Raw genomic sequence first — 57,671 nt, forward strand, 5'->3', positions numbered from 1 at the left:
GCCGATAAACGCTACGGCTTCTTCAAAATTTCCATAGAACAGTTTTTCCTGAAATTCTTTTAAATCTTCATCGCCAAAGCGAAAGACCACCTTTTTTTCTGGCGAAACTGCGATCAGATCCCCAAAGGTCTTATCCGGTGGAAAGAAAAAGCTCTGCTGCATCCGGACCACCGCATCGTGGTAGGATTCATAAATGCCGGAAAGGCCGCTTACGCGGCTTCCCACTGCCAGATAATACCGGTAATCCGATGACAGTATGTGTTCAAACCAGGCGGTCAGGCGATCCGTGCTGCCAGCCACCTCTCTTGAATGATCGGTTCCCAGACACACATGTATCACAAGATAATGCTCGTCCTTATATCCGGCAATGCAGTCCAGCCCTCTCCCATGCAGACCTTCCGTGAGAATGGAGGCCAACTGAAACCATGGGTTTTCTATCCGTTCAGGAGGATTTCCCTTATCTTCCTGAAGCCGGCCTGCCAGTTGAATTAAAAACGTCCTGTAATCTGCATCAACCGGCAGATTCGGACAGGCAATCTTCCTCTTCTCCTCCACCTCTGCCATATTCCGTATTTTTCGTGTCAGGTTCAGGGCTATTTGATTCTTAAGCGCTTCCAGGCCGGCCGAAAGCTTCCCATCCAGGTCCTCCTTCCTCCTGGCCGCTGCCATCCTCTCCTCCTGAATCTGACAGGCATTTTGAAGTTCCTTCCTCATCTCCTCTATATTGATCGGTTTTTCCACATAGCTGACGGCCGAAACCGAAATGGCCGCCTTCAAGTACTCCTTATCCGAATATCCGCTCATAAACAGAATACTGCATTCCGGATACAGCTGACGGATACGAAAAGCCATCTGAATCCCATCCATCTTCGGCATCCGGACATCGGTAACGACGATGTCCGGTTCAAAGTCACCCGCCTTTTTCAGGCCATCGATTCCATTTCTGGCCGTCATGATCTCCGTAATACCAAGACTGTCCCAGTCTATCCTGGCTACCAGCCCCTCCCTTGCATACTCTTCATCATCCACAAGAAGAAGTTTCATCCCCCTACCTCCGTTTATGTAATGCATTCACCTGTTTTACAGCACGTTCCTGTATTACTGCATTTCCCTGTTTTTTATCTCCCATAACAATGCAGCACCGGCGGCCGGCGCATACCGGTAGGCGGCAGCTGCATCCACACAGACCGCTCATCGTGCCGATTCCAGACCAGTGTGTTGGTCACTTCAATCATAAGATAATTTACTCCTTTTCTCAAGTATTCCGAGATATCCAAATAGTGGAAATTTGTCAGAAGATCACCGGCATATCGCCCATTGACAGAGATTCTGGCACACTCCGAAATATCTGGCAATTCCAGAATTATCTTTTCCATCTTCTCCGCCTCTTCCTCCAGACAAAAAATGCCCTCATAACGGAACGTGCCGCAGAACCGGGGAAAATATCCTTTCCCATTGAGGTTTGGCAGTCTCCCGCCTGCTTTGATTTCCAGACAAGGTTCAAAGTCCGCACCATTGCCGTACACCGCTTTCGACACCTTCCAGTCCGTATCCACGCTTATCTGTTTCCGAAGCTCCAGCGAACCAGGCGCTGCACTGGCCGGCTCATTTTTCAGCGTTTCTTCACCTTCCTCCACGGTAAAGCAGCATACTGCTTCTCCCGGCCGCAGACAAAGGTGGATAAGGTTGGTCTCCCCATTCAAACAGGTTACCGGAGCGTATTCTCTAAGCGCCTCGTCCTCATTCACATTCTGTATACAGTTTTTCATTCCTTCATAGATTCTGAACTGTTTTCCCTGCAAGAAAGGAATTCTTATATCGGCTTCCAGCCTGCGGTAAGAGTTTTCATTGAAGAAAAAGTAAATTGTGGTATCGGTCCGGTCATAGCAGCATACGCGTAAGTCCTTTTCAGTCCGGTTCAGGCAAACAAACGGTTCACTTACCGCCTCTGCTGCCGTTGCCAGTTCATGCAAGGGCACCACCCGCATCCACATTTTTGCTTCCTGGGGCAGTGCTGTACCATCTGTCATACATTCCGGCAGCCGGTCCACCATAAAGACCGGTATTCTGTTTCGATATGCCTGCTCTAAAAATCTCGCCGCCTGGATTGGAAGCCGGCTGCAGGCCGGAATAATAAATACCCGATACCGATTGCCGTTGATATGCAATTCATGATCGTGGAACTCCGGCACACTTATCAGCAAATCAGCAGGAACCACATCGCAGTCCATCTGATGTTCCAGGAGTTCCCGAACCGGCTTCTGGAAACACATGGCCTCTCCTCCCCATTCGGAATCCGCATGATACAGCACCGCCGCCTGCCGTCTTCTGGTTCCTCCGTGAAACAAATGACTCATACGGTTCATATACCCCATCAGCTTTTTAAAAAATGGATACTGTGGGTTATTTCCCCTCGCGTAAAAATGAGGCGGACAGTCCTCGTCCGGAAACGCAGGCGAAAATGCATGCGGGACAAACTCATTAATTCCACGGACGAGCATGTGATCTGTCAGCCACTTCATCAGCGAGACGCCCTCTCCCCATCCATAGGCACCGAATATCTCACACATGGCCCTCCCTGCCTTTTGGGGATCCAGGCAGGCGCCTGAGCTTCCCAGCTTCCCAAGGCCAAAATGAAAGAATTCCCCGTCACGGTCGGATGCCGCCCATTGATGGATCGTACCGGTAAATCCCGGGAATATCTGAGTCAGGACCACATCAATACCGGACATGTTCTGTCCCTCCTGTGCCCGGAAATAGTGGCCAAGGCTGCATCCGGTACGCCCATGAGCATTGTCATCTTCGATCAGGTGCCCGATGTATTCAACGCCATGCTCCGCGCACCATCGCCCGATCTGACAACTGAAACAGTACTTCACCAGTAGCGTCACCTGATCCATGTAAGTCCAGCGGATCTCACCGGTCCTGGCACCCATATCATACCAGAGGGCCGGCAAAAAGCCCGCATATTCCGGTCCCCATAACTCCTCCAGGCGCTGCCTTAGCTGTCTGCTCCATGGAAGCGCGATGTTGGCCGTCCCCAATCGCTCTTCAAAATGATATTCCGGAGTATTGCCAAGCTCCGGTTCGTCAGAAAAGAATCCGGCAAACGTCGTTCCAAACTCCGCCTGATATCGTTCAAAATGAGGCTCATATACGGTATTTAAAAACAGTCTGACTGATTCTTCATCAATCGGATTCATATAATGACATCTCCCGCCGCCCTCACGGGTGGTATAAAGCACCATCAGCCGGTAACTCCCTTCCGGAACAGACAGATATACCATCCCATCCTCGAGTTCCCCCGTCACTTCCCTGTACCGTTCTCCCGACAGCGCCCGGCTGCCTAAGTCGGGGCGCTCGTACAGCCAGATTCCCAGAAGCTCTTCCGCATCTCTTAAAAATGGCTCCACGGTTATGGCGATCTCCTCCCCAGGTCCGCAGATATCCATATGGGCCTCTTTCAAATATACCTTCGCTTTCTCCTTATTGGTCTGATAGACACCATTGCCATATCCCGTCGGAAAATGAGAATCATCCAGCAGCCAGATTCTCATATTTTTTTCTTTGGCTGCCGCCATCAGCGCATCCATTTCCTCCCACCACAAATCTCCCATAAAATCCGGATGCGGCCTGGACTCCACACAGACTTCCCGAATCCCACAGTCCCCTATTTGATCCAGTTCATCAAGAATGATTTCTTTTCCCTCTCCATGCATCCACAGGAATGGCATGATATAATTGCCGCCCCGGCCAGTTATCACTTCATTTATGCATTTCGGATCCCTCATACCATTTCCCTCTCCTCCGTCTGATCCTGGTCAGGCCATCTTTGAGAAGACGCCACCATGATCGTCCTGCACTCCTCATAAATTCCGGGAATATCCCCCTCCTGCCTCGGCCTCACTCCACAGTAAAAATGATACAGAACTCCGTTGACGGCAATGACAGAGGCCTTATGTGCATGGCGGGAATCGTACGCTCCCTCCTCACCGTATGGCAGTATAGGTTTTTCTGCTTTTTCCCAATGGATTAAATCCTTTGATACAGCAAATCCTTCCTGCGCATGAACTCCATCGAATCCAAAGTAAAAATTCAGCCAATACTCCCCGTCCCGTACGATGCAAGGCTCAGAAAGGAATCGTTTATCCCAGTTTCCGGCTTCCACTCGCAGGACCGGTTCCCTCTGCAGCCGCTCCCAATGGATAAAATCCTCGGAAACCGCCACGCCCGTCTGCTCAATCCAGTAGTCTTCTTCATTTTTAGCATTATAAAACAGATACCAGCGTCCATCCTTTTCAATTATGCATGACTTATAGAGTCCGCCGCGCTCCCATTCTGCTCCATCTTTCCAGGATAAAAACGGTTTATCCGGGAAATGCCAGTCTAACAGATTTTCATCTTCAGTCCAGGCCATACCCAATTCGGCAGGCCCTTCCTCATATCCTTTCTGTGGGTAGGAGTTAAATACCATCCAATACCTTCTATCAATCTTCTTAAGTCTGGGAACTGCATATAAATCATCGCTCTCTTTTACAATCCATGTTCCGGCAGCCCCAACGCTGTACCAGTGCTGTCCTTCTTCCTCCCGCCTGGTTACCATGCCCTTAAAAGTCCAGTGTATCAAATCACTGCTGACTGCCAGAGCCGACTGATACGAGATCCCATCAAATCCGGTATAGAGCATATGGTACTGCCCCTGATGCCAGAAAACAAACGGGATATCCACCGCCTTCTCGTCAAATGTTCCCGGTATTCCAGAGCCTGTGATCACAGGAAGTATCCGCCGGTAAGGTGTCACATACTTTTTTACAAGTTCATCCGCAATATTCATCACGATTCTACCCCCATTATTTATTCTTGTTTCAGTATACCGGATACGCTTCTTACCATATATAGCAAAATATTCGGATGAAATAGTAATAAACTGTATTCCATTAGCTGTCTGGTTAAAAATAGAGGTTCAAATTCTTTTAGCATCTGCTCTATTGGAATAATCTATTTTTGCAAAAAAATATGCTTTCATCCGGATAGATAAGTTTTGACTATTTCACTTATCAATCCAGAAGGAAGCATATTTTACGGACCTCTTTTTTCCTGATTACGAATTTATTATTATATGGTTCTGTTGCTTATTCTTATTTGAAATTACAGTCTGAAACTTTACACACACGAATCGGTACAAAAACGGTATTGAACTTCCCGCAGATTTCTTCCTCCAATGCTGTCATTTAAGTAGTGATTGGTTGGTTTAAAACCAGCTTTTTCGTAAAAGCTTCTTGCCCTATAATTCTCTTCCAGGACCCATAAAAATATGTCACGGTAACCTAGACGTATTAATCCCTCTACCGCAGCATTAAGCAAATGCTTTCCATACCCGTTCCCCATGTACTCAGGTAACAAATATAGTGATACAATCTCTCCAAATTCCTTAAATTCCGGAAATCTGGACTTACAAAAACTGGTCGTGCCGATAAAAATATCATTTTGAATCATGACAATCGTATTCATTTCTGCCTGATCAAAATTGGCGGCCCACCGGCCTGTTGGAATACTATCCAAATATGCCTGTGGTATTATGCCTTTATATGCATATTTCCAACTTTCCTCATAAATATGGCTGAGTGCAAACCGATTGTCGGATGGTTTCATGAGTCTGATTTCCATAGCAATATTCCCACATACTTTGATCATTGATAAATTATGTGAATACCTCCTGTTTACTTTCTCTTACCCTCGTTTCAAAAGATATCTCAATTTCCATACCCAGAGTGATCTTCTCTTTTGAACGCACTTTCGCGGGGAGCGCGATAATATGCGTTTCATCCCCCTTCGGCATGAACGATGTCGGCCAACTCGTATTACCAACTATGGCAGTAACCGCAATAAAACCAAACCGGTGACCACCAAGCAATTCAAGTGGTTTGCTGATTTTTGTTGGAACCGAAACATAGTACCAGCCTCCCTGCGCTTCAAAACGTTCGACAAGTGCGGTAAATGTCTGTTTCATTCTTACCTCCGTTTAATATGAACAGGCTATCTTTATGGATGGATTCGTGATCGCTGAAAACATTTGGTATGTATTGATATATCTTATCGGCAATCCCCACAACGTGCTCGATATCAACTCCTACCATATTTAAAATTTTCTTTTCTGTAAAAATTAACAGCTGGACACGGAAAGAACCTCCCTTTTGACCAACCTGGGCAACGATCCAATAGATTTTCTCACGAGGAATTACCGTTTTCTTATTTTTATTTTCACAAAGCAACAGATAAGAAGGCATCAGTACGATTTTCTCACCATATGGCTTCTTCCCCTCCGCGAATTCATAAATGTATTCTTCTACCTGAATCTTTCCCTCTGGGCCTCCTAATCAATAAGCTCCGCCACTGCCTCCTTTGTATTTTCACCATAAGGAAGAATTAGATTTCTATCATTCGTGACTGCTCGTCTTGATTTTTTTAAAAAACTACGATTACAGCAAGCAGCATGATCCCAGAGACAATAACCAGATAAAAAAGCACTTCTCTGCTGGAAGGATCATTCAAATCAAAGGAATCCTTTAAAAAAAATAAAGGACAGCAATGATACAGACGTATGTAAAGAACGATCTGAGAAGTATTTTCCTTGCAGCCTCATTTACTCGTTTTGACTCTTGTTCTAAAAAACCTGGTTCATACTGTTTATCTCCTGTTCTTTGCGTTTTTATGGTGAAATTCAGTTCCAACTTTAATTAATGAATCTGTTTGAAATAATTCAAAATATAAAGCTAAAAAGATATTTGACGGATTCATTTCTGCTTCTTCAATTCTTCGATATGCATAGTATGATTTTGTTAATCCACTCGATTATATTATTAAATTAGATTTCCATACTTACGTAAATACTTGTCTTGAGGCTTGCATCATTTGTCCTCGATTATGAAAATTAAAAAGTTCCTCTGAACCATCTAGAACACAGTCTGCTTAATCACAAAAATCAATTAATTGTGTATTATTATTCGGTAATATCATTAGAAGAATACCTGTTGATATAGGAAAGAACAAAGTGTTATTCTGATTATTAATATAATTATCAGTAGGATAACGATTTTTCTTTAATACAATCCTTTATTTTGCATTTGCGACAATACTCTGGCTTTCCTTTATCGCTATTTAAGCAACCAGCGCAAGGTTTTTATGGTAACAGTGCTTATAGCAAACCATGCAATTCATTCCACATAGGCCGAACATAGTTATATCAACTTTCTCTTTTGACATTTTCATAGTTGCTCGCCCCTTTCTACAAATTCTAATTTAAAAACCCGGCAAACCAGGAGTTATATATGTGCGTGTACCATATGAATTGGTCTACCAATCAAATCCTCGATATTGGATAAAGTGTCATTGTCAAAATCAGTAGATGGATTAAGTATATCAAATTCTATACAAGCAAAACCACACAGTAAATCATAATGCAAATCGTTAAGGGTACTCTCTTTACCACAACATGGCATGTTTATAGATAGCTCCTTGAAGTTATCCTTGCTGGCAGCATCCATAGCTTTCCCCCACCAGTTAAAGTCAAGCTGCTCTCCACAATGAGGGCAGCTAATTGTTTCCAGACTGCTTCCGCTATCAACAAATGTAGGAGTTGCATGTATTAAAGCCTGTATATTGTCGGCGTTTACCTTCGACCTTAAGAACTTTAAAATGCGGTTAGCCTGTTCCTTTGTCACAGAATACGTGAAGTCTGTCGGTATGATTTTCACAATATAATCAGACATGATATATCTTTTTCCTCTTACCAATTCCAAAGTTATTTTTTTATTCATCTGTTTTACAGCCGAATAACACAAACGCAAAGGGAACTAAAAATCTCAACCACCTAATCGCAGAAACGAAAATTTCAAAGCGCTCTTTTAAGCAGAAAGAAAGCTCCGAGAAAAAACCGGTCCATTCCAGCGGCCGTCCCAAGTACATAAATACAACCGCAGCAAGCCCCGTTGTTGCTCCGATGAGTAATTGAATCAGAAGCAGTATCATTCCATAAGCAGAAACAACTACCACAGAAATAAATATTTCCTTTTTTGACTGTTTCCGAAACAGCAGCATTCCACCCAACACTAAAACCGCTACTAGGATTCCTGCGCTTATCAGCAGTGATACCCGGCTGTCAATCACACCGGGTTCGATTACGCCAAAACAAATTACACTTCTTACATAAAATGGGGTATAGAAAAAGCCAGCAATTACTGAAATCAGAGGAACTCTCCAAATACTATTCTTGTTTTGACTTTATCTGTATTCATGCTTCTTCCTCATATTCAAATTAATTAATGAAGCCCAAAAGCAGGCTTATATATTCGCATAAATCGCCCCAAAACTGTGTTTTTTAATCTTCTTCAAATTAATTTACTAAAATAGCAAACATTAAGCTATACCCATATATATGTTTCGAAGTGCATTATTTTTTCATCATTATCTCTCAGTTCAAAATTTTTAATTATACATGTTCTGCTAATGACACTTCATTAGCTTTCCTCTCTTACCGTTAATCGGCGCGGATACTCTTACCCGTCATCTACACTATAGATACCACAGAAACAGATCACAAAGTCATGCTGTGATTTTGATCCATTTACATTTTCATACAGCTTACACTTAATACAATTTTTTCATATCCTCATTCTCGCCTCACAATCGCTTTCCTGTTGCCATACTTACACGCTGCAACAGGACAACGCATTCCGTATGTGTTGAGTGTATGATAATGATGTCTTTAAAACCTACTTATCCCTCGGCGGTAATCCTTTTCCATCAGACAAACCGTTATCACGTTCTTATAGGCTGCAACTCGGATTGCTGAAAATCATGATTGTACCATAGTGAAACTTTTAATGCCCCATTGCTTTAACAACTTACTTAATCATAGTAATTGAAATCTATATTTTTAAGTCCACTTATATCAATTCTGGGCTTGGGATTTTTATATAGTTTCACATTTTTTATAAGTTCTGAGAAAAAATCCACTAAATCTTTTTTTTGATTCAGCACGTCATATATATCTTTTAAATCGACTAATGCAAGAACAGAAATTGATAATGCCTCTTTTGCGGTGAGGATAGCCGTTTCCGTAAAGGAGGCATATGATACAATAATTCCATCTACATTTTTTCTTACCAATAAGCGTGACATAAATCTTCCAACTTTATCTACGCCTATAGGTTCTTTTTCCCATTTCATTTCTACCAATGTTAGATAATGATTTATTTCCACCACACCATCTATCTGTTCACAATTTTTACCCGTTTCATCATCGTAAATAACGAAATCTTCCTTTACACCAATTTTAAAATACATAAAAATATCATTAAGGACCTGTTCAAGTTTTTTTCCTCTTTCTTGAGGGTTCTGAATAGAAAAAAGTTGGGCAAATCTCTGTTCTAAATCAACAAAGTGTTTTCTTGATTGGCACAATTTATCAACTACTTTCTGTTTTTCTTGTATTTTTTCGCTTTGTTCCCTGCTAAGATAATTCTCGTACTTTGTGACCGTATCCTTTAATTTAACTATTTTCTGAATATCAGACACATTTGCCTTTGCCCTGTCTTTATCATTTGGGTAACATGTTTCAAATGAATCAAACTCCACAATCCTCTGCAAAAGTTTTCTCCGAACACCAAGCATTTTTTCTGTCTGTTCATTCAAAGTAGCCAAAACTTCTCTTGTTACATCAAACTTCTTAAATTGTGATCTATTTGTATTTAATAGTAAGTAATATGGCTGCAAGTATGTACTAGGCACTCCTACATTTTGAAAAAATAACAATAAATCTTTCTTTGTTTTATTCAATCTTGGAATTGTATCCACTAGGATATTAAATAAATCCGGTGGGAAATGAAAATACATATCCATCTTGCTCCTCCATATTAATTCGGTGGTATGCCTTTAATTTCTGATGACACTATCCTTAAATTATCGTTTTTGCCATAATCCATCATTACTTTAAAGTAATAGAGAAAAACCTGACGTAATGCTTATGCAATATTACATCAGGTATTATCTTTCCCACTAAGTAAAACTATTTTTTCAATCCCCAGAACTCGATCGTCCTGACACATATATTATACCACATTTAATTCATTATTCAATAGTTTTACATAGTAAAATATCATGAAGATTTAATAAAATATTAGCATATGGCTATACCTTTTCTATCTTATCATTTTCGCCTCAATTCCACACAGACCTCGCAATGCGGTGGGACGGATATTTTATACTACATGGCAAAAGGGTGATTATAAAAGCGCAGTGGGGTATCTTTTTCCTATCAATTTACCCCTCTTACCCCTTTTGTGTGAAAATCACCCCTTTATGAATATTTTTACCCCCTTTAATAATTTTCTAACCGGAATTATTCTTTGTTAAAAAACAGAATGTTAATTTTCTTATTTCTTATCATATTCTAACGCTTCATACTCTCTCTGCAATTCTCGTAATAGTTCCTCTTCACCTGGCAAATATAGCTTATACTTTGAAGCGAAAATCTGAGTTTCATTTTCTGGCAACGTATACTTAACTACAGATTCACTTTTATCCGCACACAATACAATTCCTATTGGAGGATTATCTCCTTCATTCATCAATTCACGTTCATAATAATGTACATACAGTTGCATTTGTCCCAACTCCTGATGTGTTAAATCTCCAATTTTCAAATCAATTAATACAAAGCATTTCAAAATATAATTATAGAATACAAGATAAATTCGGAAATGGCGACCGTCAAATGTAATTCTTTTTTGTCTTGCAACAAAAGAAAATCCACGCCTCAATTCCAAAAGGAACTTCTGTAAATGCGTAATCAAAGCCTCCTCTAAATCATTTTCAAAAAAATCATCATTAGGATTCAGTCCCAGAAACTCTAATACATACGGATCACGAATAATATCCTCCGGCACTTTTACAGGTTCTAATTTTAAACTTTCTTCTGTAACCTTTTCTTTGTTTTGACTGGAAAGCAATCTTTCATAAAAAATGAATTGATTTGCCTTTCAAGCGACGAGCGTTTTCATTTTCCACACGCATTAGCAGACGATAATGTTTCCAACTCAATTCGTCACGCAGTGCGTGACTATTTGGAAACGTCAGCTAAAACTGCCTCATGTATTTAAGATTAGTTGGCGTAAAACCCTTTCCAAAATCTACAGTCATTTGTTTGGATAATTCCGCTATTAATCTGCTTCCATACTCAGCTTTCTCATCACCATCCTGCTGTTTCACTATACTTTTTCCTATATTCCAGTATGCTTCCACCATTGCAAAGTTTGCAGTTTGATATACTTTATTTCTGGCTTCAGAAAGAATTCTTTTAATTTGTTCATAAAATTGTTCTTCCATGGTTCATCCTTCCTTCAATATACTGTTATGAGAACAATATTATTAATTATACCTCTTTTTCAATTTTAATAACTCTGGCGTTTAATATCTCTGATGTTTTAAAAACCCTTGAAATATCACGTATATCTCCAATATTCAATTCCAAATGTTCACGTTCATAGCTTTGAGTATGAATCAAAAATCTATACTCCTGTTGATAAATGTACTTTTTTCGTTTCCAAAATGCAATATTATGCATTCCAGAAAGTAAAGACAAAATCAAATTTACCGAATCTTCTTTTTCCTCATAGTATTGAACAAAACCATTATAAACATCAAGGCCTTTTTTTAATGCTTCAGTTTGAACTCTATTGATAAATTCATCTTTGTCTAATATTAACAGAGCAGTATCTCCAAAATTTTCTATGATTTCTTTTTGTTCATTTGTAAAACTAAAGCTATTTCTGTATGGATTAATACCAAACATGCAATACGCATAATCATTTGATACGCTAGTTGTTATGAGTTTATCATGAATCTCAATTTCATCTCCCATATCAAGTAAATTAAATTTTGCTTCATTAATATGAAATTTTGCTTCAAACGAATCCCCCACTACAATATCACCATTTTCACTCTCATGATTACGGTACCATTCTAACGAGTTCATATAAATAAGACCATTTTGTAAGTCCTCAATTCGCTTTGCACTTTGAAATTTGATTAACGGAAAACCTTTTATTATCATAACAATTCCCTCCAAAATCCAATTTTTCACTGACTTTAGTTTACTATATTTAATCGAACAGTCCATTACCATAAGGGCAAACATTGTCTTCATAAGTGGGACTTTGGCTATGGAGTATACGTTTTGCCAAAAGTAAGGGTTTTGCCCCGTGGCATCTATTTTCCGAAAACCATGTAACAAAACCTTATAGAAATATTTACCCCACCTTGCCTCTATGGAAACTTATCCATCTCACTTTCCGTAGAAACACAACTCCATTTTCTCCAAATAATCCCACACCCCCGCCTAGAATCAAGGTTTCCACACGAGCAACGCCACTGTTTCCACATGTGTTGAAGCTGTAAAAAAGATTCCCGAAAGGCGCAGTTTGCCCTTTGAGAAGCCATTGTAATTCGCGCCCTACTGGACACCGTATTATTTTAGTACTCATTATTTGTCCTGTCATTTGGGTGAATTAGAGCCTCCTAATTTGATTTTCAGATTTTTCTCCGTTCTCCAGCCACTGCGTTCTCATTTCTAAAATTCCCCTAAAAATATGCTAACTGAAGTTAATTCAAGCAAAGGCTGTTGAGATTATTGTAAAATGCATTTAGTTCTACATCCAAAAATTCATCTCCTTCAAATACAGCCTTGCAAATATTTGAGATTTCAGTAAAAGGCTCATCTACAATTTTGTCGCTAATGTCACTAAGAAGTTTTAAAATTTCGTCTTTATACCTCTTTTCAATACTAATAAAATACGCTTCATCCTGATAGTTAGTTAGCACTTGTCGAGATTTTGAGAAAGCCCATAACAGTTCGCCTACACGGTCAACATTTTCGTATCCTGTAACAGCAGGTTTTTCAACATCATATACATTGGCAAAACAATCCACAATCTGCGATGTAATCTCTATAGGAAAAGGCAGACCCAATTCATCTACCAAAGACTCATCATCATTTTCGACACATTGTTTTAGTGTCCCCAAAAATTTCTTCGGAATCTTAAGCCCACTAGGAATTAACACATTAGGTTTGTTGCAAAATAAGAGAAGCAAATAATCATATTCTAATTCGGCAAAAGGGGTGCATAGATACAAGAGATGCATAAGTTTATCACTATCTGTCAAATCAAAATTGTTCACAACAATTGGATATTTACTGAGTATACCATCGGAGAAATAATCTTCAGGAAAACTTATGGAATATGCAGCTGATAAATCGCTTAATGTATCTGAAGTCTTTATAAGTTTCTCTTGATAGTTCTTCTCATACCAAATATTTATTTGATACTTATTAAAGTATTTACTCGGTTTGTGTTCGTTAAAATATTGACATGAACTCATCAGGTGTTGATATGCTTCATCTTCATTTTCGCACAGTTCTTGATGTTTTTCCATTAGTATTTTTTGTTCTATACATATCTCGTTAAAGTATGTTTGCATTTTCTTTAGCATCGACAATGCCTGCCGTAAATTAATTAATGCTAATCGAGTTTTTTCGTTATCTCTACTCAAGAATCCAACTATTTGGTTATAGAAATTTTGTATACTTTGAAAAAAGTCACTTTTAATTTTACTTAACCCCTCTGGAAGATTTGCTTTTTCGTCAAAAGGTCTATCCTCATAAGGATACCTATACTCTCTAATCAGGTTTTTATTTAATTCTTCTCGAAGTTCATCTATTTCATCTGCAAGTTTGCCTAATTGTTTTTGCTCCAATAGTTTATGAATGCACATAACAATTTTATTAGACAAATTTACAATATTGGTTCTAATATGAAACCAATGCTCTATCCATTCGTAAATACTATCGCATTCATAATTGCTGAGAATTGTTTTGCTCCAAAGGGATGTAAATTCTTGATGAAACATAATTACAATATTTCTGATTGGCATTATCTTATGTGCATCATTTGGAATTTTATATCCAGACAGTGCATCTATCATCGGTTTAATAGTATCAGCACAATAGGTATCAAAAATAGGAAGCATTTTACATATGGTTTTTATTCTTGATACACTTTCGTCATTACCCTTATTTATTTCGCTTGCAAAAAGAATATAATTCACATGGACTTCATCTCTTTTCTCGTTAACATATACTTGTAGTGATTCAGTTTCATTTCTTAGATATGCCAAAATACTATCTAGATTTTCATTAACATACGCCATATAGCTTTCTCTATTTCCACAAAAACTAGTATACATAATTGTGGATATAGTATCCATGGAATAACTGTTGCAGCGTTCCCAAAGCAATTCTAGGGGAATATTATTTGATAAATTAAAAGAATGGTCAATGTTAATAAGCCAATACATAATTGTAGCATATGAAGTAATATCTGATGTAATATTAAAGACTTCATCATTTTTAAAGCGCTCATATAGCGCTTTACACAGAAAGTAGATGTCTGTTTTTGATATCTCTATTTTCGGTGTAGTATTTCTGAGGCTGCATAGATATTCTATATTTTTGTTAGCCGGCACTATTTTTTGTATATCATCTAAAGTGTTTAGGGACGTGTCTATCTCCTCAAATTTAGTAAATGGATTTAACTCCATATCTAAAAGGAATAAACCACCATGTTCGTTTGCATCATCATAAATACTTTGATTGGCGAGGTAATATTGCATAACACTGCCGGAAAATATGCCGCGTAAAGCATCTACATATGGGGTCAAATTGTTTTTATCCCATATCACCTCAACTAATTGCAAATAGAAACTTTCTTTATTACCTATTATCTTTGGAAGATAAGAAAATAGTTTGGTGTAATAAGTAGAATCTGCAATATTTATAACTTGCAATGCAGTAGTTTCTACCTCAATAAATTCATGCAGCTTATCAACAATGTGCTGTGAGCGAACTGGATGTAATCCTTCTATATATTTTTCCTTATTATCAATGCGAATTAAAAATTCATTTTCAATACTCTTTAGCACTTCGCCATAGTCTTGAGAGGTTGTTTCTGTTAAACTACCAATGAGTTTCTTTGCCGAAAGTTTAACTCCACATATGTCCGCGAAACAAATCTTACGAAGAATTTCACACTTAATCTTACCAGAATCAGTACCACTAATTTGAATAATTTGATTATTGATTCGCTCCGTTAGCATTTCGCCATGGGTAAGTAAATAAATATATTCAATCAGTAATTTCTTTTTTTCAACAATCCTAAACGATTTTCGCCAATTTGTAATTGATGGGTGCAATTTACCTGTTTGACTGAGCACGTTAAAAATATCCTGTGCTTCTTCTTCACCAAGAAACAATTTAACTACTTGCAAGGATTTAACGTTGCTTAAATCTCCGCTATAATTATACCAATCATCTTCTCTGGTTGTTATTAATAATCTGTAATGATATGCTACCTCATCTTGCAGAAGTTGGGCTAATCTATTCCACTCACTAAGTTGAGAATCTAGATTATCAATAATAATTAGTGGCTTTTCTCCCATTTTTACTCTCGTGGCAAAATAAGAAACTATATTATTCAACTCTTTATGGTCATTACACCATAAAAGCTGATAAATTGTATATTGCTCTTGCAAGTCATATGCTACTTTAAGAGCCAAGGTTGTTTTACCTTGACCGCTCGATGCTTTAATGACAGTTACTCTATTATCTTCGATAGATGTAGCAACTTCCTTTTCTAATAAAGTTCTTTTAACTGGTAAGTGCCGTGCAATATCTTGATAAGAAGGTTTCTTACCTTCATAATAGCTATAGTCTGTTTCAGTGTTATCTCCAGATTCAAAAATAACTTTTTTTATCCAACTGTTTGCCGGATTGTGGATCCCCTTACTAATGTCATCTTTAATATTGAGAATTACTGAATCAAGCTCTTTTTTATTGATGCTCTTTCTGTGTTCCATTTTTTCTAAACAACAAATTTTAAGACCATTTGCAAATATAGAAATATTGTCTGTTACAATATCGTAAGTGCCTATCAACAGCTTTTCTATTTCTTGAGACAAAGTATTTTTTTCTATTTTTTCAAAGGAAAGCTTAGAGATAAAGCTGTCGTATGAGAAGTTATTCCAATTCCAAAAAGGATTTTCTTTTTTAATTTGTTCAATTATTTTTTTCCAATAAGTATTGGATGTAACATCTAAACTGCTATCAAAAAGTTTACCCAAATTTCCCTTAGCAACCTGAAAATCATAAATCAATTTAAAATTTCGTTTTTTATCAATAAGATAGACTTCTAAATAGTTTTTTAGAACATCTTTTAAAAAACTGGCATCTTGTTTTTGAGTTGAATATTTTAATTGTATATGAGTATTACAATCATCTGAATCTACAAGTCTAATCTTATCAATATCTTCTATTCCCTCTAAATAAAAAACAGTATTTTCATCTATTTCAGACAATATCAAATAGCAAGAATATAGAAATTGATAAGTAAATCCTGTGAGTGCAATTTGCCCTCCAGTTCTTGACACCTGCACTTCTTGAATAGTTGACTTAGATATACAAGAATTTATCTTTTTTGCCTTACCCGCTTTCTTTTTCGCCATTTTCACACCAACTCTCTGTCCAAATTAATGCATACATCTATTTTCGACACAATTTCACACAAACCTCGCAATGCTCCGTCCCTGGAAACATATCCACCCCCCACGCCACTTTCGCCTCATACCCCATCTTCCTAAACACCGCCAAATCCCTGGCCAGCGTATCCGGGCCGCAGGACACATAGACCACTTTTTCCGGTTTCATCTTAACTACCGCCTGAATAAATTCTTCCGTACTTCCACTCCTTGGCGGGTCCATAAAGACGACGTCGGCGTGTTCTCCATTGTCCGCCATCCTGCTCATGAACGCACCGGCATCATTACAATAGAACTGCACATTCTTAATCCCATTGATCTTAGCATTCTGAGCTGCGTCCCGCACTGCATCGCGGTTTAATTCCACGCCGATCACCTGGCCTGCCTCCTGACTTGCCACGATCCCAATCGTACCAATACCGCAGTACGCGTCAATCACCGTTTCTTTCCCCTTAAGTGCGGCCAGCTCCATCGCTTTCCGATAGAGCACCTCTGTCTGTACAGGATTTACCTGATAAAATGATTTAGAAGAGATCCGGAAACGGAAGCCGCACAGGATGTCCTCAATATAGCCTTTGCCGTACAGCACATTCTCCCGGTCACCAAGTACCATACTGGTGTCCCTGCCGTTTACATTCTGAACAATCGTCGTAATTTCCGGGTGCTTTTCTCTCAATGCCCGTACAAAATTATTCTTTGAAGGAAATACAGGAGAAGCGGTAACCAGAACGACCATAATTTCACCCGTTGTGAATCCCCGCCGTATCAGGACATGACGAAGGAGACCATATCCCGTGTCCTCATCATACGTTTTAATCTTAAATGACTTTAACATGCCTCTGATGGTTCCAATAATCTCATCCGCTTTTTGATCCTCAATCAGACAGGACTCTACGGGAACGACACGATGAGTATTCGCCTCGTACACCCCCGAAACGGGATTTCCCTTTTTATCATGGTCGAAAACAGCGTGTACCTTATTTCTATAGTGTAAAGGATCCTTCATTCCAATAATCGGCTGCACCTTACAATAGGGTTTTAATAATTCTTCCAGCTTTGCCTGCTTGATCTTCAGCTGTTTTTCATAAGGCATATCCAGAAGCTGACATCCGCCGCAGCGCAAAAACACAGGACATGCAGAAGTATTCTTTCTGACTGGCTGCCTGTCCACTTTTATTCCTTCCCTGCTCTGTAAATTGGAGTTCCCGCCAGAAGCTCTGTTCCTGCCTGTATCGTACTTCGGTTTCTGGCTGTCATTGCCCCAGTTTCCTTTTCCGCCTGCTCTTTGCTCCTTTTTAGGCCCTTTTTTCTGATCCGACGCTTTCTCTCCCGAATCCGTCTTTCGTCCCATCTTCCTGCCTGCATTGGGCGCTTTATTCTTCTCCTGCCTTGAACTGCTGTCTTTTGCAGCTTTATCATCACGCTTTCCTTTTGTCGCCTTTTCTGTCACTACCCTCGGTCTTTCCGCTTTCAGCCGGTTTTCAATCATTTGATTTTGCCTTCCTTTTTCTTCTTTTATGTTCATGGCGTATTTGGCTCCCTCCAACACTTTCCGCTGCTAAACTGCCAAATATGATAACTTCCTAAATATAATATTCAGTAAAAGCCATTCTATCGTTACAATCAATCGATAACCATTCCCTTTATAGAACTTATTATAATACAAGACGCTGTATAAAACCATGGAAAAAAACATTGTCCTGTCAATCCTGTATCAGTTACAGTTCACGGCCCATTTGTCCGTCTTCTCCGTCCGGTCTGCTCTGCTTATCTCTCAGCTTACCCTTGCATTTTTCCCACACTCTAGTATAATAACACCAGGATTCTTATTACTCCTTTGACAGATTTCAAACAGAAAGAGGCACTCCATATGACAAACATTACGCCAGGAGAATGTGTTACCCCCATACCGGACTTTCACTTAGACCGCACCCTATATACCGGACGGCCTGCGAATCCTGCCGGGCGTCCAGATAAAGAGATACACACTTACGATCTACTGGACAAGCTGGGAATCGCCTATCAGCGTCTGGATCATGATCCGACCGCTACGATAGAAGCATGCCGTGATATCGATGCACTTTTAAACACAAATATCTGTAAAAATTTATTTCTGCGCAATGCTCAGAAAAACAGTTTTTATCTTCTCATGATCCCGGGACATAAAAAATTTCGGACAGCAGTCCTGTCAAAACAAATCGGCTCAGCCAGACTCTCATTTGCGGAACCGGAATTTATGGAAGAGTATCTGAACATAACGCCTGGCTCCGTCTCCGTTCTGGGCCTGATGAATGATAAAGAAAATTGTGTCCGCCTGCTGATTGACAAGGCTATTCTTGAACAGGATTTTCTCGGCTGTCATCCCTGTATCAATACGTCCAGTTTAAAAATCCGCACCTCGGACATTATCGAAATTTTCTTACCACGCATCAACCACGCCTACACTCTGGTATATCTGCCCGACGATCAGAATTAGAACTCCCTCCTTATCATTTCACCCATCGTACTGCCTGCTGCATAAAAAATGGCCGCGTTTTCAACGCAGCCATTTTTTCTTATCCTTATTCTAATCCCCTTTTCACATCTCTTCTTCTCGCCTACTCCTCATACCAGGCAATCCGATTTTTCCCCTCCTGTTTCGCCCGGTACATCGCCTGATCGGCTTTGGAAAACAGTTCCTGATACTCTTCGTCCAGCTCCCCAGTGCTTGCTGCGATTCCGATACTCACAGAAATCCGGTGTTCGCCTTCCTTCGTAAAATCCGCTGTGCCGTTTAAAAGCTTCATCGCCCTCGTTTTCGTCTCGCCGCACTCGGAATAGACCACGAATTCATCGCCTCCCACCCGGCCAATCAAGTCGGAATCCCGGAAAATTTCACGCAGCAGTTCCCCGATTTTAACGAGAATCTTATCCCCGGCCTGATGGCCGTACTGGTCGTTCACGTCCTTGAAATTATCAATATCGATCATATATAAACAGCCGCGGCTGCCTCTTTTTAAAGTTTCTTCCATCATATATTCAAATGCCGTCTTATTATACACGCCGGTCAAACCGTCTCTGGTGGACTGGAAGAGAAGCTGCTCCTCCCGCTCCTTCTGTTTGGTGATATCATCCAGTTTTCCGATCAGACAAACAGGCGTGTCCGCCCCGTCGTACTCTGCCCTGACGTGACAGATACACCAGCGGTATTCTTCCTTATTCGCTTTCATACGAAACTCAAAGCATCTGTTTTCTCCCTGCGCCGGCGGACGCTTCACGTATTTCTCCAATACATTCTTTAAAACCGGAATCTCGATCTGACCGGACGCGTTCGGTGTAAATAGAATCGCTCCGTCCCGGTATCGATACTCAAACAGGACCGTATCGGCAAATTCCCCCAGTCTCCGGTACAATGCTTCCTGCACCTCCTGCCTATATAATGCTTCCTGCACCTCCTGCCCGTCCTGCTCCTGGCCACACTCCCGCATTATCTCCTTTTCCCTCCTCACCGGATAAGAAATCACAGTCATCACGGCCATTGCCGCCAAAGATACTGCAAACACAGCCGCGATCAAGCCGCCTGCCGCCCCTCCGAACTGCATTCGGCAGCAGCCAAACATTCCTGCCATGATCAGGATATAGATCAGGCCGCATAAAAAAGCCCAGTTTTTCCAGGACCATTTATCCTTCCTCTTTTTTAAATATTCTGTCATCGGACATCCTCTCGCCCTATAGGCACGCACTTTCTTTTTATCATTCTCTTTCGTTTTTCTAACTTATATAATAACGCTTTTTATCCGTATATGCAACCGATTTTTCTGCCATTATTACGCATATAAAACGGAATGTCGGGAAAGATTATCCTTTATGATTAACCATAGAGGTGATAAGAATGAATGAACAGTTTGTCAGAAACAGAATTACAGAGCTCCGTTTGAAAAAGGATGTCTCGGAATACCAGATGAGTCTGGATCTTGGTAAAAATAAGAGTTACATTCAGGGTATTTCCTCTGGCCGCTCCATGCCTTCCATGAAACAATTCTTCGAAATATGCGATTACCTGGAAATTACGCCGCTGGAATTCTTTGATACAGAAATGGCGGAACCGCCACAGTTCCGCAGGGCCATGGAGTTGCTGAAAGAACTGGATCAAGAGGATTGGGAAGCGATTATTCCGCTTCTGATGCGGCTTCGTAAAGAAATAACCCAAAAACAGGCGGAACCATAGCGATCGTGAATTCCCGTCAGGAAGACGATGAAAATCTATTTTTCACCGCCCCTGACAGGATTCACACCGCATGGCTCCGCCTTATATCTTAAATCTAAGCAATTGTAAATTTACGCTTACTTAAATTTACGTTTACTTATACCGCCCTCGTATTTTCCTTCAGCCATTCGGCCTCTTCCGCTGTCAAATACGGGGATATCTTCTCATATACTGCGCTGTGGTAGCTGTTTAAGAGTTCCACATCCCGCTCGTTCATCAGGGATTTATCGAGTGCTTCCAAATCAATCGGCACAAAGGTCAGAAACTCAAATTCCATAAACTGGCCGTATTCGTTCTTCTCTGCCTTCTTGCAGACAATAAGATTTTCCGTACGCACACCGTGGCTGCCTTCAATATATACGCCCGGCTCGTCGGAAGTCACCATGCCTTCTTCCAGTACACAGTTGTCCTGGCGTTCCGGCACCATACGCCAGCGGATTCCGTTGGGGCGTTCGTGAACATTTAACAGATAGCCTACTCCGTGGCCGGTTCCGTGGTCAAAGTTCAGTCCTCTGCTCCAGAGCGGCTCTCTCGCCACATAATCCAGTGTAAGTCCTCTGCACCCATATAAGAACTTTACAGCGGCCAGACGCAGCATACTGATGACGCTCAGGGTGAAATGTTCCCGTTCTGCTTCCGTCGTCTCCCCCAGGGAGATCGTTCTCGTCACATCGGTTGTTCCCTCATAATACTGTCCGCCGGAATCTACCAGATAGAGTCCTTTTGGCTCCAGAGCCGCGTTGCTCTCCGGCGTCGCGGAATAGTGGCACATCGCCGCATTTGCCCCATAAGCGGATATGGTATGGAACGAAAGTCCCAGATTTCCCTCCTGCTCTGCGCGCAGATTATCCAGGTAATGCTCCGCGTCAAGCTCGGTGATGGTCTGCTTTCCAATATTCTTTTTCAGCCAGCAGATAAACTTCACCATGGCCACACCGTCTTTGATATGGGCCTTCTTCATATTTTCGATCTCAACCGGATTCTTAACTGCTTTGGCCGGAGCGGTCGGATTCATACGGTCAACAACTGCATTGGATTCATCCAGATTGCTGATAATTGCATAGTTGGTCTTCGCTGTCTCCAGAAGCACCTTCTGGCCCTTTAACTGGCTCACCGCATCGTAAATATCATTGTACGGCCGTACGGTAACGCCCAGCTCTTTTAAATAGGATTTCACTTCGCTGTCCAGAACCGCCTCATTGATAAATAAATAGAACCGTTCCATCGTCACCAATGCATAGGAAAGGACTACGGGATTGCAGACGACATCATTTCCACGAATATTTAACAGCCACACGATATCATCAAGCGTGGTGAGGACATGGACCGTAGTCTTCTCCTTCTTCATCGCTTCCCTTAAATCGGCAATCTTATCCGCTGCTGATTTGCCCGCGTAGTTTTCTTTTAAAATCCAGACCGGTTCAGCGGATAACGCCGGACGGTCTTCCCAGATGAGATCCACCAGGTCTTCCTTCCAGGAAAATTTCACGTGCTTGTCTTCCAGAAGTTCTTCCAGCTTCTCTCCCAGCTGGCTGTTGACGACACGGCCGTCGAAACCCAGGGTTCCGTTCTGAGGCATAACCTCTGCCAGATACTCTTCCTCGGTCGGAACGCCCTCCTGACCGGATTTCATGAGGAGCACGCCGGATCCCTCCAGCTGCTTCGCCGCCTGTACGAAATACCGGCCGTCGGTCCAGAGTCTCGCTTCTGTCTGCGTGATAATCGCCGTACCGGCGGACCCTGTAAAACCAGTGATAAATTTCCTGCATTTAAAATAATCGCCCACGTATTCCGACTCATGAAAATCGGAGGTTGGAATCATGTAAGCGTCAATCTGGCGCTCCGCCATCAGGCTTCGTAATGCTGCAATTCTCTCTTGAATCATAACCTTTCGTCTCCTTTTGCTTCATAATAATTCTCGATTGCCGCCGTTATGCCCTCGCTGTAAGTCGGATGGGCCCTCATGGCAAGCATGAGCTGATCCGCTGTTAGGCCATTTGCGATAGCAGTCGCCATCTCACTGATCATATCAGTGGCCCGCGGACAGACGATCTGAGCGCCGACAATAGTCCCGGAATATTCCTCAAAAATCAGATGAATAAATCCGCTCTGTTCTCTGGTAATGATGGATTTTCCATTACCGCTCATGGAGTAGCGCCCGCAGCGCACCTTCATGTTATGGGCCTTCGCTTCTTCCACCGTAATTCCGACGGAAGCAATCTCCGGCTCGGTATAAATGCATCCCGGCACGACCGGAAGTTCCACAAACATGCCATTCGGAACCACGGAAAGCCGTATGGTGTGATGCACGCCCGCGATCTTTTCAACCACATAAGTACCCTCGGCCGCCGCCACATGAGCCAGCATCTTGCCGGCCGTCACATCGCCGATGGCGTAAATGCCGGATTCACTGGTTCGGAACTCTGAATCCGTCTTAAGACATCCGTCTTCCATGGCAAGGCTGACATCGCGTCCAAAAAGTCCGTCCAGATTCGGCTTTCGGCCTGCTGCCAGGAGAATCTGGCCGGAACGGATCGTCCGCACCTCTCCATCCGCCTCATAAACGCAGATGAGTCCCTGTTCCTCCTCGCGGATTTCCAGGACCTTTGCCTCACACTGGACAGCGATTCCTTTCCGTCTCAGTTCATTTTCCAGGACCTCGGAAACTTCATTGTCCATAGGTCCCAGTAAATGCTCCCGGCTTTCGATGATCGTCACATGGGAGCACAGCGCCTGGAATATCGTTGCGAATTCCACTCCGATCACGCCGCCCCCAATAATCGTGAGGCGGTCGTAATTCCAGGTATCGGAAGCCAGCAGACGGTCACTCGTCAGAACGCCCGGCAGCATCGCTCCCGGAATATCCGGTATCACCGGTTTCGCCCCCGTTGCGATGATGATGTGATCTGCCTCGTAATAGTCTTTACCTGAAGGACTGTTGACCTCCACGGTCCGTCCCCGGCGGATCGTCGCCGTTCCCTCGATATAGTCGACTCCCGCATGTTCAATCGATTCCCGAACTTCCTTCCGGTACTCTTTTACAGAACGTTTCTTATAGTCCTGCATTTTTTTAAAGTCAAAAGAAATGAAATCAGCCGATACTCCAAATACATCACAGCTCTGAAACGCTGCAAACATACTGGAGGCATGAAGCAGAGCCTTCGTCGGAATACACCCCTTATTGACACAGGTCCCGCCCAGTTTTTCCTTCTCTGCGATTGCAGTCTTAAGCCCCAGCCCTGCTGCCTTAAGCGCAGCCGTATAACCGCCGGGCCCGCCGCCTATGATAAAGATATCATAATGTTTTGCCATGCTACTTATTTCCTTCCCTGTATATTTTCATAAAAGTAATGCCACACACCCTTATAACCGGATCAGCCCAAAATGAATACAGGCGTTGCGGATACCGTCCGAATCCACGGCATCAGTCACATAATCCGCGGCCTCCTTAAGCTCTTCCATGGCGTTTCCCATGGCGATTCCGATGCCTGCCGTCTTCACGATATCGTAATCGTTCATGCTGTCCCCAAACGCCACTGTACTGGAAAGAGGGATATTAAAATAGTCGCAGAGGCGGATCAGCCCCATAGCCTTGCTGGCTGTCTTCTCCACCACATCCGCGCCCCGTTTTTCCGCGAACATGTGCACATTTACCTCGGGAAACCGGGCCCCCATGGCCTTTGCGCCCTTTTCATCTCCAATGTATGCCATTGTCCTGACATCCAAATCAGGAAGCTTCCACGGGTCCGCAAACCGGCGTCCGCATTCTCCCCACAGATCCGTATCGTGGCGGTTTACCACTTCCGGATGCACGTAGTAATCATACCCGCCCACACTGGCTCCCACGCTGCAGGCTGCATCCTCCTGTGCATAGGCAATGATCTGTCTCATCAGTTCCTTATCAAACAGATGCTCGTAAATAATCGTGTCCCCCACCGTAATCTTCGTTCCATTCAAATGAATGATGGCATCCGGCCTGATCTGTTCCTTTAACACGACGCTGAAGCTGGAATCCATGTCGCGGCCGGTGGCCAGCACAATGGTGTAATTCTCCCGGAGCCGTTCCAGGGTCTCCATGGCGCTGTCCGGTATCGTCCAGTCCTTATGGTCCAAAAGTGTCATATCTACATCAAAACTCACGATCGGTTTCATATTCTTTCTCACCTGTCTTTTCTCCATGAATCATATCGTCCTTACCATCATATCTTAAAATATAAAATTTTTCAACAAATATACTTTTCAAATCGCAAACTTTCTGCTATAATACCATAGTGACCAGAAACGGAGTATGGCGTAGCTTGGTAGCGCGCTCGGCTGGGGGCCGAGAGGTCGCAGGTTCAAATCCTGTTACTCCGATTCACACAGAAGTGCTGGTTTGCCTTATTTTATAAGGCATCCGGCACTTTTTATTAGCCAAAAAAGCGCCATTTTTTGAAAACAGTTGAAGACAATTATTATTGATTGATTCACATATCCTTGACCATTATGGTACCCTTCTGGAACCAGCAATAGAAGAAGAGACTGTATACGTATTGCCGCAATATAATGCCTTATATTTATCTTTTATTTTGCCAGTGACTCGGCACAGGTTACTATTAAATAAAAATAGGGAATAGTTGAGTTTAGTACCCTTCTATTCCCTATTTTTTGCGCTGTTTATCTTGAGTTAATTATGATATTTTCCCACAGCAATTTCTATTTCCGAATATTTGTTAAATTATTTCTGCTACCCGTTCCCGCTCTATTTCCTGTAACCACATTTCGGACAAACTCCATTTTCATCTAATGCAATACCACATAACGGGCAACGATCCTTGGTCATTTGGGGGTTAAATTCCTCAGATGCCGCATTCACTCCGCTTGTAAAGGTTATTTTCACGATATTTAATTTGTCCTTCAACAGATCATAAACAATTTTAATCATGCCCTCAACTGTCATGGTCTCTTTTGTCACAACCAGGCGGCACTCTGGATACGCAGTCGCAAGCTCTGTCTTGAAAGCAGGCCCTTTCATGATATTAGTAGGAGCCCCATCTTTAATGCCCTGGGCCTCATATACCCCTAGAAGAGCCGGAAGCAATGGGTCATCCTCACGTAAAATCGTTGCATGGTCAAAATTTTTCAAAACGTCCCATGCTGTTTTCTGAATCTCATTACAGGGGAATACCATGTTGACACCTGTATTAATAGTGTCCTCTACCTCCAGCGTCAATATGCCGGTGTGTCCATGCAGATACTGAGCTTCACCCTTAAAACCATAAAATCTGTGTGCATACTGTAAATCTAACTTCGTGATACTTCTCATATAAAACCTCCTTGTCATTTGTAATTACTCACTATTTAATAACAGTAACTAATACTATTATTAATTATAAACAGTAAATCTATATTAGTCAAGTATTAATTATATAATTAGCTTTAAATTATTTTACTTATTACTTTTCACTCAAAAAAATCCGGCAGACATCACTTTTGTGAATTTCTTCCGGATTTTTAAGTAGATACAGAGTACTTAATCTGTTATTTATTGATTATATCGAATTTCTTTTGGGGTCATATTTTATAGATTTCCTTTGCCATAGTAAGAGCCAATATATTCCAATTGATAAATCCCCCATTCATTATTGGCTCTCCTGTATCAGGATTGTAATACTCATGCATACAGCCGTTTTTATCCAAATCATTCCCTAATAATTTAAGAGATTTTTCACAAACACGCTCTGCTTCCTCATTATATCCATAGTTCATAAGTCCACGAAAAACCACATAATTAGCCACCAGCCATATCGGACCTAACCAGTTTGATGGATTATTGCTCGCCCCTAAGTGAAACATTTTTTCATCTCTAGCCAGTGTAGTAATCCCATAGTTGCAGCAAAAAGTTGAACTATCCAGAGTATGTTCTACAAGTGCCTTTGCCTGTGCCTCAGTAGCAAACCCGGCAAGCATGGGCAGAAAACCGGACCATGTTCTAATCTTAATAGGAAGGGTCTTCCAAAATACTCCAAGCCCTTTGTGAAACCAGTCGAATTGTCTTGTTTTGATATCTACATCCACAGAATAGAAAAACTTATCTCTCCTATCCCAGCATTCTTCTTGAATGGTATCTATAAGGGACTCTCTGCGTTGCCTTGTTTTATCTATCTTCTCTGGCACACGACAGGCTATCGTCTGTATTTTTTCATACGCCTCGAGCTCCTGAACCATAAAAGAATTCAGGAAGATATTTGCAGTTGAAAAAGAGGGTCTGCCAAAAGAGGCCGGATCATTATCCATACCAATCATAATATCGTCACACCAGACAAACAGTCCCTTATCTTCCATATAATTCTTCTTCCTTCTTCCTCTGAAAGGAAATCTCACTCCTTCCACTCTGTGCTGTATCCACAGTCTTCTCCATCGTTCCAACATCACCCTGCACACGTTTTATTTCCCGCTAAGCTCCCTGATCAAATCATTCAGGGTGCATACCCGTCCGTTTTGATCCTCCAGCGAATACGTCTCCTGGTTGGCCTTCTTCGAGAAAAATTTAATCAGCTCCTCGAGGCTGTTCAGCAGAACGCCCTCCACCTCACATTTATGCCAGAATACGCCGGACTTATTCACCGTAAGAAATGCCTCCTCGTATAAGGTATCGCTGAGCGGCGTGCAGGAAAACCCGCACATTTTATCTTCTGTGATGCTCTCTGCCAGATCCTTATTTACGATCTCACCGTTTGTCCCAGTACAGAATTGGTAAAGCTTATCTGTAATCTCAGGAAACCATTCTTCTTCCCAAAATTTCTGAAACTCCTCGCACTCTTTTTTTCTCTTTCTGTTTGCTATATAATATGTAGTTGACATTGGTTTCCTCCCACATTTTATTTCACTGCATATGAATCCATTTACCCGTTTATAGATTGAAAAACTGCCTGGTATTCCTAAGCGCTGCCTGCTCCACAGCTTCAACGTCTATATTTTTGACTGAGGCAATCTTTTCTGCCACATACTTTATATTTACCGGAACATTTCGCCGCGGCAGCCCCTTGATATTCAGCGGCGTCAAATAGGGCGCGTCCGTTTCGATCATCAGTCGGTCGAGGGGGATGCTTTTGACGGCCTCCACCACTTCCCGGTTCCTCCTGTCATCACAGATCCAGCCTGTGATTCCGATATAACATCCCAGCTGTAAATACCGGTATGCCGTTCCCCTTGAGCCGGTAAAACAATGCACAACACTTCTCCGGCACAGCTCCTGATGCTGTTTCAACAATTTTATAAAGTCCTGTTCCGCGCTTCGCTCATGAAGAAACAGCGGCAGTTCCAGGCTCTCGGCAATGTCGAGAATATCCGAAAAACAACGTTTCTGATTTTCCTTAGTGGAGAACATTCTGTCGTAATCCAGGCCAGCCTCCCCCACAGCGGCCACAATTCCGCGGTTACACTGAATCAGCTCCAACAGCTGTTTCTTATAATTCTCGTCCCACCGGTCGGCATTGTGCGGGTGAATCCCGCAGGTGCACCATGCATGCTCGAATCTGCTTTTTTTCAGATAATCGACCGCCGCCCGATCTGATTTTAGATCCGTTCCCGTCACGATAAAGCCGACACCGGCTGCAAACGAATCGGCTGCAACCGTTTCCCGGTCTGAATCGAACTGCTTTCCCATCAAATTTAATCCTATATCAATATACTTTAACTCCATATCGTTCCTTTCGGGAATGATGCGGTATCATTCCAATCCTTATCATTTTGTTAAACCGGCGCGGTCATTTCGATATGATTCCCCTCGCTGTCCACAAATTCCGCAACCCAGTTGTCCTTAATTTTCGTCAGAGGAAAACAAAGTTCCAGGCCCGCCAGCTTCTGGTTCAGCAGCTCCAGACTTTCCACTTCGATACTTGGCAGGCAGTTACTTCCATATGTATGTTCCTCCCCCATCATTTTATACGCAAATAATCCCAGCCGGAATTCTCCAATCGCAAAGACACTGTAGATATCATCCTTGATCAGAGGAGGCATTTCAAAGAAATTCTCGTAAAAATTCAAAGCCCGTTCCATCTCTTCCACACACAAATAAAGTGAGCGTAAATTGTATTTCATATAGTTTTTACCTCATATTTTTAAATGGTTCATCACTACCGCATTCCTGGCTCAGCGGAAACAGTTCCTGTTCAATCATCTCTTTAAATGAAACATAATAATTTTCAAAGCATTCAAAACACGCCGCATTCTTCGTGCAGTGAAGGCATTCAAAAGATTTCAGGGAGTCATATTTGTTCAATATAAAGCAGCACAGCTGATGGTATGCGCCGCCTAACAGCCAGGTATTGACCCGGAGCAAATCACGCAGGATCTCCTCCTTTGCCTCAATGTCCGCAGGCGTGTAAAGGGGGATAAAGATACTCGGATGAATATAACTGTTGGATCCGCTCTCCACCTGGTCGATTTTAGCCATCTTCTCATCATCAGTAATCCGGCCTAAGCCATGATCTTTTGCGATATCCCTCTTGCTGATAATCGTAAAATCACCTTTAAACGCATATTTCTTATAAAGATCGTCGTATCGGTTATTCTTTTTATCATTCATGTACAGCAGAACGGATATATAATTCTCAGCGTTAATCAAATTAAACATGTCAAAAAACGCTTCCACGGAGTTCCTGGTATTTCTCCTGACCGGCAGGAAGCCGAAGCAATCCACGTCTACATTGTTCTCTCTCAGATATTTCATATTTGCCTGGAAATTATCTTTTATTAAATAAAACAGCAGATAAATCTCCTCCCGCAATACATCCGGATACAGCTTCGCCGTCTTCATAACGGCAAAATCCAGATAGTTCATCAGGTTATATTCATCATAAAATACCGGATTAAAAACGTGCATGGAATCCTCCTGTTGTGGACGATATGGTTAATTATACCATATATATCCATTTTATGGTTACAAATATGTGCGGTAATGTATAAAAGTGTGCACAAATGTTATTTTTACGTTCTGAATCTGTTCCCTCACCCTATATTATCTGCCGCCTGTATAAAAATATAGCGACAAATTATGTAAAATAGGAATCGACAATTCAAACAGGAATGCATATACTGTACTAATAACGTTCATGAGGTGACCCATGCCAGGCGGATGGTCTTATCAGTCATATCTTACGCCATATGACTCCTTTATATTTTTTAACGCAATCGGAAGACATAACGATTTCTTCTATACTCCCATAGCCGTAGCAACGCAGGTAGTAAATGGAACCAATTACAAATTCATGACAATCGCAGAACCACAGACGGAAGATTTAAACCCACAGTTTGCTGTCGTAGATATTTATCAGCCACTTAACGGTGAACCGTATGTGACCAGTATAACCATGCTCTAGTTTTTCATAACTGGAGCATTCCTCTTATCCTGAATGGTATACTCAGAACCACCAAAATAAAAAATGCCGGAATCCTCTAAAAAAGGATTTCCGGTATTTTTTATTTGTATATTCAGACAGTAACTTTTATTCAGAAGCCTAACACTCATTCCTCTGCAACACCCAACCCGCCGCATACGAATCCGCTTCCGCCGGATACCGGTATTCCATCCGATCTGCTGTTTCCACGGCAACATCCCGGAACAGATCCATGGTCGAAGAAAGCGCCCGTTCTGCATCACCTGTTTCATAATAAGAATAGCAGGACGAAAGCCGCTCTACAATCCAGTCCCCGGCCCATTCATCAAAGAAACGCCCGCCATGCCAGGTATCGTAATCCGGCCCGTTTATCGCGTGGGCGTGACATTCGACAATCTTAAAAAGAAGGCCTTTCATATAGTTATCAATACAGCTTTTGGCCATCCACAGTTCTCCGCGGAGCAGTTTTTTCTTCGCCCACACGGCGTGATACCAGAAATCATTCACAATATTTGTATAGTCCCGTTCCGATAAAATTACAGGAACCGGTTTATCATCGGCAAGCGGCAAAGCTTCGGCTCCAATCCCGATTTTATCGATTAAAACGCGGTATCCCCGCTTCAGAATATCCAGTTCCTTATTCTTCACTGCATACTCCAGGCGCTCACGGGAAAGTATTACAAAGTCAACATCCAGCGCCTCCTCAAACAACACCCGTTTTTCATCGTCGCCATTCACAGTTCGCTCGTTGAACGTAATATAATACATTCCGATCGCCTCCAGCCACTCATTGGAATCCATAAAATAGCTGGGGTCATCCACCACAATGATGACATCGAGATCGGAAAATTCATCCGCCGGATGATCTGTTCTCGCCTGAGAACCAATCATCAGCGCCAAATACACCCGCACATCGCAGTTTCCCCATTGAATCAGCTTTTCAATTAAACCATTGTATCTGCCGGTCCGTTCCTGAATGTCCCCATTGCATTCTTTTTTTCTCAACTCTGATTCCCCCATCTTTTCGCATATTATTTTTTCACATTGCAATTTCAGTCAAATTCTCTTCCACAATCCGTATATCTTATCCTCTCACTACACATCCTAACCAGGAGGTGATGAACATGTCCTATATTGCTCCCGCCGTCCAGGCCAAATTCGAGACACTTTCCATCGATTTGAAAAATGAAATCCTGGATCGGAACGTGCAGATTAACACGATCTACGATCTTATCAACGTTCTGCAGGAAATCGTGAACGAAGGTCAGTAATCATGTGATCCGCACCCAGAATCCGGACCGGAACCCGATAAGCAGTTATCGGCTCCGGTCCGATTTTTTTGTTTTGCCAAATCTATCTCAAGAATAGCACAAAACAGGAGGGCTGGCAAGATTTATAAAATCGTCTTGACATTACACAATATGTAACGTTATAATAAAAGTATAGCATAATACAAAAAGCACATATACGAAAGGAAAAACGACACCGCCCCGCACCATCGGAAGATTCTGATTCTCCCTGTCTGCAAAAAGCGGTCTGCCGTAAAGGAGGATCTTATGTCAGAACGGAAAATGATAACACTCGCCACCCGGAAACAAATGGATATCTATATGAACCCGCAGCGTCAGCGCCTTCTAAGGGCCCTGGAAGTGAGCGGTGTTCCCATGACGCCCAAGCAGTTGTCGGACGTATTAAAGATATCGGCATCTTCCGTCTCCCTTCATATCAGGAAGCTGGAGGAACTGGGTCTTGTGGCGCTGGACCACACGGAGTCGATCCATGGAATCCAGGCGAAATTCTATCAAAAGCTCCCTGTTTCCGTCTCCCTGGGCGGGAATCGGGAGGATGATTTGAAGGAAGAACGTACCTGTTTGTCAGACTATCTAATAACTGAACTATGGAATGGCTTTAAAGACCGCTTAAATCGGGTGAAAGATAAAACAGATGCGATGACGACCGGAGACTTTACCTGCGGAGTCGTCCACTTGAATAAAAAAGACGCAGACGAATTGTATCATTTGATACTCGACTTCACCGAGACGCATGAGGCACCGGGCGAAGACACAATTCCCTGGGAATATGGCCTGGTGGTCTTTCCTCACAGCCCGCTTCCGGAAGAAAAGGGGGAATAACCATGAAACGAAGCCATATCCTGTTATTTGGGGCAGACGCCTTCGGTACTGGTCTTCTCACCCCGGTATTATCCCTCGTACTGCTGAACCACGGAGCTGTTATGGAAAACCTGTCACTGTTCATCGGAATTTTTGCCATCATGGTCGTCGTACTGGAACTGCCCAGCGGAATTCTGGCAGATTTGATCGGAAGAAAACGCATTTTCCTGATATCTGTCTGTTTCACAATGGCACAATATGCACTACTGCTGTTCAGCAGCCATTTTCTCATGCTGGCCACCGCATGCGCCCTGCGTGGAATTGGCCGCGCCTTCAGTTCCGGCTCCATCGAGGCTCTGGAGATAGAAAACTATCTCCGGGAACAGGACGGCCGGAATCTGGAAAAGCTCAGCAGCAGCATGGCTGTAACCGAGAGCATCGGCATGGCCCTGGGCTCCATAATCGGCGGGGTTCTGGGATTCCTGGACAGTTCCTATAGCCTTCTCATAATTCTTGCGTTCGCCCTGCAGGTGCTCATCCTGTTTCTGGCTGTCTGCTTTGTGAAAGAACCCGCCCGCGAAAGAAATCCGTTTTCTCCTGCCCGCCAGCTTAAGGAGCTGCTCCGGGGCCTGTATCACTCCCTCCGGCACAGCCTTTCGGTCATCACTATTGTTCTGATGTCGGCCTCCTACGGAATGCTTCTCTGTACCGTTGAAGTCTACTGGCAGCCAACGCTTAAGACATTTCTCCCCGAACAGCTGGGATGGATCTTTGGCGTGGTCACCTGTCTGGGCTATCTGGGCGTCACGATCGGCAGCAAAGCGGCAGAGGCCGTCATGCAGTCCCAAAAAACAGTTCTCACACCGGAAAAAAGCTGGCGTATATACTGGATCCTGCGTTTTTTTTTCGTTCTCAGCGTCGCCGTCCTGGGCTTTGCCCGCCGGATCTGGCTCTTTCTGGCTCTCTTCGTCCTGGTCTACGTGGTGCTGGGTGCTGGAAATTTAATTGAAAATACACTCTTCCATAAAGCAGTCTCAAGCGGCCAGCGTGCAAGCATGATGTCAGTTTTGTCCCTGTCCCTGCGCGCCGGCGGACTTGGCACCTCCGTATTGGGAAGCCTGATTGTCAGCAGCCTTTCCCTGTCCTTTGTCTGGCTCCTGCTGCCGCTGTTTTCAGCCGTTGTCACAGGCTGCATCATGGCTTTTCACTATCGTGCCAGGTTGGACTGCTGAGATTGCCTGCCCGTTTATCAGTACTACATCACCCCGGTTTCCTCCAACTTGCGCTCGAAGAAATCGTTCATCCTGATCACCTGTTTTCGCAGAACCACGCCCACAAACAGGGAGATGGGCAGATATAAGAGAACCTTTGCCATATCCTCGCGGTAGGCATTTCCGTAGATACCGCCGACGCACTCCCTCATGGCGTTAATGGCGTGTGTAAACGGCAGCATCGGATTGACCATACGGAAGAAATGCGGCGTCACCTCGATAGGGAAGGTTCCCCCTGCGCCGGCCACCTGAATAACGAGCAGGACGACCGCCAGGGCCTTCCCCACATCGCCGAAGGAGATGGTGAGCGTGTAGATGATATTGACAAACACCACGCTCGCCAGAACCGCCGCCAGCACGAATTTCGCCGGCTCCAGGCACTGGATCTTCAGCAGGCAGAGGTCTCCCAGCGCCACGATAAGCGCCTGCGCCACACCGAACACCATGAAAATGAAGTACCTTCCAAAGTATTTTTCATACGCCTTTCCGCCATGAATTTTCTCGTCCTCCACGACGCGGCACTTCAAAACAGCCACCAGGACCAGACCGCCCACCCATATGGCGAGAATCGTGTAAAATGGTGTCATGGCCGAACCGTAATTTTCAATGGGATAAATCTGATTTTCCTCCAGATTCACCGGGGATGACAGGAAATCCCCCATGGTCTCCGGATCATTTTTCATGATCTCCACAATCTTGGCCAGCCGCTCGCTTTCCTCCACGGATTCCACCTCATCGATGATGCGGTCCAGTTTTTCCTCACCGGCCGCGATCATGGACTCAGTCTGGTCCAGCGTCTCGATCAGACTGTCAAAGGAACCCGTGGTCTGAGTCAGGGTACCGTCAATCTGCGGCAGAAGTCCGTTGATGCCGACTGCGTAATCGGACGCAGCGGAAATGCTGTCATAAAGACTGTCCAGTCCTGCCGTCAGGGCCGGTTTCACCTGGCTGTGATATTGATCCGTAATCCGCGACCCCTGATCCATCATCTCATCCAGTGATTTCCTGATCTCCTGTCTGGCGTCCTCCGGAAGCTTCCCCGTCCTTAAGACCGTGTCCTCCGCCGTCTCTATCATATGTATCATATTTTTCTGCCTGTCGATCTGGCTGGTAATCATATCGGACAGCACTCCCAGAACCTTTCCCGGTCCGGGAATCTTCTCCTTTAAATTGTTCACCAGATCGAAAAGCTTCTGGTTCACATTCAGCAGTGTATTTAATACGTCAGAGGCCTTGTTTAATTCCCCTGCTGCCGCGTTCGTATCGCGGTCCCAGCGGTCAATAGCATCGCGGACCGAGCGGTCCACAGAGTCCATCAGGCCATCTTCGATGTCCAGTACATTTCCCACGCTGTCCGTCATGGTGTCGGACAAATCCTCTGAAGTGCGGATGAGACGGCTGGCCTCCGCTCCCGTGTCCTGCCCCGACTTAAGCAGCTCCTTGGAATCCGGAAGCATTGCCTGAACACTGCTTAAAAGACCTTTTCCCGCGGTCAGAGACGATTTTAATGCGCCGACCGAGCTGCCCATCAGAACCAGGTCATTTCTGGCATCCTTCATGGAGGACACCATCTCATCCGCCAGATCCTCCGTCTTCCCTTCCACCGTACCGTAGGTGACGTGAAATGCTTTTCCCAGTGCTTCAGAGGAAGCGCTGATCAGGGATTCATTCACCTGCTGCTGGATGGTGCTGACGCCCTTATCCGTTATTTTCGTGGCAATTGCATTTTTCTTTTCATTCACATAGTACTGAAGCGTCGGCTTCTGAACGTTCGACGTAAAGATGCTGGCCGTCTTCTCGCTGAAGTCCTCCGGAATGATGACACAGGCATAATAACGGCCCGCCTTCACGCCCTCCACCGCCTGTTCCTCATCCACAAACTGCCATCCAATCTGATCATTTTCATGGAGATTGGAAATAATCATGTCACCGATGTTTACGGTGGTGTCCAGCTGTTCGATCCGTGTTCCCTGATCCAGACTGGCCACAGCCACCCGGAGCCCCTTCGTATTGCCGTAAGGATCCCAGTTCGCCGCGATGTTGAACCATGCATACAGCGACGGCAGTATCATGATTCCCAGTGCTACGATAACCGCCACCGGATTTTTTCCTATGTTCTTTATATCTCTGAGAAATATGGCCCATATCTGCTTCATCTTTCCAAGCCTCCTTGTTTTGCCCTGAAGTGTGTTTAGAAGTGTGTTTATCTTTTTAAACGTAATGGATTATAGCGGTGTGGAATTTAAAAGTCAATAGGCAGATTGGGGGATGTGTCGTATTCCGTTACCATTCACGGCCCCGTCTGTCCGGCCTGCTCCCACTGGTTACGCGGCCTTTCCAGTTCCGGTTTCGGGGATAAGCACTTCTAAACGTGCAGAATTTTTCTAAAAACCAGGGGAAATCCCCAAACTCGCTGCGCTCAAACAGGTGAGGATTTCCCCTGAACGAAAAACTCTGCGCGTTAAGAATTGCTAATCTCCTGCAAAGTCACAGGAAAGGCCACGTAACCAGTGGGAGCAGGCCGGACAGACGGGGCCGTGAATGGTAACTGTATTCCTGTTTCAGAAGAAAATCGTAGAAGAAAAAAATCCCCGCCGCACATTCCGATCTGCGCGGCGGAGATTCTTTTCTCTGCTTTTTTATCTGCTTTTTATTTCTGTTTATGTATCATTTTTCTTTTTATTCTATTCGTTCTAACGCTGTTTTTCTTCCGTAGTCACACCATGAATCAGAGCGTGTTTAAAAAGTGCTCTAACGCATCATCATGAAAGGAAAATTCTGTCCGTTCATGCCGCTGTTCTGATTTCCGCCGCAGCTCTGGCCGCTGGTGCAGTTCTGGTTGCCGGAGCAGCTCTGACCGAAGCCGCAGGATCCGTTATCTGCACAACCCTGACCGTAGCCGCAGGATCCGTTGTCCGCACATCCCTGGCCGTAACCGCAGGATCCATTACCCGCTAAGTTCTGACCGAGACCGCAGCCCAAGCTGCCTCTGCTGCCCGTACCCGCGCCCAGCTGATTTAACATATTTGCCAAATTGCCGGTCTGTCCGCTGCAGTTAGTCATATAACCATTCATACCATTGCCGCCTCCAACTACCTGAAAGGTCGCTGCGTGAGCCGTCATCGGTACACTGGCGATGCTCAGTGCGGTTGCTGCTGCCAGAACATATAATGGTAACTTTCTCATGATAAAGTCCTCCTTGTATATTACAAAATTGTTACATTTCTGTTACAAAATGTATCATAACATACCGGTACCTCTTTATCACTAGGAGAAAAATGGCAATTTCCCCGCTTACTCTGCCAGTTCCAGTTCATCCATGGCGAGCTTTAAGGCTCCCATAATTCCCTGATTATCATTCAGGCTTGGAAGAACAATGTAGCTGTCCAAATCCTCCAGTTCCTTTGTCTGGATATAGCCGTTTAGCTGGCGTTTCACTTCTTCTCTCACCAACGGCATCATGTGCTCCTGATGCATAACGCCTCCGCCCAGAATAATTCTTTGAGGAGACAGAATCACGATGTAGTCCACGATGGCCTGGCCGATGTAGAAGGCCTCCATCTCCCATACTTCCTTCCTGTCTGCAAGCTCGATTCCTTTCTTGCCCCAGCGCTCTTCAATGGCTGGTCCCGCAGCCAGACCTTCCAGACAGTTTCTGTGATACGGGCATTTTCCCGCATACGTGTCGTCCGGATGTTTTGCTAAAAGCACATGGCCGCCTTCCGGATGAAGCATGCCGTGAAGCAGCTTTCCGTTGGAAATGATTCCGGCGCCCACTCCGGTTCCGATGGTAAAGTACACGCTGTTTTCCAGCCCCTTTGTGATGCCCCAGGTCGCCTCACCCAGCGCAGAACCGTTCACATCCGTGTCGAAGCCAACCGGTACACCCAGCGCCTCCTGGAACGCGCCTACTATATTATAATTGGCCCATTTAAGCTTTGGTGTCGTGGTAATGTATCCGTAGGTCTCCGACTTTCTGTTTAAATCGATCGGACCGAAACAGCCGATTCCCAGCGCTTCGATCTCCTTGTCCTTAAAATATGCAATCAGCTTCGGCATCGTAATCTCCGGTGTCTCCGTCGGAATCGAAACCCGCTCAAATATCTCACCCTGTTCGTTGCCGATGGCACAAACCATCTTAGTCCCGCCTGCCTCTAATGCTCCAAGTCTCATTTCATTACTCCTCCTGTCTGTATTCTTCCTTTATCTGAATCCCGATGTGCCGCAGCTTCCTACAGAGTCCCTGACTCCGGATTGGAACAGATCACCGACATCTTTCCTTCAAATCTCAATTCTCCCGCTCCTGCCGGAACGATAAAATGCTGTCCCGTCTCCAGCGGAATTCCGTTTACATAGCCTTTGCCGCTGATCACGCTGACATTGGCAAAAAACCGGCTGAATTCCCTGGTAAACACGCCGTCGATCTCATACTTGTCCACAGAATAGAACGGACACGTAATGAGGTGCGTGTGCACAGCCCCCGGTATCTTTTCCGTAAAGGTATCACAGAAGGCCTCTTTAAACGGCGCCTCGATGGTCGCAATGCTCTGTTCCACGTGCAGCTGCCTCGGTTTTCCATCGGACAGTCTGTCATAGTCGTAGACACGGTATGTAATATCGCTGCTCTGCTGGGTCTCCAGAATCAGAGTCCCGCCCTTGATGGCATGGACACATCCCGGATTGATCTGGAAGAAGTCGCCCTTCTTCACCGGGACCTTGCGGATAAATTCGTCCCACTGATGGCCGCGGATCATGGCTTCCATCTCCTCATGGCTCCCTGCATGGTGGCCGATGACAATCTCCGTCCCCGGGTCACAGTCCAGAATATACCAGCACTCTGTCTTTCCCAGCGATCCGTCCTCATGAACCTTCGCATACTCGTCATCCGGATGGACCTGAATGCTTAAATCCGCCTTTGCATCAATAATCTTGACGAGAAGAGGGAACTGATCTCCCGGATAATTTCCAAAAAGCTCCGGCTTCTCTTCCCACAGGCTGCTCAGCAGCCGTCCGTCATACATACCGCCGGCGATCCGGCAGTCTCCATTCTTGTGGGCGCTCACAGCCCAGCATTCGCCTGTCGTATCACTTGGAATCTCATAGCCGAACACGTCGCGAAGCTTCGTGCCCCCCCATATTGCTTCCTTGAACACAGGCTCCATAAACAGCAGTTCCATATGTTTTCCTCCTTATTATGACTCATTATACCACCCCTCAATGGTGTCTGTCATAGTACCATTTTACTCGAATAAAGGAAAAAGGGAAAGAGGAAATTTCAAATATCGTGAAGGAATTGCGTTACAGTTTACTCCCCACCAGGGGCACCGCAGTCTGGTTCGGCCGTGCAGGCTTCCTCAGCCTTTCCAGTTCCGGTTTCGGGCATAAGAAGTTCTAAACGTGCAGAATTTTTCTAAAAACCAGGTAAAATTCCCAAACTCGCTGCGCTCAGACAGGTGGGAATTTCACCTGAACGAAAAATTTTGCGCGTCAAGAACTTCTAAATACCCTGCAAAGTCACTGGAAAAGCTGAGGAAGCCTGCACGGCCGAACCGGACCGCGGTGCCCCTGGTGGGGAGTAAACTGTAACGGAATTGCAACAGTTCAGACGGCTCATCTTCTTGACCGAAAAATCCGGTCAAGAAGCATCGGATATCCATCCGATGTAAAAATCAGTGCAAAAACGGTCTTATAAGCAAGCTTAACGCCCGCCTTTGCACTGATTTTTCCGCCGTCTGAACTGTTACAAGAAATTGACAAATAAGGTACGCAGCCCCTGGCGGGATTGCGTACCTTATATTTGCACTTCATTTTCTCCTGCTTATTGCAGCCTCTTACTTCCCGTAAACTTCAATCTGCGTCAGCGCCGGGAACGGAGACGGATCATCCGCCTTGATCAAATTGCTGAGTTTCATCCAGGTAATTCCCTTTTTCTCAATTCTGAACTCATGAGGCTTCACGCTCTTTTCCATATCCACCACTTCCGTGGTGCCGTCGGAAAAGGTAAATGTCGCCTTTACCCACCAGTTATCATGAGGGAAATCGGCTCTCGTGACGAGAACAATCCTGTCAAAATCTACGGGGCGGCCGAATTCCAGGGTCATCTCCGCATCATCCTGACGGTTAATTCCCCAGGACTCATACGGCCATTCACCGTGAGATTCGTTGGAAACCACGCCGTCAATGGCATTGCGCGCTGCGAACACCGCTTCGCCGCGTGTCTCCACATTCGCATACACATGGGGATAACATCCCGGATCGCCGTGCTGATCCATCACGTTCTTCGCAAGATTGCGGTAAGCCGCGGTCTCATACGCCTCTGCTGTTCTCATGGTCAGATAGTGTTTCTCCCCGGCAAATGATTTGGGATTATAGGAAACCTTCTTCTCATCAAATGGGATCCCATAAACCACTTCCGGCTTCGTGATATAAACAAGCGCCTCGTCCATGGTGTCATCCACACGAACCACGTAGTGCTGGTTCACTGCGTCTGTCGTAAATGTGATGGTATCTCCTTCGCAGTACGCTCCCTCGTAAAGGAGAACGGCCCGTTCCTCACCGCAGACAGAGCTTTTTACCGCGCCATTTTCATCTTTTATGGTAATCGATACTTTCGCCATCGTCTATTCCTCCTGTTCAAAATAATCTTTATATTCCACATCGATCTGGTGTTTCATGCGTTTCATGCTGTAATAGAGATGTTCCTTCAGGGAACGCTCCAGCCCGGCAATATCCTTTTTCTCCAGCAGCTCAAAGAGCTCCGTATGCTCCCGTATGATCCTGGTAAAATCCGTCTCTGTTACGAAATCCAGCATACGGAACCGGGTATAGTGAAGCTGCTGCGCCTGAATCATATCCCAGAGCTTCATCTTGTCCGTGGCCCGGAACCAGATGGCGTGCATCTCCGCATCCATGCGGTAGAACTGTTCCGGTTCGAATCCCTTTTCCTGAATGAGGGCCTGCTGCTTTCTGATCATATAGCGGACCTCCTCCATCCACAGCGGAGTCGCAATGTCCACAAAATCCCGCATGACCATGGTCTCCACAGCCACACGCATATAGATCATCTGTTTGATATTGCTCAAATTTAAAAGCGTTACCTGAGTGCCGGAATAGGGCACGGAAATGACGAACCCCTGCTCCTGCAGTCTTCTGACCGCTTCTCTCACAGGCGTCCTCGAAACGCCGAAACGCTCGCAGATCTCATTCTCACTGATCATCTGCCCCGGTTTCAGCTCCAGGTCCAGTATCTCCCGCTTTAACGTCTCAAAAACGAGCTCCCCGCGGTTTTTATAGGCTTTCGTCTTCTCTTCCATGGCACCTCTCCGTCATCATTTCTAAAAAACATGCCATGAGCTCTGCCGGAAACAGAATCATGGCATGAATATTCGTTCTTTTATAACCAGGCTTAAGTACACCGGGTGCTCATAGTATAGCATAACCTTTCTTTGCGGTCAATTGTCGGCTATGCAGCATTACAGTTCCCGCCGGTCCCTGTTTCCAGTCATTTACTGCGGCTGCTTGCCGATATAAGCCAGGATACCGCCGTCTACGTAGAGAACGTGTCCGTTGATGAAATCAGATGCATCGGAAGCTAAGAATACTGCCGGTGCAGCAAGGTCTTCCGCTTCTCCCCAGCGTCCTGCCGGTGTCTTGGAAATGATAAACTGGTCAAATGGATGTCTGGAGCCATCCGGCTGTGCCTCACGTAACGGAGCAGTCTGAGGAGTTGCTATGTAACCAGGTCCAATGCCGTTACACTGAATGTTGAATTCACCGTATTCAGACGCAATATTCCTGGTCAGCATCTTTAAGCCGCCCTTTGCCGCCGCATAAGCGGATACAGTCTCACGTCCAAGCTCAGACATCATGGAGCAGATGTTGATGATCTTGCCGTGACCCTTCTTGATCATAGACGGAATAACTGCCTTGGATACGATAAATGGAGCATTTAAATCAACGTCAATCACCTGTCTGAACTGCTCAGCGGTCATATCGCACATCGGGATACGCTTGATAATACCGGCATTGTTCACAAGAATATCAATCACGCCGACTTCGCTCTCGATACGGGCTACCATCTCATTCACAGCAGCCTCATTGGTTACGTCACATACGTAGCCGTGAGCATCGATTCCCTCTTCTTTATAGGAAGCAATTCCCTTATCTACTAATTCCTGCTTGATATCGTTAAACACGATCGTTGCGCCGGCTGCAGCCATTCCCTTTGCCATTGCAAAACCAATTCCGTAGGAAGCACCTGTAATCAGTGCAACTTTTCCGTCCAGCGAAAACTTGTCTGTTAAGTAATCCATGTTCATGATTTGTTTCTCCTTTACTTATTTCTTTTTTGGTCTGGTCAGTTATTCCGTCATCCCGGTCTGTTTTTCTAAATGTATTCAAATCTTTAAATTTGTATACAACCTCAATGACTTGTATATAGACTAGCACAATGTATTCAGTTTTACAATGTGCAATATCACCAAACTATATTCCCTTTTTATGTCATTATTTTTTCTTTCCCGGATTATCGGCTCTTGAATACCTGAGTGTGTCTGAAAATTGTTTATCGTCAGCTGTAAGTCATACGTTGTGGGAGATTGAGTCCCGATGAAGGAGGCACAGCGGGCTATGCTGACTGAATAGAGGCTCAATATGCTGCGGAGCGGAGCGGGCAGCGGGTGGAATGGATTTTCAGATATGCGCAGGGAAAACACAGGAAAAAAGCTTCTATGAAACGGCTCATTTCTGCGTTTCATAAAAGCTTTTCTGTTTTTGGCTTTTGGCTTTTCTTTTTTCTTTTTACTGTTTACTGTTTCCACCGGCACTCAACGTGCCGGCGGATCTTATCGTGTCAACGAATATCCATTTTTACGAGGTGATTAGCGGCAGCCACATCCGCATCCGCCTTCAGCAGCGGTGCCAGGAGCCGTAATCGGCATTACGTTGTTATTATTGCCAGCCCAGAAGCCATCTCTAAAGCCGGTCTCATAACCTGCGTTAAAGCCTGCAGCATAGCCGCGGCGGAACTGGCAGTTAGCCCAGTCATTCGGTCTGCATGAGCAGGAATTATTATTGTTATTATTGTTATTTCCGCATCCGCAGCTCCAGGAACCGCATCCACAATTACATCCACAATTTACATTACATCTATTATTACAACAACACATATGATTGATCTCCTTTAATTTATCAGGTTTGTACTATATCATATGCGAATATACTAAAGATGTGCATAATCGGAAACTTCACTGCTGCTTACAGGATAGCCAAAACTCAGACACGGAACATGATTCTGTTTTTGAATTCCTGTGCCTTCCCCTCGTTCCAGTCGTGAACCGGTCTGTAATAACCGGCAATTCTGCTGTAGACCGCGGCGCGGCCCCCGCATTTGGGACACACGTTCTGCCTTCCCGGCAGATATCCGCAGGACTGGCAGATGGAGTAGATCGGCGACAGCGTATAATAAGGAATATCATGACCGGTCGTTATATCGTGCAGCAGATCCCGCGCCTTCTTCCAGTCATCAAACTCGCGTTCCATATAAACATGGAACACGGTTCCTGCCGTATAAAGCGGCTGCAGCTGATCCTGATTCGCCAGAGCTTCTTCCAGGGAACCATCGTAGTCCGCAGGCAGCTTCGTGCTGTTCGTATAATACGGCGCATCTCCTTCGTGACCCGCCGTCCTGATTCCAGGAAATTTTTCCTTATCCAGCATGGCGAAACGGTAGGTAGCCGACTCAGCCGGCGTCGCCTCAAGACCGTAGAGATCCCCGTATTCCAGCTGGTATCCCACGATCTTTTCCTTCATATGATTTAACATGGCAGCGGCAAACTGCCTCGTCTTCTCCGATTCCATGCCCTCTCCCAGCCACGGTGCATTCAGACCGGCCTCATTCATCCCGATAATGCCGATGGACGAAAGATGGTTGCTGAAATCAGACAAATAGCAGGCCGTATATGGGTACAGGCCGTTCTTCAGCAGATTGGAGATCACTTCACGCTTCGTCCGCAGGGAACGCGCCGCCAGATCCATCTTCTCATCCAGTTTCTCATAGAATTCCGCCTCGTTCTTCGACTGATACGCAATCCTCGGCAAATTGATCGTAACCACGCCGATCGATCCCGTATGTTCCCCATATCCGAAGAAACCGCCTGCTTTGCTGCGCAGCTTATGTAAATCAGGAGTTACCCCGTCATAGGAAATTCTCACATCTCCCGGTGTCAGTCCGCTGCGGACGTAATTTGTAAAATACGGCGTACCGTAATGAGAAGCCAGCGAAAACAAAAGCCGGTTTCTCTCATTATCAGACCAGTCAAAGTCCGGAGTCAGCCCATAGGACGGGATCGGATACTGAAAACCAAGTCCGCTGGCATCGCCCTCCAGCATAGTCTCCAGAAATGCCCGGTCCACCATATCCAGTTCCGCCTGGCACTCCCCATAGGTGAAATCCATCTCCTGTCCACCCACGATGGCCTTCTGCGATGCCATATCCTCCGGAACCATCAAATCCAGGGAAATATGGGAAAATGGTGCCTGAGTCCCCCATCTACTCGGCGTATTTACGCCAAAGACAAATGCCTCCATACACTTTTTCACCCGGTCATACGAGAGGTTGTCCGCCTTGACAAAGGGCGCCAGATACGTATCAAAAGAGGAAAATGACTGGGATGCCGCCCATTCATTCTGCATAATCCCCAGGAAATTGACCATCTGATTGCAGAGCGTGGCCAGATGCTTTGCCGGAGCTGCCGTAATCTTTCCGGTAATTCCGCCGAGCCCGTCCATCAGAAGCCTCTTTAAAGACCATCCACAGCTATAACCGGTCAGCATGGACAGGTCATGAATATGAAGATCACCATTGATATAAGCCTCGGCGATTTCTTTATCATAGATTTCCGTCAGCCAGTAATTGGTCGTAACCGCGCCTGAGTTATTTAAAATCAGACCGCCCACGGAGTATGTGACCGTAGAATTCTCCTTCACCCGCCAGTCTTCCACCTTCACATAGTTGTCCACCACATCTTTATAATCCAGCGTTGTCTTACCGAGATTCCTGATCTTCTCCCGCTGCTTCCTGTATAATATGTATGCCTTCGCCACGTCCGTATAGCCGGCTTCCTCCAGCACCTTCTCCACGCTGTCCTGGATATCCTCGACCGCAATCTGGTCGCCCTTCATCTTCCCTTGAAAATCAGACGTCACTCTGATCGACAGCAGTTCCACAATATCTTCCGTATAAAATTTCCCCGTTGCCTTAAACGCCTTCCTTATAGCTTCGGAGATCTTTTCCAGATGAAATTCTACGATTGCCCCATCACGTTTTGCTACTAAAATCATGCCTGTCCCCTCTTTCCTTATGTCTCATTTGCTCTTACAATACTCTTACAAATATACCAGATTTCCCGCGAAGTCACAACATACAATAAGCCGAAATACTGTATACACAATATCTTGAGTAAAGGTTTCAACTGCTATCCTGATACTTGTCCCAATTCAAATGTACACATTTTTTTCATAATTTCATCAAAAATTCTTCACATATTCCATGTATAGTAATACATGTAACAGAGAAAAACCAAACAAAACTTTTTTTCATACTCTGGCCGGCAAGAATCCCCCTCTTGCCGGCCCCTCCCTTTTTATCAGCAATTATTCTTTACATCAAAGCTGGGATTAAAAGCATAAAAATTCTTACTGTCTAAATTATCCTGGGTAATCCGCAGCGCTTCTCCAAATCTCTGGAAATGCACCACTTCTCTTTCCCTTAAGTAACGGATTGGGTCACAGACCTCCGGATCCTTCACTACGCGCAGAATATTGTCGTAGGTGCTCCGGGCCTTCTGTTCCGCCGCCATATCCTCTACCAGATCGGTAATCGGATCGCCTTTCGACTGAAACTCGCAGGCATTAAACGGAATTCCGCCTGCAGCCTGCGGCCAGATCCCTGTGGTGTGATCAATATAATAAGGCCCAAAGCCTGATTCCACAATCTGCTCCGGCGTTAAGTTCCTGGTGAGCTGATGAACGATCGTCGCTACAATCTCAAGATGAGCGAGTTCCTCTGTTCCGATATCCGTGAGGAGTCCCTTGCACTCCTTATATGGCATGGCGTAGCGCTGGGATAAGTAGCGCATGGAGGCACCCATTTCGCCGTCTGGGCCACCATACTGACTCATAATAAACGTCGCCATCTTCGGATTCGGTGTTGTAATATTTACCGGATACTGTAATCTTTTTTCATATCTCCACATCAGCCGCACTCTCCTTCCCAAGGCCACGGATTGTTGACCCAGGTCCAGTAATTATCGGACCGGACTTCGTCAAACATCAGCGGGCCGCACTGAGCCTCATAGGCATCCATTGCCTGTTTCCGTAAATCTGATACATATTGGTAGTAATTCAGCGCATCCTGATCACTGGGATGAGTATCCAAATAGAGAATCACATCGTCCATAGCGAAGCTCGCCTCATAGACTGCTTGGAGCAGAGCGCTGCAGTTCATATCGGTATTTGCCATTATCTGCACCTCCCCATGGAAAACGGTTTATCCAGATCCGGGAAAATTGTCCCTCTGTTCATTGCTTTTTCAACCGGATAGACCTGCTGCCAGCGTTGCCACGGAACGTATGTCATGCCTACCGGAAACTGATCGATATCACAGGATGAATTCATAGAACCGGAATTCGTCGGCATTTCTGGGCGAACGACTGATTCACGGCCTGACATTACCTCCCGGCGAGCGACCGTACCTGAGTCCATCGGTGCATTCGACTGCGGCATTGCACCACGGCCCATTGGCATTTCCGGCTGCGGCATAGTTCCACGCCCCATCGGCATCTCCGGCTGCGGCATAACTCCGCGTCCCATTGGCATTTCCGGCTGCATCATCGATCCGCGCCTCATCGGCATTTCCGGCTGCATCATCGATCCGCGCCCCATCGGCATCTCCGGCTGCGGCATAACTCCACGCCCCATCGGCATTTCCGGCTGCATCATCGATCCGCGATCCATGGGCATTTCCGGCTGCATCATCGATCCGCGCCCCATCGGCATTTCCGGCTGCATCATCGATCCGCGATCCATGGGCATTTCCGGCTGCATCATCGATTCGCGCCCCATCGGCATTTCCGGCTGCATCATCGATCCACGACCCATCGGCATATTCGGCGGCATTGCTGGTCCACGCCCCATCGGCATATTCGGCGGCATCACCGGCCCTGGTCCCATCGGCATCTCCGAACGCATGTTAGGTCCACATCCTGCCGGGATATTCGGCGGCATCTCCGGCCCTGGTCCCATCGGCATATTCGGCTGTGTCACTCCTCCACGCCCCATTGGCATCTCCGGAGGCATCGCTGGCCCCGGCCCCATCGGCATATTCGGCTGCGTCGCTCCCCCGCGCCCCATCGGCATATTCGGCTGTGTTGCGCCTCCGCGCCCCATCGGCATCTCCGGCGGCATCGCCGGTCCTGGCCCCATCGGCATATTCGGCTGCGTCGCCGAATCGTGGCGAACGGCCGGGCCGGATCCCAGAGGAAGATCCGGGCGGATCACCGGGCCTGGGCCCATTGGAACATCCTGACGGCCTTTAGCGCCCTGCGGCACTGGCTGGCAGCCAGGACATCTTTGTTTCGTATAACAATCCATAGGATGAAATACTCCTTTCAATATGATGAGTTTCTAATATCAATTTATGAAAGGAAGGCTTTCTTGTGCAGGGCCAACGCATATTTTTCCATTTTGTTCAAATTGTGATCCGTGGCAGGGGCACTCATAGCGCCCGTCCATCCGATTATATACAAGCCTACAGCCCAGATGAGGACATCGGGGAACCTTTGTCATAGCGCCACTCATGAGTCCGGCCGCAGAATAACCGGCATGGGAAAGAAATGTGGACGCCGCCGCTTTGGGCCTGAACCGCTGCGGAGTAAATACCTCGTCATACGGCGTCCTTCTTCCCATAATCTGCGCTGTCACGATCCTGGCCGCAGCCATTGATGTCGTCATGCCCCATTTTCCAAATCCCGTTGCCACGTACCAGTCTGCAAGCACGCCGGAGAAATGGCCGATGTAAGGCACACTGTCCACACTCATGCAGTCCTCGGCCGACCATCGTCCGTATTCCTCCGTGTTCGGATAAAAATGTTCTCTCAACCGCCGCATCTCTTCGTAAGGATTCTTTTTCGGACACTTTCCAGTCCGATGGCTTCCATGGCCCAAAAGAAGTGTATCCCCCGCGCTCCGGAAGGAATAGGAGTTTTTATCAATCCCCAGATACATTCCCTCCAGCTCCTTTACAGGCCCTAGTGCCATCACATAGCTCTTTTCCTGATACATCCGCAGAAAATAGAAACCCGGAATATTTACAAATGGAAAATGACACGCAAATACAATGTGAGCCGCCTTTACCACACCTCTGTTCGTGATAATCTCATGCCCCTTCACCTCACGGACAGTCGTCCGCTCATAGACCGTTAAATCCCCGGAGAGCGCTTCGATGAACTCCAGCGGGTGAAACTGTGCCTGATCTGCAAAACGCACCGCACCGTGAACAGGAAACGGAAGCTCCGTCTCCCGGACAAAGGAAGCCGGTATGCCGCATCGGGCGGCACAGTCCGCCTCCTGCCTCAAAATTTCCGACTCATTAACCGAAAATAAATAGGCATCCTTCTTCTCAAAGTGGCATGCAATGCGGTATCTGTCAATTAACTTCTCATAATCCCGAATAGCCTGCTGGTTCGCCATGGCGTAAGCGGCGGCATGCTTCTCCCCCATTGTGTTTACAAGCTTCTGGTAAATCAGGTTATGCTGGGATGTAATTTTCGCAGTCGTATATCCCGACTGGCCGCTTCCGATCCGGTTGGTCTCCAGCACAATCACTTCTTTTCCCTGTTCCTTCAGATAATGGGCCGCAAGAATACCAAAGAGTCCGGCTCCGATTACTGCAACTTCTGTTTTCTTATTACCAGGAAGCGGATTTCTTCCAGGTATTTTCGTTGTTTGTGTCCAGATTGATTTCATATTTTCACCTCATGGTTATCATTCCCCGATATCCTGAAATTTACTTCTTCCTTTTCTCCTTCACCTGTATTTCTATTGACAAAGCCAGAACAGTTTGATATAGTTCTAAAAAGAACAGTTCATTTTAAAACCAATTACAACTGTTACTCTATCAGTCAAATACTCCGTTGCATGCGGCAGGGTATTTGACCCACGCGGCAGTCGCCAAATGCTCGAACAGCCAGCCAAATGCTCATTCAAACAGCCTGGCACCCGGCTGGCTGCTCGCGGAAATCCAAAGAAAAAGAGGTGAATCATATGGAGACTCGCGATATTTTATCCGGAGCAAAGTCCTTTCACAAGATTTATAATCAGGTCATTCAGACCGCAGCTACACGGCACCATTTATCGCTGATGGATGCCGACATTATTCTATTTCTCTACAATAACCCGGATTACGATACAGCAAAGGACATTTCCTATTTCCGCATGCTGGCTAAATCAGGGGTATCGGCTTCCGTAGAGTCGCTGACCGGCCTGGGATACCTGGAGAGTCACGAGGACACCGCCGACCGCAGAAAAATTCATTTAAAGCTGACAGACGCCGCCGCCCCTGTCGCCCGGGATTTAAAACGGACGCAGGAGGATTTCTTCAAACGGCTGAACCGTGGGATTTCAGAGGAAGAACGGCAGATGTTCTCTGATCTTTTAAAACGGATGATGGATAATCTGAAACAAACGTAATCAAATCTCCCGCAGCTAGAAACAGAGGCATCAAACTTGAAGCACCGTAAGCAGCAGGGTATTTGAAGCGCCGTGAGCAGCAGAGTATTTGACCCTCGCAGCAGTCGCCAAAGGCTCATGCAGGACTCGCACTTAGCTCATTGCCCGCGGGAATAAACAAGAAAACAAGAGAAAAGAAGGTCTTACCATGTTAGTAAAAATCATTGTATGTCTGTTTGCAGGCCTCGGAGCCGGCTTCGGCACAGGCTTTGCCGGAATGAGTGCGGCGGCCGTCATCAGTCCCATGCTCATCACATTTTTAGGAGTCCCTGCCTATCAGGCGATCGGCATCGCTCTGGCCAGCGACGTTCTCGCCAGCGCCGTATCGGCCTACACCTACGGAAAACACAAAAACCTCGATATCCGAAACGGTATCGTGATGATGGCCGCTGTCTTAATCTTCACCCTGATTGGAAGCTACATCTCCTCCCTGGTTCCCAATCACGCCATGGGGAACGCTTCCGTCTTCCTCACCATGCTTCTGGGCATTAAATTCATAGTGAGACCGGTCCTCACGACCAAAGACGCACAGGCCTCCAAGACCATGCGGCAAAAGCTGATCCAGTCCATACTGAGCGGCATTGTGGTCGGTTTCATCTGTGGATTTATCGGCGCAGGCGGCGGTATGATGATGCTTCTGCTGCTGACGAGCGTGCTGGGATATGAATTAAAGACCGCCGTCGGAACCAGCGTATTTATCATGACGTTCACGGCTTTGACCGGGTCCCTCTCTCATTTTGCCATCGGCGGCATGCCGGATCTGTTCCTGCTCGTACTCTGTATCCTGTTTACCTTCCTGTTTGCCCGAATCGCCGCCGTATTCGCAAACAAAGCAGATCCAAAACTTTTGAACCGGTTGACCGGCGTTATTCTGTTTCTGCTGGGAGCTGTCATGCTTCTCGTAAAGTAGGCTGTAACAGTTTAGCCTTCGCTCCCGGCTGCCACTGCCCGGCCCGGTGCTCTCGGTTCCCAGACCTTTCCAGTTCCGGTTTCGGGCATAAGCATTTCTAAATGTACAGGATTTTTCTAAAAACCCGTGAAAATCCCCAAACTCGCTGCGCTCAGACAGGTGGGGATTTCCCCTGAACGAAAAATTCTGCCCATTAAGAACTGCTAATATCCTGCAAAGTCACTGGAAAGGTCTGGGAACCGAGAGCACCGGGCCGGGCAGTGGCAGCCGGGAGCGAAGGCCGAACTGTTACAGTAGGTTCAATATTTACCGAAATCCTCCTTGATTTCACGCCTGTTTTATACTACAATGAAGTTAATAATTGCAAAAACAGGAGGCAGACCACATGAGTTGGTTTCAAAAGAAGACAATCCCCACTCCGTCACCGGCGGAATCCGAGCCCGTGATCACAGAAAGGGCGGAAGAAAGCAAGTTGGAACGTGACGCATGCTACCGGCATCTGTCGGAAGTCATGGATACGCCCGCAGACCGCGGAGTTGTATTAAAAGTATACATAGAGAATTTCAAACGACTGAATCAGGTATTCGGTTACGATTACTGTGAGAACCTTTTAAGCCAGATTCTCGCCTATTTAAAAGAAAAGACAGGAAAACCTGTTTATCACTACATCGGTGTGGAATACATCATGATCCTCGACCAGTATTCACAGGGACAGGCGTCCGATCTTGCAGAAGAGATCGCCGAACAGTTTGATCACGCCTGGAAAGTGAACGGAACGGACTGCCTCTGTTCCGTACAGATGGGTATGTGCTCCTATCCCGGACACGCCGCGACGCCGGACGAGCTGTTAAAATGTCTCGACCTGGCAGTCTTAAGAGCGGAAGAAGGCGGACCGAACCAGGCCATTATGTTCGACAGTACGCTTCAGAAGCAGCTGCTTCGCCGCCACACCATCGCATTATACTTGAAGACCGCCATTGAAAAAGAAGAGATTGAGGTCCGTTACCGCCCGACGCTTAATATGGAGACCGGAAAGTTCAGCCGCGCAGAGTTTTATATGCGCATCTTCATCAAGGGGCTGGGACTCATCGGAGCCAGCGAGGTTCTTCCAATCGCTGAAGACTCCGGCCAGATCCGCTCCCTCGAATATTTCGCCCTGGATAAAGTGGGCCAGTGTATCGCAAAGCTCACCGAGGCAGGCAAGGAATTCGATTCCATCGCTCTCCCGATATCTTCTATCCTCTTTTTGCAGGAAGATTTTCTGGATGAGGTCAGACGCGTCATCGACACCTACCAGATCCCCAAGGGCAAGCTTGCCATCGAGATCCAGGAAAGCGCCCTAACCACAGCATACTTAAACATCAACATCATGCTGCAGGAACTGTCCGACATGGGCGTAGAGCTGGTGTTAAATGAATTCGGTTCCGGATATTCCGGCGTAGCCACCATCCTGGAGCTTCCGGTCAACACGCTGAAGCTGGAGCGTTTATTCGTATGGCAGCTGGAGACGAACCCGAAGTCGCGCTGCGTGATTGAAGGACTGATCCACATCGCCAAGGACCTGGATTTAAACATCATCGCAGAAGGTGTGGAAACCGAGAATCAGGTGAATATCCTGACGAACGCCGGTTGCGACTACCAGCAGGGTTTTTACTACTCCCCGACTCTGGAGCAGGACACGTTGCTTAAAGTGATCGACAATACCTTTGCCGATTCCATCTCTCTGCTAAACGAAGAGAAAGAAAAAATGACAAGAGCATAAACACACATAAAAAACGCCTGCCGCCAGGAAACACCAGTTACAGAAGTAACCGTTCCCGCCGACAGGCGTTTTACACTCTGGTACTATTTACGTTTTATCTCCTGTGCCATTACTCACTTCCTGCCGCAGTACGTAAACGCCATATATCCTTAATTCCTATCCTTAATTCCTATCCGAGATTCCTTTTCATAATTCCTATCCCAGCACCAGCCGTGCCTTCTCTCCCGCGTTCCGACAGGCCTGTGTCGCCTGACTGCATTCCTGGGACTTATCGTAGTAATAGCGAATAATGTCCTTTCTGGTGATGATTCCGATGAAATTCTTCTGGTCATCTACCACGGGAACAAAGTTTTGGTTCAGCGCCTTGTCGATTAAATCTTCCATGTTGGAGTTGGCATATACCGGACGGTTGTCCAGTCTCCGGTCGATCGCCGCCACGGTTACGCGCTCGGCCTCCTTTAAGCTTAAATTAAACTTATTCTTGATTCCCCAGAGCATATCGCCCTCTGTGATGGTTCCAATGTATCTTCCCGTTTTGCTGATAATCGGTACCGCGGAGTACTTGTGATACTCCATCTTCTCAAGGGCCTGCCGCAGAGTCTCGTCCTCATAAATATATGCCACTTCACACTTTGGTGTTAAAAAAAACAATATGTTCATAGCCGCACTCCCGTCACATTATTTTCGTCTTTATTATAGCATATTACCTTAGTTCACATATGAACAAATTATTATTTTTTTATAACATTTTAGTAGTAACAGTTCAGCCCTCACTTCCGGCTGTCGCGGTCCTTCCCGGCGCTTTCGTTTCCCGGACCTTTCCTGTTCCGGTTTCGGGCATAAGCATTTCTAAATGTGCAGGATTTTTCTAAAAACCAGTGAAAATCCCCAAACTCGCTGCGCTCAGACAGGTGGGGATTCCCCCTGAACGAAAAATTCTGCGCATTAAGAACTGCTAACTAATCCGCCGAATGTAATGAGGGGGACTCTCCTCTCCCCTGCAAAGTCACAGGAAAGGTCCGGGAAACGAAAGCGCCGGGAAGGACCGCGACAGCCGGAAGCGAGGGCTGAACTGTTACTTTTAGTATCCCAGATCCTCGTTGATAAACACGACTTCCGCCTCCACACCGTTACAGGGGCGATCCTGGATGACAGTCGCTCTGCAGATGCGTTCCGGACTGTTGCAGTCGTAGCAGCGGTCCCCTCCATTCGCCGCACAGGGCGTCTTCCGGTTCAGACGCAGCGCATTTTTCGGCGCCGCCACGTTCTTTGCACGCATAAGTGCACTGTGCATATCGGGCGAAATCTTGTTTCTGCCTACCAGATAGTACACCTTCTGAGGCCCGTAGATTGTCATGGAGACACGGTTGCCGGTCCCGTCGATATTGACGATCTCCCCTGTTTCGGATACCCCGTTGGCACTGCAGATATAGACCTCTGCCTGCTTCGCCTTCTTAAGCGTCTCTGCCCCTGGCTCCAGCCAGTGCCAGGTCAGCGCACACTCCCCGTCCAGAACCTCATTCAGTTTTATCTCCTGCAGCGTCACACTGCCTCCCAGTGCCACCGCCTTCCCCTTCACCATCTCTTTTATGTAGGAAGCCGCTTCCTCCCCTGTCTCGAAATATGCAGTATGAAATCCATGCTTTTCAAAATTCTTCTTCAGTACATCGTAATTCATTATTTTTCTCCTTTCCCTGACTGCCACACATAAAAATGCCGCTCACAAACCTCATTTTCATTATACCACATCCCCATCTCCATTTACACAAAAAAACAGAACAGAAAACTTCAATAAGCCTTCTGCCCTGCCTTCTTTTCTTCACCGTATGGTATAGCCCGGTCCGCACGCTCTCACTGCATGAAATCCAGCGGATCTACCGGATGATTCTCGTGCTCCAGCTCGAAGTATAAGTTCGCGCCTTCAATCGAATAATATTTCGTAGGTTCGGCCACATAGCCCAGAACGTCGCCCTGAGCGACATATTCATTTTCCACTACCTGCAGTTCCTTTAACTGGCCGCAGACAGCCGTATAGTCATTTCCCATGTTGAGAATGACGTAATTGCCCAGTTCTTCATTAGAACCGATCTCCTGGATTTTTGCGTTTGCAGGTGCTACGACCGGTGTGCTCACGGCGCCCTGAATGACGATGCCCGGATTACATTTATACTGATCAAGAGTCGGGAAATAGATAGTGGACTCCATGCTGTAATCCAGAATGACATTTCCTGATACCGGCCATGCCATCTTTGTTGCATCGTTAAAATTGAGGACAAGCGCTGCGGCCGCCTCCTTTTCCGCTCCGGCCTTAACCGCCGGGGTTTCTGCTTCTGTCTCTGCTTTCGCTGTAGCCTTGGCGGAATCAGCAACCTGTGTATCCGCATCCAGATTCTGCTCAGCGTTGGAATCACCGGCAACTGCTACCTGGTTTTCCTGTGGTATCGTCTCTTCTGCAATGACACCCTTCTGGTCCGGAACTTCAAGATATGGACTCTGGCCGTCATTGTTTCCTCTTTGAATGGTAATGACTCCTGCCGCAGCTACTATAGTCAGCAGGCCTAAAACCAACAGGACAAGGAATACTTTATCCTTGAACAATTGACTCATTTTCTCTTTCACGTTTATCACCTCGGTAATATTCTTACCAAAGGAGAAAGAGTTATTCAGAAATCAGAACAATATTTTTATAAAAAAATCCAAGAATCTCTTCCGCGGTCTTTCCCTCCTCCGCCATACACTTCGCACCGTACTGGCTGAGCCCGTAACCGTGGCCCACACCCTGGCAGACCGCCCGGATTCCGCCGTCGTATTCCTCCAGCGTATAGGATGGAGACGGCAGCCCCAGCGCATACTGGACCTCCTCTCCGGTATACACCTTTGTACCGATCTGAATCTGTCCCACGTAACCGCCGTCGTCTCGGACGATGATCTGAATGGACTGAGGAAGCTGGCCTGCATCAACAGGCACGCTGTCGGCGATCTGATTAATCCTGCCGGCAAAATCTTCCTTGCTCCAGGTCATCATGGTCAGGTAGCCTTCCGCCTCCACATCGCGTTTGCTGGCCACCGCCTGCAAATACGGATGGCTCTCATCTCCGGTTCTCGTCATCCCGGTGCTGGCCCGGTGAAACAGCGGCTCAATGAGCTTGCCGTCATAGGTGATCACCTCGCCTGCCGTCGAGCGCACGGCCTCTTCCACCGCCTGAAAATACGTCACAAAGGACTCGCTTCCCCACATGGACTCCATCTGCTTCTCCTCCAGATATTCCATATGAAGCTCCGATTCCTTCACCTCGTCCTGACCGTTCATCTTCTGGTAAATAAACGTCCTGGCAATCACAGCCTGCGCCCGCAGCGCTTCCTTCCCATACTCGGCCGGAATCTGCTTTGCCACAACTCCGGGCAGATACTCTTCCACGTCCATATAGGATTCCCCGTTTTTCCGGTCCAGAATCACTTTTTTTCCGCTGGTAATGAGCGGTACCTGCTTCTTTTCCTCGATTCTGCCTGTCCATGCCAGGGTTATTATATATGGAAGCAGCAAGGCCATGACGCATATCATTACAACTTTTTTTGCCACCAAAAACCTCCGCAAGTTCCTTTAAAAAATTCTATGCGGACAATTCTCGTTTATGCAGAAACGTTCCTTTTCCTTCCCACTCCACGTGATTCCCACAAACACGGAGCACTGTTTTCCCAGAGAGGTTACGGCGTTTTCCAGTGGCAGACCACTGAGATACACCTTTTTCGCCCCCGCCTGGTAAAAGGCTTCTGAAAATGCCTTTTCCTCCACCTCCGTCAGTTCCTCCGGCACGCACACTGCAATCCGCGGCTTTTTTATGGTGATACCGATCAGACGCTTCACAAAGGAGTGATCGTACCCCAGAGCCCGGTGCAAATAATAACGGAACATATTTGCAGATAATGTGAAATAGGCAACGATTCCCCTCCGCAGCGCATTGACGGCGACAGCAGGAGTCGGCGGAGCCTCCATCGCCTCCTCCGCCTCATTTCCCATGGCTATAATCAGTCCGGTATCCCTGTTTACAAGAGCCATGGATGATTCTTCCAGCACAATACCTCTGTTTTTCACGTAAATCATTATTTTCGACGGTTCAAATCCCCGTTTTCCGACTGTACTCTCTGTCATATTCTCCCCCGTTTTCCTCTTTTCAAATCAAGAATGCTCATCAAATCCCCGCCGCAGGCGGCACTCAAAAGCAAAACGGCGGGAAAATGCCGCCCGCTGTTCCGTCCTGCCGACGGCGCTTCTCGCTGCATTTTCCCACCGTAATTCTCTTAAGCGCTTATTCTGCACTGCCTTACTGATTTGCTTCTATTTCTACCTTCACCTTTTCCAGATGCCAGATGTCGTTTACATACTCCTCGATCGTACGGTCTGAGGTGAATTTACCGCTGCAGGCCACATTCAGAATAGCCGCTTTTGCCCACCAGGTCTCATTGCGGTAAGCCTGATCGACCTTCTGCTGCGCTTCCGCATAGGACGGGAAATCCTTTAAGATGAAGTACGTATCTGCGCGGTCGCTGCTCTGCGTATTCAGGAGAGAATTATAAATGTCACGGAACAGCTCAGGATCCTGCGGAGCGAAGTAGCCGTTGATCAGCTGCATCAGAACGCGGCGGATCTGGTAATTATTGTTAAAAATCTCCATCGGATTATATCCGCCCTTGTTCTCGTAGCCGATCACCTCGTCGGAGGTCATACCGAAGATAAAGGCATTCTCGGCTCCAACCTCTTCCACAATCTCCACATTGGCGCCGTCCATGGTTCCCAGGGTCAGCGCACCGTTTAACATAAACTTCATATTTCCGGTACCGGATGCTTCCTTGCTGGCCGTAGAAATCTGCTCGCTGACGTCGGCCGCCGCGAAAATGATCTCCGCATTGGACACCTTATAGTCCTCGATGAACACCACCTTGATCTTTCCGTCGATGGATTTGTCGTTATTGATTACATCTGCCACAGAATTGATCAGCTTAATGGTCAGTTTCGCCCTCTTATATCCGGCCGCCGCCTTGGCGCCGAAGATAAAGGTTCTCGGAACCATATCCAGGTTGGGATTATCCTTCAGCTGGTTGTATAAATAGATCACATGAAGAATGTTCATCAGCTGGCGCTTATACTCGTGAAGGCGCTTTACCTGAACATCGAAGATCGAGCGCGGGTCCACGTCGATTCCGTTGTGTTCCTTGATGTATTTGGCCAGACGGACCTTGTTCTGGTACTTGATGTCCATGAACTCCTGCTGGCACTTCGGATCATCTGCGTATACCGCCAGACGGTGGATATGAGGCAGATTGGTGATCCATTCGCTTCCGATCTTTCCAGTCACCCATTCAGCTAACAGCGGATTGCCGTGAAGCAGGAAACGCCTCTGTGTGATGCCGTTGGTCTTATTATTGAATTTCTGCGGCATCATCTCATAGAAGTCACGCAGCTCTTCCTTCTTTAATATCTCGGTGTGCAGCCTTGCAACGCCGTTGACGGAGAATCCGCCGACGATGGCTAAGTTGGCCATGCGCACCTGGCCGTCGTA

The 57,671-nt window shown here is 45.8% G+C and carries 51 protein-coding genes, 1 tRNA gene and 1 pseudogene (2 of these 53 only partly in view); 10 read left to right on the plus strand and 43 right to left on the minus strand.

Translation table 11 applies throughout. The features are described from left to right. The 14 genes and pseudogenes from DFR60_RS06945 to rlmD form a co-directional block, all read right to left on the minus strand. Nucleotides 1-1,044, minus strand: partial view of a response regulator gene (locus DFR60_RS06945; RefSeq protein WP_167437536.1) — the 5' portion only. The gene continues 582 nt to the left of window position 1, outside the view; 1,044 of the gene's 1,626 nt are visible here — the first part of the coding sequence; the start codon lies at nucleotides 1,042-1,044; its stop codon lies beyond the left edge, outside the window. 74 nt (nucleotides 1,045-1,118) lie between these two features. After that, nucleotides 1,119-3,791, minus strand: coding sequence for a hypothetical protein (locus tag DFR60_RS06950; protein WP_110322248.1), 2,673 nt, complete (start codon nucleotides 3,789-3,791; stop codon nucleotides 1,119-1,121). Beyond that, entirely contained in the window at nucleotides 3,788-4,834 is a 1,047-nt protein-coding gene (locus tag DFR60_RS06955; protein ID WP_110322249.1) for a family 43 glycosylhydrolase, read from the minus strand. Before DFR60_RS06955 ends, DFR60_RS06950 begins: the two co-directional genes overlap by 4 nt. A gap of 329 nt (nucleotides 4,835-5,163) precedes the next feature. Beyond that, nucleotides 5,164-5,652, minus strand: coding sequence for a GNAT family N-acetyltransferase (locus DFR60_RS06960; RefSeq protein ID WP_243004993.1), 489 nt, complete (start codon nucleotides 5,650-5,652; stop codon nucleotides 5,164-5,166). Between the two features lie 49 nt (nucleotides 5,653-5,701). Then, nucleotides 5,702-6,010 carry a DUF1905 domain-containing protein gene (locus DFR60_RS06965; RefSeq protein ID WP_110322250.1) on the minus strand — a complete coding sequence of 103 codons (309 nt, stop codon included), beginning with the start codon at nucleotides 6,008-6,010 and terminating at the stop codon, nucleotides 5,702-5,704. Between the two features lie 1,071 nt (nucleotides 6,011-7,081). Next, nucleotides 7,082-7,269: pseudogene (locus DFR60_RS31385) on the minus strand (DUF3795 domain-containing protein); the annotation flags it as partial. Between the two features lie 53 nt (nucleotides 7,270-7,322). Continuing rightward, on the minus strand, nucleotides 7,323-7,769 hold the full coding sequence (locus tag DFR60_RS06980) for a hypothetical protein (protein ID WP_110322251.1): 447 nt from the start codon (nucleotides 7,767-7,769) through the stop codon (nucleotides 7,323-7,325). 40 nt (nucleotides 7,770-7,809) lie between these two features. Further along, a complete protein-coding gene (locus DFR60_RS06985) occupies nucleotides 7,810-8,166 on the minus strand; it encodes a hypothetical protein (protein WP_146218581.1) in 357 nt (118 codons plus the stop codon). Between the two features lie 741 nt (nucleotides 8,167-8,907). Then, nucleotides 8,908-9,900 (minus strand): restriction endonuclease, encoded by a 993-nt coding sequence (locus DFR60_RS06990; RefSeq protein ID WP_110322253.1) that lies wholly within the window; start codon nucleotides 9,898-9,900, stop codon nucleotides 8,908-8,910. Between the two features lie 533 nt (nucleotides 9,901-10,433). Beyond that, nucleotides 10,434-11,009 (minus strand): PDDEXK nuclease domain-containing protein, encoded by a 576-nt coding sequence (locus DFR60_RS30815; protein WP_243004994.1) that lies wholly within the window; start codon nucleotides 11,007-11,009, stop codon nucleotides 10,434-10,436. A 127-nt stretch (nucleotides 11,010-11,136) separates the two neighbouring features. Next, entirely contained in the window at nucleotides 11,137-11,385 is a 249-nt protein-coding gene (locus DFR60_RS30820; RefSeq protein WP_243004995.1) for a DUF1016 N-terminal domain-containing protein, read from the minus strand. Between the two features lie 46 nt (nucleotides 11,386-11,431). After that, entirely contained in the window at nucleotides 11,432-12,112 is a 681-nt protein-coding gene (locus DFR60_RS07000; protein WP_110322254.1) for a hypothetical protein, read from the minus strand. Between the two features lie 548 nt (nucleotides 12,113-12,660). Then, nucleotides 12,661-16,614, minus strand: coding sequence for a P-loop NTPase (locus tag DFR60_RS07010; protein ID WP_110322256.1), 3,954 nt, complete (start codon nucleotides 16,612-16,614; stop codon nucleotides 12,661-12,663). A 37-nt stretch (nucleotides 16,615-16,651) separates the two neighbouring features. Beyond that, a complete protein-coding gene (gene rlmD / locus DFR60_RS07015) occupies nucleotides 16,652-18,136 on the minus strand; it encodes a 23S rRNA (uracil(1939)-C(5))-methyltransferase RlmD (RefSeq protein ID WP_110322257.1) in 1,485 nt (494 codons plus the stop codon). Nucleotides 18,137-18,517: 381 nt separating this feature from the next. Here rlmD and DFR60_RS07020 point away from each other — a divergent pair, with 381 nt between their 5' ends. Next, the gene (locus DFR60_RS07020) at nucleotides 18,518-19,123 is read left to right on the plus strand and encodes a prolyl-tRNA synthetase associated domain-containing protein (RefSeq protein ID WP_110322258.1); all 606 of its coding nucleotides are present in this window, start codon (nucleotides 18,518-18,520) and stop codon (nucleotides 19,121-19,123) included. Between the two features lie 121 nt (nucleotides 19,124-19,244). Here the strand turns inward: DFR60_RS07020 and DFR60_RS07025 are convergent, their stop codons facing one another. After that, nucleotides 19,245-20,339, minus strand: a complete 1,095-nt coding sequence (locus DFR60_RS07025; RefSeq protein WP_110322259.1) for a GGDEF domain-containing protein — start codon at nucleotides 20,337-20,339, stop codon at nucleotides 19,245-19,247. Nucleotides 20,340-20,518: 179 nt separating this feature from the next. Here DFR60_RS07025 and DFR60_RS07030 point away from each other — a divergent pair, with 179 nt between their 5' ends. Beyond that, nucleotides 20,519-20,854: a helix-turn-helix domain-containing protein gene (locus DFR60_RS07030; RefSeq protein WP_110322260.1), complete on the plus strand. Its 336-nt coding sequence runs from the start codon at nucleotides 20,519-20,521 to the stop codon at nucleotides 20,852-20,854. Between the two features lie 136 nt (nucleotides 20,855-20,990). On the opposite strand, the gene DFR60_RS07035 is transcribed toward DFR60_RS07030, so the two are convergent. From DFR60_RS07035 to DFR60_RS07045, 3 genes are read right to left on the minus strand one after another with little or no spacing between them, the layout of a single operon-like run. Further along, a complete protein-coding gene (locus tag DFR60_RS07035; RefSeq protein WP_110322261.1) occupies nucleotides 20,991-22,778 on the minus strand; it encodes an aminopeptidase P family protein in 1,788 nt (595 codons plus the stop codon). After that, nucleotides 22,775-24,205 (minus strand): dihydrolipoyl dehydrogenase, encoded by a 1,431-nt coding sequence (lpdA, locus tag DFR60_RS07040; RefSeq protein ID WP_110322262.1) that lies wholly within the window; start codon nucleotides 24,203-24,205, stop codon nucleotides 22,775-22,777. Before lpdA ends, DFR60_RS07035 begins: the two co-directional genes overlap by 4 nt. 51 nt (nucleotides 24,206-24,256) lie before the next feature. Further along, nucleotides 24,257-25,072 (minus strand): Cof-type HAD-IIB family hydrolase, encoded by an 816-nt coding sequence (locus DFR60_RS07045; protein WP_110322263.1) that lies wholly within the window; start codon nucleotides 25,070-25,072, stop codon nucleotides 24,257-24,259. A 103-nt stretch (nucleotides 25,073-25,175) separates the two neighbouring features. On the opposite strand from DFR60_RS07045, the gene DFR60_RS07050 reads away from it, so the two are divergent. Next, a tRNA-Pro gene (locus DFR60_RS07050) sits at nucleotides 25,176-25,249 on the plus strand. 385 nt (nucleotides 25,250-25,634) lie between these two features. Here DFR60_RS07050 and DFR60_RS07055 read toward each other — a convergent pair. From DFR60_RS07055 to DFR60_RS07080, 6 genes are all read right to left on the minus strand, one after another. Beyond that, a complete protein-coding gene (locus DFR60_RS07055; protein ID WP_055660451.1) occupies nucleotides 25,635-26,198 on the minus strand; it encodes a 6-pyruvoyl trahydropterin synthase family protein in 564 nt (187 codons plus the stop codon). Nucleotides 26,199-26,446: 248 nt separating this feature from the next. After that, nucleotides 26,447-27,217, minus strand: a complete 771-nt coding sequence (locus DFR60_RS07060) for an MGH1-like glycoside hydrolase domain-containing protein (protein ID WP_243004997.1) — start codon at nucleotides 27,215-27,217, stop codon at nucleotides 26,447-26,449. Nucleotides 27,218-27,319: 102 nt separating this feature from the next. Further along, a complete protein-coding gene (locus tag DFR60_RS07065) occupies nucleotides 27,320-27,736 on the minus strand; it encodes a hypothetical protein (protein WP_110322265.1) in 417 nt (138 codons plus the stop codon). Nucleotides 27,737-27,785: 49 nt separating this feature from the next. Then, nucleotides 27,786-28,577 carry a TatD family hydrolase gene (locus DFR60_RS07070; protein ID WP_110322266.1) on the minus strand — a complete coding sequence of 264 codons (792 nt, stop codon included), beginning with the start codon at nucleotides 28,575-28,577 and terminating at the stop codon, nucleotides 27,786-27,788. Between the two features lie 50 nt (nucleotides 28,578-28,627). Continuing rightward, nucleotides 28,628-28,975: a VOC family protein gene (locus DFR60_RS07075; protein ID WP_110322267.1), complete on the minus strand. Its 348-nt coding sequence runs from the start codon at nucleotides 28,973-28,975 to the stop codon at nucleotides 28,628-28,630. Between the two features lie 7 nt (nucleotides 28,976-28,982). Beyond that, entirely contained in the window at nucleotides 28,983-29,759 is a 777-nt protein-coding gene (locus DFR60_RS07080; RefSeq protein ID WP_110322268.1) for a hypothetical protein, read from the minus strand. Between the two features lie 241 nt (nucleotides 29,760-30,000). Here DFR60_RS07080 and DFR60_RS07085 point away from each other — a divergent pair, with 241 nt between their 5' ends. Continuing rightward, nucleotides 30,001-30,255 (plus strand): hypothetical protein, encoded by a 255-nt coding sequence (locus DFR60_RS07085; protein WP_002603026.1) that lies wholly within the window; start codon nucleotides 30,001-30,003, stop codon nucleotides 30,253-30,255. A 138-nt stretch (nucleotides 30,256-30,393) separates the two neighbouring features. On the opposite strand, the gene DFR60_RS07090 is transcribed toward DFR60_RS07085, so the two are convergent. Beyond that, nucleotides 30,394-31,278: an aminoglycoside 6-adenylyltransferase gene (locus DFR60_RS07090; RefSeq protein WP_110322269.1), complete on the minus strand. Its 885-nt coding sequence runs from the start codon at nucleotides 31,276-31,278 to the stop codon at nucleotides 30,394-30,396. Between the two features lie 119 nt (nucleotides 31,279-31,397). Here DFR60_RS07090 and DFR60_RS30285 point away from each other — a divergent pair, with 119 nt between their 5' ends. The 3 genes from DFR60_RS30285 to DFR60_RS07100 all read left to right on the plus strand — a co-directional run bounded on the left by DFR60_RS30285 (nucleotide 31,398) and on the right by DFR60_RS07100 (nucleotide 33,616). Beyond that, nucleotides 31,398-31,544 carry a hypothetical protein gene (locus DFR60_RS30285; protein WP_002603024.1) on the plus strand — a complete coding sequence of 49 codons (147 nt, stop codon included), beginning with the start codon at nucleotides 31,398-31,400 and terminating at the stop codon, nucleotides 31,542-31,544. A 285-nt stretch (nucleotides 31,545-31,829) separates the two neighbouring features. Continuing rightward, nucleotides 31,830-32,405 carry a winged helix-turn-helix domain-containing protein gene (locus DFR60_RS07095; RefSeq protein ID WP_110322270.1) on the plus strand — a complete coding sequence of 192 codons (576 nt, stop codon included), beginning with the start codon at nucleotides 31,830-31,832 and terminating at the stop codon, nucleotides 32,403-32,405. Between the two features lie 2 nt (nucleotides 32,406-32,407). Then, complete coding sequence (locus DFR60_RS07100) at nucleotides 32,408-33,616, plus strand: MFS transporter (protein WP_110322271.1); 1,209 nt, start codon at nucleotides 32,408-32,410, stop codon at nucleotides 33,614-33,616. Between the two features lie 23 nt (nucleotides 33,617-33,639). On the opposite strand, the gene DFR60_RS07105 is transcribed toward DFR60_RS07100, so the two are convergent. From DFR60_RS07105 to DFR60_RS07170, 12 genes are all read right to left on the minus strand, one after another. Then, a complete protein-coding gene (locus DFR60_RS07105; RefSeq protein ID WP_110322272.1) occupies nucleotides 33,640-35,811 on the minus strand; it encodes a YhgE/Pip domain-containing protein in 2,172 nt (723 codons plus the stop codon). A gap of 595 nt (nucleotides 35,812-36,406) precedes the next feature. After that, nucleotides 36,407-36,841 (minus strand): surface protein, encoded by a 435-nt coding sequence (locus DFR60_RS07110; RefSeq protein WP_110322273.1) that lies wholly within the window; start codon nucleotides 36,839-36,841, stop codon nucleotides 36,407-36,409. A gap of 108 nt (nucleotides 36,842-36,949) precedes the next feature. Continuing rightward, nucleotides 36,950-37,828: an ROK family protein gene (locus DFR60_RS07115; protein WP_025531936.1), complete on the minus strand. Its 879-nt coding sequence runs from the start codon at nucleotides 37,826-37,828 to the stop codon at nucleotides 36,950-36,952. A 59-nt stretch (nucleotides 37,829-37,887) separates the two neighbouring features. Next, nucleotides 37,888-38,832 carry a mannose-6-phosphate isomerase, class I gene (gene manA, locus DFR60_RS07120; protein ID WP_110322274.1) on the minus strand — a complete coding sequence of 315 codons (945 nt, stop codon included), beginning with the start codon at nucleotides 38,830-38,832 and terminating at the stop codon, nucleotides 37,888-37,890. 654 nt (nucleotides 38,833-39,486) lie between these two features. Next, nucleotides 39,487-40,272 carry a carbohydrate-binding protein gene (locus tag DFR60_RS07130; protein ID WP_110322276.1) on the minus strand — a complete coding sequence of 262 codons (786 nt, stop codon included), beginning with the start codon at nucleotides 40,270-40,272 and terminating at the stop codon, nucleotides 39,487-39,489. A 3-nt stretch (nucleotides 40,273-40,275) separates the two neighbouring features. Next, nucleotides 40,276-40,968, minus strand: a complete 693-nt coding sequence (locus DFR60_RS07135; RefSeq protein ID WP_002603016.1) for a GntR family transcriptional regulator — start codon at nucleotides 40,966-40,968, stop codon at nucleotides 40,276-40,278. 192 nt (nucleotides 40,969-41,160) lie between these two features. Next, nucleotides 41,161-41,967, minus strand: coding sequence for a gluconate 5-dehydrogenase (locus DFR60_RS07140; RefSeq protein ID WP_025531934.1), 807 nt, complete (start codon nucleotides 41,965-41,967; stop codon nucleotides 41,161-41,163). 961 nt (nucleotides 41,968-42,928) lie between these two features. Then, nucleotides 42,929-44,995: a ribonucleoside triphosphate reductase gene (locus DFR60_RS07150; RefSeq protein WP_110322277.1), complete on the minus strand. Its 2,067-nt coding sequence runs from the start codon at nucleotides 44,993-44,995 to the stop codon at nucleotides 42,929-42,931. Between the two features lie 305 nt (nucleotides 44,996-45,300). Beyond that, on the minus strand, nucleotides 45,301-45,909 hold the full coding sequence (locus tag DFR60_RS07155; RefSeq protein ID WP_110322278.1) for a manganese catalase family protein: 609 nt from the start codon (nucleotides 45,907-45,909) through the stop codon (nucleotides 45,301-45,303). Beyond that, complete coding sequence (locus DFR60_RS07160) at nucleotides 45,909-46,175, minus strand: spore coat protein CotJB (RefSeq protein WP_002602947.1); 267 nt, start codon at nucleotides 46,173-46,175, stop codon at nucleotides 45,909-45,911. Before DFR60_RS07160 ends, DFR60_RS07155 begins: the two co-directional genes overlap by 1 nt. After that, on the minus strand, nucleotides 46,175-47,305 hold the full coding sequence (locus tag DFR60_RS31135) for a spore coat associated protein CotJA (protein WP_146218583.1): 1,131 nt from the start codon (nucleotides 47,303-47,305) through the stop codon (nucleotides 46,175-46,177). The genes DFR60_RS07160 and DFR60_RS31135 overlap by 1 nt, the downstream gene beginning before the upstream one ends. A gap of 39 nt (nucleotides 47,306-47,344) precedes the next feature. After that, nucleotides 47,345-48,679, minus strand: a complete 1,335-nt coding sequence (locus DFR60_RS07170) for an FAD-dependent oxidoreductase (protein WP_110322280.1) — start codon at nucleotides 48,677-48,679, stop codon at nucleotides 47,345-47,347. A gap of 297 nt (nucleotides 48,680-48,976) precedes the next feature. Here DFR60_RS07170 and DFR60_RS07175 point away from each other — a divergent pair, with 297 nt between their 5' ends. The 3 genes from DFR60_RS07175 to DFR60_RS07185 all read left to right on the plus strand — a co-directional run bounded on the left by DFR60_RS07175 (nucleotide 48,977) and on the right by DFR60_RS07185 (nucleotide 52,113). Next, nucleotides 48,977-49,402, plus strand: coding sequence for a MarR family winged helix-turn-helix transcriptional regulator (locus tag DFR60_RS07175; protein ID WP_110322281.1), 426 nt, complete (start codon nucleotides 48,977-48,979; stop codon nucleotides 49,400-49,402). Nucleotides 49,403-49,589: 187 nt separating this feature from the next. Further along, a complete protein-coding gene (locus tag DFR60_RS07180; RefSeq protein ID WP_110322282.1) occupies nucleotides 49,590-50,351 on the plus strand; it encodes a sulfite exporter TauE/SafE family protein in 762 nt (253 codons plus the stop codon). A gap of 385 nt (nucleotides 50,352-50,736) precedes the next feature. Continuing rightward, nucleotides 50,737-52,113 carry a GGDEF domain-containing phosphodiesterase gene (locus tag DFR60_RS07185; protein ID WP_110322283.1) on the plus strand — a complete coding sequence of 459 codons (1,377 nt, stop codon included), beginning with the start codon at nucleotides 50,737-50,739 and terminating at the stop codon, nucleotides 52,111-52,113. Between the two features lie 195 nt (nucleotides 52,114-52,308). Here DFR60_RS07185 and DFR60_RS07190 read toward each other — a convergent pair whose 3' ends face one another. From DFR60_RS07190 to DFR60_RS07215, 6 genes are all read right to left on the minus strand, one after another. Next, nucleotides 52,309-52,773 carry a CBS domain-containing protein gene (locus tag DFR60_RS07190; RefSeq protein WP_110322284.1) on the minus strand — a complete coding sequence of 155 codons (465 nt, stop codon included), beginning with the start codon at nucleotides 52,771-52,773 and terminating at the stop codon, nucleotides 52,309-52,311. Nucleotides 52,774-53,194: 421 nt separating this feature from the next. Beyond that, nucleotides 53,195-53,791: a lactate utilization protein gene (locus DFR60_RS07195; RefSeq protein ID WP_110322285.1), complete on the minus strand. Its 597-nt coding sequence runs from the start codon at nucleotides 53,789-53,791 to the stop codon at nucleotides 53,195-53,197. Nucleotides 53,792-53,964: 173 nt separating this feature from the next. Further along, entirely contained in the window at nucleotides 53,965-54,732 is a 768-nt protein-coding gene (locus DFR60_RS07200; RefSeq protein WP_002602938.1) for a M23 family metallopeptidase, read from the minus strand. Between the two features lie 40 nt (nucleotides 54,733-54,772). After that, on the minus strand, nucleotides 54,773-55,693 hold the full coding sequence (locus DFR60_RS07205; RefSeq protein WP_110322286.1) for a SpoIID/LytB domain-containing protein: 921 nt from the start codon (nucleotides 55,691-55,693) through the stop codon (nucleotides 54,773-54,775). A 21-nt stretch (nucleotides 55,694-55,714) separates the two neighbouring features. Next, on the minus strand, nucleotides 55,715-56,263 hold the full coding sequence (locus DFR60_RS07210) for a rod shape-determining protein (protein ID WP_110322287.1): 549 nt from the start codon (nucleotides 56,261-56,263) through the stop codon (nucleotides 55,715-55,717). A 172-nt stretch (nucleotides 56,264-56,435) separates the two neighbouring features. Next, nucleotides 56,436-57,671 carry the 3' portion of a glycogen/starch/alpha-glucan phosphorylase gene (locus DFR60_RS07215; RefSeq protein WP_110322288.1) on the minus strand. 1,230 nt of this gene lie beyond the right edge of the window, so 1,236 of the gene's 2,466 nt are visible here — the last part of the coding sequence; its start codon lies beyond the right edge, outside the window — the gene reads right to left on this strand; its stop codon occupies nucleotides 56,436-56,438.

The sequence above is a fragment of the Hungatella effluvii genome, from assembly GCF_003201875.1.
In the GTDB taxonomy this organism is placed as follows: domain Bacteria; phylum Bacillota; class Clostridia; order Lachnospirales; family Lachnospiraceae; genus Hungatella; species Hungatella effluvii.

What these genes read in the sequence shown, in the direction of transcription:
- DFR60_RS07080 (WP_110322268.1), bottom strand. Translation starts at nt 29,759, where the DNA reads ATGCACGTTTTTAATCCGGTATTTTATGATGAATATAACCTGATGAAC.
- DFR60_RS07055 (WP_055660451.1), bottom strand. Translation starts at nt 26,198, where the DNA reads ATGAGAAGTATCACGAAGTTAGATTTACAGTATGCACACAGATTTTAT.
- DFR60_RS06950 (WP_110322248.1), bottom strand. Translation starts at nt 3,791, where the DNA reads ATGAGGGATCCGAAATGCATAAATGAAGTGATAACTGGCCGGGGCGGC.
- DFR60_RS30285 (WP_002603024.1), top strand. Translation starts at nt 31,398, where the DNA reads ATGTCCTATATTGCTCCCGCCGTCCAGGCCAAATTCGAGACACTTTCC.
- DFR60_RS31135 (WP_146218583.1), bottom strand. Translation starts at nt 47,305, where the DNA reads ATGGATTGTTATACGAAACAAAGATGTCCTGGCTGCCAGCCAGTGCCG.
- DFR60_RS06990 (WP_110322253.1), bottom strand. Translation starts at nt 9,900, where the DNA reads ATGGATATGTATTTTCATTTCCCACCGGATTTATTTAATATCCTAGTG.
- DFR60_RS07000 (WP_110322254.1), bottom strand. Translation starts at nt 12,112, where the DNA reads ATGATAATAAAAGGTTTTCCGTTAATCAAATTTCAAAGTGCAAAGCGA.
- DFR60_RS07035 (WP_110322261.1), bottom strand. Translation starts at nt 22,778, where the DNA reads ATGATTCAAGAGAGAATTGCAGCATTACGAAGCCTGATGGCGGAGCGC.
- DFR60_RS07140 (WP_025531934.1), bottom strand. Translation starts at nt 41,967, where the DNA reads ATGGATTACTTAACAGACAAGTTTTCGCTGGACGGAAAAGTTGCACTG.
- DFR60_RS30820 (WP_243004995.1), bottom strand. Translation starts at nt 11,385, where the DNA reads ATGGAAGAACAATTTTATGAACAAATTAAAAGAATTCTTTCTGAAGCC.
- DFR60_RS07065 (WP_110322265.1), bottom strand. Translation starts at nt 27,736, where the DNA reads ATGTCAACTACATATTATATAGCAAACAGAAAGAGAAAAAAAGAGTGC.
- DFR60_RS07150 (WP_110322277.1), bottom strand. Translation starts at nt 44,995, where the DNA reads ATGATTTTAGTAGCAAAACGTGATGGGGCAATCGTAGAATTTCATCTG.
- DFR60_RS07085 (WP_002603026.1), top strand. Translation starts at nt 30,001, where the DNA reads ATGCCAGGCGGATGGTCTTATCAGTCATATCTTACGCCATATGACTCC.
- DFR60_RS06960 (WP_243004993.1), bottom strand. Translation starts at nt 5,652, where the DNA reads ATGAAACCATCCGACAATCGGTTTGCACTCAGCCATATTTATGAGGAA.
- DFR60_RS07060 (WP_243004997.1), bottom strand. Translation starts at nt 27,217, where the DNA reads ATGGAAGATAAGGGACTGTTTGTCTGGTGTGACGATATTATGATTGGT.
- DFR60_RS06955 (WP_110322249.1), bottom strand. Translation starts at nt 4,834, where the DNA reads ATGAATATTGCGGATGAACTTGTAAAAAAGTATGTGACACCTTACCGG.
- DFR60_RS07195 (WP_110322285.1), bottom strand. Translation starts at nt 53,791, where the DNA reads ATGAATTACGATGTACTGAAGAAGAATTTTGAAAAGCATGGATTTCAT.
- DFR60_RS07025 (WP_110322259.1), bottom strand. Translation starts at nt 20,339, where the DNA reads ATGACAGAATATTTAAAAAAGAGGAAGGATAAATGGTCCTGGAAAAAC.
- lpdA (WP_110322262.1), bottom strand. Translation starts at nt 24,205, where the DNA reads ATGGCAAAACATTATGATATCTTTATCATAGGCGGCGGGCCCGGCGGT.
- manA (WP_110322274.1), bottom strand. Translation starts at nt 38,832, where the DNA reads ATGGAACTGCTGTTTATGGAGCCTGTGTTCAAGGAAGCAATATGGGGG.
- DFR60_RS07070 (WP_110322266.1), bottom strand. Translation starts at nt 28,577, where the DNA reads ATGGAGTTAAAGTATATTGATATAGGATTAAATTTGATGGGAAAGCAG.
- DFR60_RS07160 (WP_002602947.1), bottom strand. Translation starts at nt 46,175, where the DNA reads ATGGCAAATACCGATATGAACTGCAGCGCTCTGCTCCAAGCAGTCTAT.
- DFR60_RS07020 (WP_110322258.1), top strand. Translation starts at nt 18,518, where the DNA reads ATGACAAACATTACGCCAGGAGAATGTGTTACCCCCATACCGGACTTT.
- rlmD (WP_110322257.1), bottom strand. Translation starts at nt 18,136, where the DNA reads ATGATTGAAAACCGGCTGAAAGCGGAAAGACCGAGGGTAGTGACAGAA.
- DFR60_RS07135 (WP_002603016.1), bottom strand. Translation starts at nt 40,968, where the DNA reads ATGGAAGAGAAGACGAAAGCCTATAAAAACCGCGGGGAGCTCGTTTTT.
- DFR60_RS07185 (WP_110322283.1), top strand. Translation starts at nt 50,737, where the DNA reads ATGAGTTGGTTTCAAAAGAAGACAATCCCCACTCCGTCACCGGCGGAA.
- DFR60_RS07010 (WP_110322256.1), bottom strand. Translation starts at nt 16,614, where the DNA reads ATGGCGAAAAAGAAAGCGGGTAAGGCAAAAAAGATAAATTCTTGTATA.
- DFR60_RS07095 (WP_110322270.1), top strand. Translation starts at nt 31,830, where the DNA reads ATGTCAGAACGGAAAATGATAACACTCGCCACCCGGAAACAAATGGAT.
- DFR60_RS07105 (WP_110322272.1), bottom strand. Translation starts at nt 35,811, where the DNA reads ATGAAGCAGATATGGGCCATATTTCTCAGAGATATAAAGAACATAGGA.
- DFR60_RS07170 (WP_110322280.1), bottom strand. Translation starts at nt 48,679, where the DNA reads ATGAAATCAATCTGGACACAAACAACGAAAATACCTGGAAGAAATCCG.
- DFR60_RS07180 (WP_110322282.1), top strand. Translation starts at nt 49,590, where the DNA reads ATGTTAGTAAAAATCATTGTATGTCTGTTTGCAGGCCTCGGAGCCGGC.
- DFR60_RS07155 (WP_110322278.1), bottom strand. Translation starts at nt 45,909, where the DNA reads ATGTGGAGATATGAAAAAAGATTACAGTATCCGGTAAATATTACAACA.
- DFR60_RS07115 (WP_025531936.1), bottom strand. Translation starts at nt 37,828, where the DNA reads ATGAGACTTGGAGCATTAGAGGCAGGCGGGACTAAGATGGTTTGTGCC.
- DFR60_RS07075 (WP_110322267.1), bottom strand. Translation starts at nt 28,975, where the DNA reads ATGAAATACAATTTACGCTCACTTTATTTGTGTGTGGAAGAGATGGAA.
- DFR60_RS07210 (WP_110322287.1), bottom strand. Translation starts at nt 56,263, where the DNA reads ATGACAGAGAGTACAGTCGGAAAACGGGGATTTGAACCGTCGAAAATA.
- DFR60_RS07175 (WP_110322281.1), top strand. Translation starts at nt 48,977, where the DNA reads ATGGAGACTCGCGATATTTTATCCGGAGCAAAGTCCTTTCACAAGATT.
- DFR60_RS07110 (WP_110322273.1), bottom strand. Translation starts at nt 36,841, where the DNA reads ATGAGAAAGTTACCATTATATGTTCTGGCAGCAGCAACCGCACTGAGC.
- DFR60_RS07130 (WP_110322276.1), bottom strand. Translation starts at nt 40,272, where the DNA reads ATGGCGAAAGTATCGATTACCATAAAAGATGAAAATGGCGCGGTAAAA.
- DFR60_RS06980 (WP_110322251.1), bottom strand. Translation starts at nt 7,769, where the DNA reads ATGTCTGATTATATTGTGAAAATCATACCGACAGACTTCACGTATTCT.
- DFR60_RS07100 (WP_110322271.1), top strand. Translation starts at nt 32,408, where the DNA reads ATGAAACGAAGCCATATCCTGTTATTTGGGGCAGACGCCTTCGGTACT.
- DFR60_RS07190 (WP_110322284.1), bottom strand. Translation starts at nt 52,773, where the DNA reads ATGAACATATTGTTTTTTTTAACACCAAAGTGTGAAGTGGCATATATT.
- DFR60_RS07030 (WP_110322260.1), top strand. Translation starts at nt 20,519, where the DNA reads ATGAATGAACAGTTTGTCAGAAACAGAATTACAGAGCTCCGTTTGAAA.
- DFR60_RS07045 (WP_110322263.1), bottom strand. Translation starts at nt 25,072, where the DNA reads ATGGAGAAAAGACAGGTGAGAAAGAATATGAAACCGATCGTGAGTTTT.
- DFR60_RS06965 (WP_110322250.1), bottom strand. Translation starts at nt 6,010, where the DNA reads ATGAAACAGACATTTACCGCACTTGTCGAACGTTTTGAAGCGCAGGGA.